56 protein-coding genes (2 of these 56 running past the window's edge) are annotated in these 57671 nt (G+C 48.0%); 17 read left to right on the top strand and 39 right to left on the bottom strand.

Annotated features, from left to right (window positions below):
- The 3 genes in view from EHS89_RS13525 to EHS89_RS13515 are tightly spaced (at most 12 nt apart) and all read left to right on the top strand, a layout consistent with a single transcriptional unit that may run on beyond the window.
- A protein-coding gene (locus tag EHS89_RS13525) for a phosphatase PAP2/dual specificity phosphatase family protein (RefSeq protein WP_124926686.1) crosses the window boundary here: on the top strand, positions 1-138 show its 3' portion. It extends 1188 nt beyond the left edge of the window; only the last 138 of its 1326 coding nucleotides appear in the window; its start codon lies off the left edge, out of view; its stop codon occupies positions 136-138.
- A complete protein-coding gene (locus EHS89_RS13520) occupies positions 135-554 on the top strand; it encodes a hypothetical protein (protein WP_124926685.1) in 420 nt (139 codons plus the stop codon). The genes EHS89_RS13525 and EHS89_RS13520 overlap by 4 nt, the downstream gene beginning before the upstream one ends.
- A 12-nt stretch (positions 555-566) precedes the next feature.
- On the top strand, positions 567-1184 hold the full coding sequence (locus EHS89_RS13515; protein WP_124926684.1) for a CDP-alcohol phosphatidyltransferase family protein: 618 nt from the start codon (positions 567-569) through the stop codon (positions 1182-1184).
- A gap of 5 nt (positions 1185-1189) precedes the next feature.
- Here EHS89_RS13515 and EHS89_RS13510 read toward each other — a convergent pair whose 3' ends face one another.
- From EHS89_RS13510 to EHS89_RS21510, 9 genes are all read right to left on the bottom strand, one after another.
- Positions 1190-1681 carry a hypothetical protein gene (locus tag EHS89_RS13510; protein ID WP_124926683.1) on the bottom strand — a complete coding sequence of 164 codons (492 nt, stop codon included), beginning with the start codon at positions 1679-1681 and terminating at the stop codon, positions 1190-1192.
- Positions 1682-1683: 2 nt separating this feature from the next.
- Positions 1684-2331 carry a lysophospholipid acyltransferase family protein gene (locus tag EHS89_RS13505; protein ID WP_124926682.1) on the bottom strand — a complete coding sequence of 216 codons (648 nt, stop codon included), beginning with the start codon at positions 2329-2331 and terminating at the stop codon, positions 1684-1686.
- 9 nt (positions 2332-2340) lie between these two features.
- Positions 2341-3273, bottom strand: coding sequence for a phosphatidate cytidylyltransferase (locus EHS89_RS13500; RefSeq protein ID WP_124926681.1), 933 nt, complete (start codon positions 3271-3273; stop codon positions 2341-2343).
- Complete coding sequence (locus EHS89_RS13495) at positions 3267-3695, bottom strand: hypothetical protein (protein WP_124926680.1); 429 nt, start codon at positions 3693-3695, stop codon at positions 3267-3269. The genes EHS89_RS13500 and EHS89_RS13495 overlap by 7 nt, the downstream gene beginning before the upstream one ends.
- Before the next feature lie 89 nt (positions 3696-3784).
- Positions 3785-4237 (bottom strand): glutaredoxin family protein, encoded by a 453-nt coding sequence (locus EHS89_RS13490; protein ID WP_124926679.1) that lies wholly within the window; start codon positions 4235-4237, stop codon positions 3785-3787.
- 25 nt (positions 4238-4262) lie between these two features.
- Positions 4263-4745, bottom strand: a complete 483-nt coding sequence (locus EHS89_RS13485; protein ID WP_124926678.1) for a hypothetical protein — start codon at positions 4743-4745, stop codon at positions 4263-4265.
- Between the two features lie 24 nt (positions 4746-4769).
- Positions 4770-5258, bottom strand: a complete 489-nt coding sequence (locus EHS89_RS13480) for a hypothetical protein (protein ID WP_124926677.1) — start codon at positions 5256-5258, stop codon at positions 4770-4772.
- Between the two features lie 140 nt (positions 5259-5398).
- Entirely contained in the window at positions 5399-6022 is a 624-nt protein-coding gene (locus tag EHS89_RS13475; RefSeq protein ID WP_124926676.1) for a hypothetical protein, read from the bottom strand.
- Positions 6012-6137 (bottom strand): hypothetical protein, encoded by a 126-nt coding sequence (locus tag EHS89_RS21510; RefSeq protein WP_268239391.1) that lies wholly within the window; start codon positions 6135-6137, stop codon positions 6012-6014. The genes EHS89_RS13475 and EHS89_RS21510 overlap by 11 nt, the downstream gene beginning before the upstream one ends.
- A 435-nt stretch (positions 6138-6572) precedes the next feature.
- On the opposite strand from EHS89_RS21510, the gene EHS89_RS13470 reads away from it, so the two are divergent.
- Positions 6573-6770 (top strand): hypothetical protein, encoded by a 198-nt coding sequence (locus EHS89_RS13470; protein ID WP_124926675.1) that lies wholly within the window; start codon positions 6573-6575, stop codon positions 6768-6770.
- A 21-nt stretch (positions 6771-6791) separates the two neighbouring features.
- Here the strand turns inward: EHS89_RS13470 and EHS89_RS13465 are convergent, their stop codons facing one another.
- From EHS89_RS13465 to EHS89_RS13365, 22 genes are all read right to left on the bottom strand, one after another.
- Entirely contained in the window at positions 6792-12908 is a 6117-nt protein-coding gene (locus EHS89_RS13465; RefSeq protein ID WP_170167505.1) for a phospholipase effector Tle1 domain-containing protein, read from the bottom strand.
- 127 nt (positions 12909-13035) lie between these two features.
- Positions 13036-13905 (bottom strand): hypothetical protein, encoded by an 870-nt coding sequence (locus tag EHS89_RS13460; protein WP_124926673.1) that lies wholly within the window; start codon positions 13903-13905, stop codon positions 13036-13038.
- 3 nt (positions 13906-13908) lie between these two features.
- Complete coding sequence (locus EHS89_RS13455) at positions 13909-14586, bottom strand: hypothetical protein (protein WP_124926672.1); 678 nt, start codon at positions 14584-14586, stop codon at positions 13909-13911.
- A gap of 11 nt (positions 14587-14597) precedes the next feature.
- Positions 14598-16115, bottom strand: a complete 1518-nt coding sequence (locus EHS89_RS13450) for an ankyrin repeat domain-containing protein (RefSeq protein WP_124926671.1) — start codon at positions 16113-16115, stop codon at positions 14598-14600.
- Between the two features lie 90 nt (positions 16116-16205).
- Entirely contained in the window at positions 16206-17558 is a 1353-nt protein-coding gene (locus EHS89_RS13445; RefSeq protein ID WP_170167504.1) for a DUF6630 family protein, read from the bottom strand.
- A gap of 342 nt (positions 17559-17900) precedes the next feature.
- Positions 17901-18572 carry a hypothetical protein gene (locus tag EHS89_RS13440; protein WP_124926669.1) on the bottom strand — a complete coding sequence of 224 codons (672 nt, stop codon included), beginning with the start codon at positions 18570-18572 and terminating at the stop codon, positions 17901-17903.
- Between the two features lie 33 nt (positions 18573-18605).
- Positions 18606-19685 (bottom strand): DUF6630 family protein, encoded by a 1080-nt coding sequence (locus EHS89_RS13435; RefSeq protein ID WP_170167503.1) that lies wholly within the window; start codon positions 19683-19685, stop codon positions 18606-18608.
- A gap of 280 nt (positions 19686-19965) precedes the next feature.
- Positions 19966-22308 carry a polymorphic toxin-type HINT domain-containing protein gene (locus tag EHS89_RS13430; protein ID WP_124926667.1) on the bottom strand — a complete coding sequence of 781 codons (2343 nt, stop codon included), beginning with the start codon at positions 22306-22308 and terminating at the stop codon, positions 19966-19968.
- Between the two features lie 35 nt (positions 22309-22343).
- A complete protein-coding gene (locus EHS89_RS13425) occupies positions 22344-24059 on the bottom strand; it encodes a TadA family conjugal transfer-associated ATPase (protein ID WP_124926666.1) in 1716 nt (571 codons plus the stop codon).
- Complete coding sequence (locus EHS89_RS13420; RefSeq protein ID WP_124926665.1) at positions 24060-25382, bottom strand: type II and III secretion system protein family protein; 1323 nt, start codon at positions 25380-25382, stop codon at positions 24060-24062.
- Between the two features lies 1 nt (position 25383).
- Complete coding sequence (gene cpaB / locus EHS89_RS13415; RefSeq protein ID WP_124926664.1) at positions 25384-26151, bottom strand: Flp pilus assembly protein CpaB; 768 nt, start codon at positions 26149-26151, stop codon at positions 25384-25386.
- 29 nt (positions 26152-26180) lie between these two features.
- On the bottom strand, positions 26181-26342 hold the full coding sequence (locus EHS89_RS21145) for a hypothetical protein (protein ID WP_170167502.1): 162 nt from the start codon (positions 26340-26342) through the stop codon (positions 26181-26183).
- Positions 26332-27003, bottom strand: coding sequence for a hypothetical protein (locus tag EHS89_RS13410; protein WP_124926663.1), 672 nt, complete (start codon positions 27001-27003; stop codon positions 26332-26334). The genes EHS89_RS21145 and EHS89_RS13410 overlap by 11 nt, the downstream gene beginning before the upstream one ends.
- Positions 27000-27830, bottom strand: coding sequence for a hypothetical protein (locus EHS89_RS13405; RefSeq protein WP_124926662.1), 831 nt, complete (start codon positions 27828-27830; stop codon positions 27000-27002). Before EHS89_RS13405 ends, EHS89_RS13410 begins: the two co-directional genes overlap by 4 nt.
- On the bottom strand, positions 27812-28399 hold the full coding sequence (locus EHS89_RS13400) for a hypothetical protein (protein WP_124926661.1): 588 nt from the start codon (positions 28397-28399) through the stop codon (positions 27812-27814). Before EHS89_RS13400 ends, EHS89_RS13405 begins: the two co-directional genes overlap by 19 nt.
- A gap of 47 nt (positions 28400-28446) precedes the next feature.
- Positions 28447-29637 carry a hypothetical protein gene (locus tag EHS89_RS13395; protein ID WP_124926660.1) on the bottom strand — a complete coding sequence of 397 codons (1191 nt, stop codon included), beginning with the start codon at positions 29635-29637 and terminating at the stop codon, positions 28447-28449.
- 35 nt (positions 29638-29672) lie between these two features.
- Entirely contained in the window at positions 29673-29951 is a 279-nt protein-coding gene (locus EHS89_RS13390; RefSeq protein WP_124926659.1) for a Flp family type IVb pilin, read from the bottom strand.
- A gap of 96 nt (positions 29952-30047) precedes the next feature.
- On the bottom strand, positions 30048-31853 hold the full coding sequence (locus EHS89_RS13385; RefSeq protein WP_124926658.1) for a nitrilase-related carbon-nitrogen hydrolase: 1806 nt from the start codon (positions 31851-31853) through the stop codon (positions 30048-30050).
- Complete coding sequence (locus EHS89_RS13380) at positions 31828-32277, bottom strand: tetratricopeptide repeat protein (protein WP_170167501.1); 450 nt, start codon at positions 32275-32277, stop codon at positions 31828-31830. The genes EHS89_RS13385 and EHS89_RS13380 overlap by 26 nt, the downstream gene beginning before the upstream one ends.
- On the bottom strand, positions 32270-32608 hold the full coding sequence (locus EHS89_RS13375; RefSeq protein WP_124926656.1) for a DUF192 domain-containing protein: 339 nt from the start codon (positions 32606-32608) through the stop codon (positions 32270-32272). The genes EHS89_RS13380 and EHS89_RS13375 overlap by 8 nt, the downstream gene beginning before the upstream one ends.
- 1 nt (position 32609) lies before the next feature.
- Entirely contained in the window at positions 32610-33524 is a 915-nt protein-coding gene (locus EHS89_RS13370; protein ID WP_124926655.1) for a type II secretion system F family protein, read from the bottom strand.
- A complete protein-coding gene (locus tag EHS89_RS13365; protein ID WP_124926654.1) occupies positions 33517-34368 on the bottom strand; it encodes a type II secretion system F family protein in 852 nt (283 codons plus the stop codon). Before EHS89_RS13365 ends, EHS89_RS13370 begins: the two co-directional genes overlap by 8 nt.
- A gap of 179 nt (positions 34369-34547) precedes the next feature.
- Here EHS89_RS13365 and EHS89_RS13360 point away from each other — a divergent pair, with 179 nt between their 5' ends.
- Both EHS89_RS13360 and EHS89_RS13355 read left to right on the top strand, forming a co-directional pair.
- Positions 34548-35819, top strand: coding sequence for an ATP-binding protein (locus tag EHS89_RS13360; protein WP_124926653.1), 1272 nt, complete (start codon positions 34548-34550; stop codon positions 35817-35819).
- Positions 35809-36363 (top strand): response regulator transcription factor, encoded by a 555-nt coding sequence (locus EHS89_RS13355; RefSeq protein ID WP_229753593.1) that lies wholly within the window; start codon positions 35809-35811, stop codon positions 36361-36363. Before EHS89_RS13360 ends, EHS89_RS13355 begins: the two co-directional genes overlap by 11 nt.
- 30 nt (positions 36364-36393) lie before the next feature.
- Here the strand turns inward: EHS89_RS13355 and EHS89_RS13350 are convergent, their stop codons facing one another.
- From EHS89_RS13350 to EHS89_RS13335, 4 genes are read right to left on the bottom strand one after another with little or no spacing between them, the layout of a single operon-like run.
- On the bottom strand, positions 36394-37062 hold the full coding sequence (locus tag EHS89_RS13350; protein ID WP_124926652.1) for an energy-coupling factor ABC transporter permease: 669 nt from the start codon (positions 37060-37062) through the stop codon (positions 36394-36396).
- Positions 37063-37102: 40 nt separating this feature from the next.
- Positions 37103-37567, bottom strand: coding sequence for a ribosomal protein S18-alanine N-acetyltransferase (rimI, locus tag EHS89_RS13345; protein WP_124926651.1), 465 nt, complete (start codon positions 37565-37567; stop codon positions 37103-37105).
- Positions 37560-38543 (bottom strand): uracil-DNA glycosylase family protein, encoded by a 984-nt coding sequence (locus EHS89_RS13340; protein WP_124926650.1) that lies wholly within the window; start codon positions 38541-38543, stop codon positions 37560-37562. Before EHS89_RS13340 ends, rimI begins: the two co-directional genes overlap by 8 nt.
- A gap of 34 nt (positions 38544-38577) precedes the next feature.
- Positions 38578-40116, bottom strand: coding sequence for a 2-isopropylmalate synthase (locus EHS89_RS13335; RefSeq protein WP_124926649.1), 1539 nt, complete (start codon positions 40114-40116; stop codon positions 38578-38580).
- Between the two features lie 304 nt (positions 40117-40420).
- On the opposite strand from EHS89_RS13335, the gene EHS89_RS13330 reads away from it, so the two are divergent.
- Together EHS89_RS13330 and EHS89_RS13325 are read left to right on the top strand one after the other, a co-directional pair.
- Positions 40421-41578, top strand: a complete 1158-nt coding sequence (locus EHS89_RS13330) for a MalY/PatB family protein (protein WP_124926648.1) — start codon at positions 40421-40423, stop codon at positions 41576-41578.
- A gap of 451 nt (positions 41579-42029) precedes the next feature.
- Positions 42030-42551: a group I truncated hemoglobin gene (locus EHS89_RS13325; protein ID WP_124926647.1), complete on the top strand. Its 522-nt coding sequence runs from the start codon at positions 42030-42032 to the stop codon at positions 42549-42551.
- 225 nt (positions 42552-42776) lie between these two features.
- Here the strand turns inward: EHS89_RS13325 and epmA are convergent, their stop codons facing one another.
- Both epmA and efp read right to left on the bottom strand, forming a co-directional pair.
- Complete coding sequence (gene epmA, locus EHS89_RS13320; protein WP_124926646.1) at positions 42777-43748, bottom strand: EF-P lysine aminoacylase EpmA; 972 nt, start codon at positions 43746-43748, stop codon at positions 42777-42779.
- A gap of 195 nt (positions 43749-43943) precedes the next feature.
- A complete protein-coding gene (gene efp / locus EHS89_RS13315) occupies positions 43944-44507 on the bottom strand; it encodes an elongation factor P (RefSeq protein WP_124926750.1) in 564 nt (187 codons plus the stop codon).
- A 123-nt stretch (positions 44508-44630) separates the two neighbouring features.
- On the opposite strand from efp, the gene epmB reads away from it, so the two are divergent.
- Together epmB and EHS89_RS13305 are read left to right on the top strand one after the other, a co-directional pair.
- Entirely contained in the window at positions 44631-45641 is a 1011-nt protein-coding gene (gene epmB, locus EHS89_RS13310; RefSeq protein ID WP_124926645.1) for an EF-P beta-lysylation protein EpmB, read from the top strand.
- Between the two features lie 2 nt (positions 45642-45643).
- Complete coding sequence (locus EHS89_RS13305) at positions 45644-46450, top strand: glucosaminidase domain-containing protein (protein ID WP_124926644.1); 807 nt, start codon at positions 45644-45646, stop codon at positions 46448-46450.
- 50 nt (positions 46451-46500) lie between these two features.
- On the opposite strand, the gene EHS89_RS13300 is transcribed toward EHS89_RS13305, so the two are convergent.
- Positions 46501-49830, bottom strand: coding sequence for an EAL domain-containing protein (locus EHS89_RS13300; protein ID WP_124926643.1), 3330 nt, complete (start codon positions 49828-49830; stop codon positions 46501-46503).
- Positions 49831-50030: 200 nt separating this feature from the next.
- On the opposite strand from EHS89_RS13300, the gene EHS89_RS13295 reads away from it, so the two are divergent.
- The 5 genes from EHS89_RS13295 to EHS89_RS13275 all read left to right on the top strand — a co-directional run bounded on the left by EHS89_RS13295 (position 50031) and on the right by EHS89_RS13275 (position 54863).
- Complete coding sequence (locus EHS89_RS13295) at positions 50031-51137, top strand: 4Fe-4S dicluster domain-containing protein (RefSeq protein ID WP_124926642.1); 1107 nt, start codon at positions 50031-50033, stop codon at positions 51135-51137.
- Positions 51134-51997, top strand: coding sequence for an FAD/NAD(P)-binding protein (locus EHS89_RS13290; RefSeq protein WP_124926641.1), 864 nt, complete (start codon positions 51134-51136; stop codon positions 51995-51997). Before EHS89_RS13295 ends, EHS89_RS13290 begins: the two co-directional genes overlap by 4 nt.
- A 295-nt stretch (positions 51998-52292) precedes the next feature.
- Positions 52293-53111 carry an NADH-quinone oxidoreductase subunit B family protein gene (locus tag EHS89_RS13285; RefSeq protein ID WP_124926640.1) on the top strand — a complete coding sequence of 273 codons (819 nt, stop codon included), beginning with the start codon at positions 52293-52295 and terminating at the stop codon, positions 53109-53111.
- On the top strand, positions 53104-54396 hold the full coding sequence (locus tag EHS89_RS13280; RefSeq protein ID WP_124926639.1) for a Ni/Fe hydrogenase subunit alpha: 1293 nt from the start codon (positions 53104-53106) through the stop codon (positions 54394-54396). The genes EHS89_RS13285 and EHS89_RS13280 overlap by 8 nt, the downstream gene beginning before the upstream one ends.
- Positions 54393-54863, top strand: a complete 471-nt coding sequence (locus EHS89_RS13275) for a hydrogenase maturation protease (RefSeq protein WP_170167500.1) — start codon at positions 54393-54395, stop codon at positions 54861-54863. Before EHS89_RS13280 ends, EHS89_RS13275 begins: the two co-directional genes overlap by 4 nt.
- Here the strand turns inward: EHS89_RS13275 and EHS89_RS13270 are convergent.
- A complete protein-coding gene (locus EHS89_RS13270) occupies positions 54832-55146 on the bottom strand; it encodes a DUF1820 family protein (protein WP_124926637.1) in 315 nt (104 codons plus the stop codon). The genes EHS89_RS13275 and EHS89_RS13270 overlap by 32 nt on opposite strands.
- A 453-nt stretch (positions 55147-55599) precedes the next feature.
- Between EHS89_RS13270 and miaB the strand changes: the two genes are divergently transcribed.
- The gene (gene miaB / locus EHS89_RS13265) at positions 55600-56952 is read left to right on the top strand and encodes a tRNA (N6-isopentenyl adenosine(37)-C2)-methylthiotransferase MiaB (protein WP_124926636.1); all 1353 of its coding nucleotides are present in this window, start codon (positions 55600-55602) and stop codon (positions 56950-56952) included.
- 96 nt (positions 56953-57048) lie between these two features.
- A protein-coding gene (locus EHS89_RS13260; RefSeq protein WP_124926635.1) for a PhoH family protein crosses the window boundary here: on the top strand, positions 57049-57671 show its 5' portion. The gene runs 364 nt beyond the window's last position; 623 of the gene's 987 nt are visible here — the first part of the coding sequence; it begins with the start codon at positions 57049-57051; its stop codon lies beyond the right edge, outside the window.

Genomic DNA, 57671 nt, shown 5'->3' with positions numbered 1-57671 from the left:
GCCGGTTGGCTACTAACAACAGACAGTACCCGTTCTGTTATCCAGGCAGTAGATATGATTCAAAAAGCACAGCCTGATTGTGTACTCAAACCCGCCCATATCAACCTGCTGCAAAAGTTTAAGGAACGATCACTATGATTGAATCCATTAGTAACTCACAGCTCCGGGTTACCCAGGCAGTATTAGCTTCAACCAGGTATTTTGGTAGCCTGTCACTGTTATTAGCGGGTATTTGTAGTGCTCTACTCATCACTGGCGAACAACTCCCGGCACAGCTATTTGCTCTGACCGGCATTATCTGTGCGTTGCTGTATAGTTTTTACCACTGGAGGGTACAGCTGGATAGCCAACTGCTGCCACTACTTGCCAATACAGATGCTGAGCAATTCGACCGGGCCCTGCATTTCCTGTTTCCCGGCAAAGTACGAAACTATTCAAACAGCAGTATGGAGCAACGCCTGCAAGGCATACGGCGCTTATTCTATCTACAACTGGGGTTGTTACTGCTGCAAAGTGCTTTAACCTGCATAAGCCTGTTAACTTATCTGATCTGAAGGAACTGATCGATGCCATCTGTCTATCAACTCAAAAGTGCTTTCTCTGACCTTCTACGACCTGTCACCAACCGTCTGGCAGCTCTAGGGATCAGCGCAAACCAGGTGACGGTAGCAGCCATGCTGGGTTCAATAATGCTGGCACTGGCACTCTATTTTGGTGAGCTGCAGCTACAGATCTCCCCGTTATTCTGGCTCTGCGTTCCGCTATGGATGTTTATCCGGATGGCCCTGAACAATATCGATGGCATGCTGGCCCGAGAACATAATATGGCCACTCCCAAAGGGGCTATTCTCAACGAGATGGGGGATGTGATCTCCGATAGCGCCCTGTTTCTCGCCTTTGCTGCCCTGCCGGGCATCAATATCCCGCTGCTGGTTATCCTGACACTGTTGGCGGTAATGAGTGAGATGATTGGCGTAGTTGCGGTACAGATCGGTGCCAGCCGTCGTTACGACGGGCCATCTGGCAAAAGTGATCGGGCCCTGTTTTTTGGTGTGCTGGGGCTACTCTATGCGGTAGGTATTGCTCCGGGTATATGGAGCACGTTGGTATTAATTTTAATCATCATCTTGCTGCTGGTAACCCTGATCAACAGAGCTCATAGCGCGCTAAGAGAAGTACAATAGTTATATTACGGTGAAGGAAGGGTATAAGAGTAAACAGTATCCAGCTCTAACGTCAGCTTAAGCTCATTAGTACCATCGGTTATATCTATCTTTAAACTTTGCTCATGCTTCGGCAATCTTAAATTTAAAGCGGAATACTCTCTTTTCCAATCATCGTAACTGAGTCCATTAAGCTTCACGTTAATCTCCCCTTTTTCCAACCCATACACACTTAGCAAAGCTTTTTTTCCATAAGAATGAACAAAACTATTATTGTAAGACAATATATAGTTAAGAGGTGATATGTATGTTTCTTGATATTTATAACTAACTAGCTCAACTTTGTTGTTAAAATTATATACACCCGGTGCGCTAAATTTGACACGAGAAAGTCCATTGGGCTTGATGCCCTCACCTTCAATACGGTAATAACTATCAATAGAGAAAAAAACTAACAAAATCGAGAGTAAAGTAGCGACAAATAAAGACACAAAAGTCCAACCAATTACTTTCCACATGCTCACTCCCTGTGATTCAGTGTTAAACAATATTCAGATAGTTCTTTGAAGCAAGCTCCAGCGGAGTTGATAAAGCCCGCAGCAGAATCACGTTCGGTCAGGTTTTCACCTATAACCACATCACAATTAAAGGGGACGAATAGCGCCTCTCCCTTGGGCAGTGACCGGCCTAAGCCATGCAACATCACCGGAATCACCGGTACTTCAGGTCGCTCTTTTATCAGGAAGTAGACACCTTTCTTTAACCGGCTCATCTGCTCCGGTCGCCCCCGGCTGCCCTCTGGAAACAGAACTAATATCTCATTGTTTTCCAGAGCCCGGTTACAGCCGCTGAACAGTACCTCCCGATCAGCGCCACCGCTGCGATCCAGCGGGATAATGCCGATGCATTTAAGGGCGATCCAGGCCAACAAACCGCCGTTTTGCAGAAAGTAATCAGCCGCTGCTACCGGCCGCACCCGATGAATCTGTGATAACGGAAACAGGCTTAACAACACTAGGGTATCAAGGTGGCTGTTATGATTGGCAATCACAATGGCCGGGCCTTTTTTCGGCAGATTATTCCGGCCCCGGATATTCAGCCCTAACAACAGCAATACCACCGGTTTAACCAGCAGGGCAAAGAACAGCAGTTTTATAATGCGGTCCATACTCCCCCCTTAATAGTGACTGTAATAGAGGAAGTGAAAGAACAGCGGTGCGGTAAAGATCAGACTGTCCATACGGTCCAGAATCCCACCATGGCCAGGTATCAGATTGCCGGTATCCTTAATCTGAAGATCCCGTTTAACGGAAGATATCACCAGATCACCAAAAAAACCGCTAACACTGATTAACATGCCCGCGAGCATCCCCTGCCACCAGAGCAGCGGGGTTAACAGAGGGCCGGTAATAGCTGCCACCAGGGTGATCGTAGCAACGCCCCCGAGAAAACCCTCCCAGGTTTTATTCGGGCTTACTTTAGGGATGATTCTATGCCGCCCCAGCTTTTTTCCCCAGATATACTGGCAGACATCGTTAAACTGCGTCATAAACAGCAGGAACAGCACCGGGCCTATATACCCTGCCATCTCATTTTTTACCGGTAGCACCAGCAGATACGCGATATGGCTGAAAGCAAATACCGTCAGCATGGTAGCCCAATGCAGAATCCCGGCAGAACGGATAAAGCCTTTGGTCTCCCCCAACAGCACCATCCGGATCGGCAGCAACAGAAAGATATAGACCGGGATAAAGATAATAAACATGCCATACCAGCCAATGGACACCCAGTAATACTGGATCGGGATGGACAGGTAGGCCCAGAAAATAACCCGGCGATCGGTCTGCCGGGTTGGCACAATGGAAAGAAACTCTTTCAGGGCCAGAAAACTGAGAAAGCCAAAGAAGACAATAGCCAGGGTCTGGCTGAAAAGCAGCGCTGCAAACAGCAGCCCAACCATCACCCACCAGGACTGAATTCTTTCTCTCAGCTCGGTGTAATCTTTTTCCGGGTTTGACTGCTCTAACCGATAGCGGATCAGACTACCGCATATCAGCAGGATTAGGACTAAAACGATCAGGTAAAATGAGTGCAGCGGAATACCTAGCATAGAGATCCATCTTCAGGTGCTTTGTTGTCAACAGGATACCTGATTAACCGTTGCGTTAACCACCCGTACCAGATACCGCCTGCGCCCCCGGCAAAAGCGATCAGCCAGAAATCCACCATGTAACTGAACCAGAAGCTGAAAGAAACAGTGATACCCGGGAAAGCCCCCATCAGAAAAGAGAGCGCGACAATGGCAGCAACAAGCCCCGCCACCCCATACACAGCAACAGAACGAATGCCCCGCCACTGAAACAGCAAACCAAGGGGGATACCAAACAGAAACACCGTAATTGCGGTATAAAACAGATAGCCGAAGAAACTTCGATTGCTAGCCATTAAGTTAAACTCAGGAAAAAAGATAATTAAAGCGGTGAATAGAGAGGTGGTAAACCAGGCCATAGCGATCTTCATAAATCCATTCATCTGACTGTTCCTTATAGTCCGTAACGCTGATGGCTATTTATACTCCGTAGCGCTGATGGCTCTTTATTGTCCGTCACGCTGATGGCTCCTTATAGCCCGTTACGCTGTCGCATCTTTTCAAAGCGCTGCGCATCAAAGCCTGCCATCTGCTCATCACCCACAGTGATCAGGGGTACACCACGACCACCTAATTCACGAAAGTCATTCATGGCTGATTTGTTCTTTGTTACATCCCGGCGATTATAGCGAACTCCATTCTGGCTCATATAGCGCTCGGCTTTTTTGCAGTAACCGCAGGTAGGTGTGACATACATAGTGATCTCACCGCTACCGGCAAAGGCTTCACCGGTCAGACTTTCACTCACTTCCGTTACAGAAGGTATGGCTGCATTAATGGCATCATCAACAGAGCGAATATCACCACTGATCACCCCTTGTAATACATTTTCTGCTTTGTCTTTCAGAAGACTATTCAAATCGAAGCCATAGGCTGAAAAAGAGAGTGAGAGGCTCAGCAATACGGCCAGAAATGGTCGTTTCATATAAACATCCTTGTTTTACTAAGTTTTAATTAATCCAGATCGGGTCCAGGGTATCCCGTGTGGTCAAACGGGTGCGGAAATGATCCCCCCTGAACACCAGTTCAATCAGCAACTCTTTACCCTGTTGCAGCTGTTTACCCATCGGCGTTGCCAACACCTCCTGCATATCCAGTGTCTGGCTATAAGTTTTATCTGAAAGGGGTGCTCCGGTTACCGGATCGATCAGATACCAGCTTACAGGAATTGCAGAAGGCATAGCCTGATCCTTCAGGTTCAACACCCCCAACCAACGCACCGAAGATTTCTGCCCCTGATAACCGGGCTTTGCTTTATAGGGCAGGCGCAGCGGCCGGGGCCCTTCACCGGAACGGTTATTGATTACCGCAAGCAGGGTGATAACAACCGCATAATCACCCTCAACACTGACACCCAGCTGAGGTGAATAGAGTTCAGAGTTACAGCCTCCGAGAAAAAGCGTAAAGCATACTAATAAAAAGATCCTTCTCATTTAATACTCCTAATCATCAAGCACTTACTCAGACTGCTTCCAGCTATCCAGGTGACGCTTATAATGGGTAATAAAGGTTTCAATATCTCCCACATAATCCCCCTTGATTGATAACTTACTCTGCGTATCACCCATTACAATTACCTGATCACAGAGCACTTTACCTTTGATGCCTTCAGTACATGAAGCGACCCAGGAATCCTGGAGATCCATTGAGCTCTCAGGTGCAACTTTAAAATAGTTCCAGAACATCGGATACGAAGCTTTAGCGCCGACCTTATACAGACCACTACCCTTGTGCCACTCAATAATCTTATCGTTATAAAGCCCACCACCAAACCATGCGTTATAGGCACTTAAATTAACCTGATATTGGGCGGTAAAATCATCTACATCAGATAGCAGCACAACAGCTGAATATTCTGTTGCGTTCTGAATACCCAGATCTTGATACGGGATCTTTAAGGATACGCCTGAAACAGTTCCTGATGGCAGTTTACCAGCTAAGAACATAACAGGAATTTTATAGCTGTGCTGCCCAATCCTTACTTTAACGGCCTCGTCACTAAGGCCGTTTAAAGAATACAAACAACTCAACAGGATAACAGGATAACAGGATAACAGGCCCAATATATCTACACATTGATTTCAAACTATACAGCCCAACTATCTAATAACTCCTTATATGCAGATACTATTCTATCAATATTACCTATATGGGATTCCGGATATCTGATTTCGCTAGCAATTCCCAAATGACTAATTACTCTAAAACACTGGGTTTCAGATTTAGGTAAGGTATTACAATATCCTAGCCAAGGGATTGCAGCTGCATCATTACTCTCTTTACGAGAATTACGAAAGTTATGCCAGAACATCGGATATGCCGGTCTATATGCTATCTTAGTAATCTCGCCATCGTCTTTAACAACTGCATCAACATATATACCTTTACGGTTCCAGGCATTATAGGCATCAGCACTAACGCCATACTTTTCTATGGTCAAACTGGAAGGCTTAAGAATTACCGATAGTTTTCCTTGCGGATCCGCATCAAAACCCAGTTTCATTTTTGGAGCTTCTAAAACAACCTCATCCAAAGAATCAAAACCGTACTGACCAGATCTTTCAATTTCATTCTGAAACACCAAGAGCTCTTTAGGAATACCAAGCCTTTTCATCCCTACTATTACTTCAATATCTTGAGCATACGAGCAATGAACAACCGCAATATAAATCCACACAACATTCAAGAGAAACTTTATTTTAATAAACACGGTTACGGCCAGCACCATAGATCAAATGAGAGGTATTTTCCTCTTTATTCATATCATATTTACCCAAGCCTTTATCTTCTAAAAAACTTGAGCTTTCCGTCATATCTTCAAACAAACAGCCTCTTTACTATCAAGTTATATTGCAAAGAAAACATTATTCTTATCCGTACCATACAAATACCTGCGATCAACAATCCATCCAGATGGATCTTTGACAAATAGCTCACCGGAACCACAATCAACAATATTATATTGATGAATCATAAATACCTATTCAATACAAACACCCTCGACCAATTCCACATCCAGATAACAACAAAGCCTGAAAATTGAATATAGGTAACACAAAATAGGAACCATCAAAACTAAAAATACGACACCCACAATCACTTTATCAATAGTACTTCCCGATCATAGAGACATTTTATTTCAGTGCCTACCCCAAGCAGACGGATCATATAAAGACATCACCTAGCAACCTTATTTAAAAAACCTCTTCACAACAACCATAAACACAAAAATAGAAACCGAGTAAAGGAAAATCACTCCGATGGAAAGAGCTGAACGAAAAACACCTAATCCACTCACTCCTTGTTCCTCCTCAAAAAACAAACCGCTTACCCAAAAATTCCACAGTAATAAAAGCAGCGAGCAAGTAGAAAATGAGAAAACAGATAATATAAAAGCAGACCACTCTTTATTCAAAGCCCTACCAAAAGAGTACCACGCCAAAAGAACAACAACATAAACAAAAAAGTAAAAGAACATATTAAAAATTATCCTTATAAGTTTCTGACCAGATATAAGGTAAATAGTAGTAACCAGTTCCACCTAGAGCTTCCCAATTTCCACCAATCCCATCACCAAATCCTGCTGGCGCAAGTGGATCCCAAAAACCATCATTAGCAAAACCCACATAGGTAGTTGTGCAAGAACCTGACTTACAAACTGTTGAGAAATCAACTCTAGTTTTTCCTATATGATATATATCTTCTCTTAACTCAACACTTAGATTGTCATTAAGGTGTTTTGCTGTGCCGGATTTTAAAGCCTCTGACTGCCTCAGTACCAATTGATGGTTTAGCAACGCTTGCTTTGCTTGAGGGCCTAATTCCACTGATTCCCCATTTCCTTCAAAGTAATGATCTAATGCATCAGAGTTTGAATCTATCACTTTACTTGTATTGTTTGATCCTGCTGTTGAGACACTACCCCCAGATATCTTTATATCCAATCCATAATTCTCTGCTAACCATTTCTGATAGAGCTCTCTATAACCTGCTGACTCAGTTATTAATTCGCCCACTAGTGTCCTGTCACCATTACTATCCAAGCCTCGGCGCAGAAGGTTTGATTGACAGTCTTCAGGGGTAAATTCATCGATGCACATTGCTTCCATCAAACTAAGGTCAAACATCGACAGGCTTTCCTGATAGGTAATACTGCCAGAAGGCCCCTGCCATTCATCCACCTGATCAACACTGGTGCCATCAAGATATTTAAACTCCCGATCCCGCCAGAACAGGGTTGAGACACTATCATGCACTATCGGGCTGGTAACCTCATCCCACCCCTGGGAAGCCAGATAATCACGATCAACGCCGACCCCGGCGGAGCTGGCCTGATCGATCATCCACATCAATGCAACATCGGAGAGGTCCCCCTCGGCATAACCGCCTCCAATATCACTATGGGCACCAACAAAGCCAAGTTCCACCCGATTGCCCGAATTTTGTGTTGTTGGTGTTTGATGGATCGAAACCCCTTCAAAGGCATCACGGTCTTCATTGACCGCTACAGCATGAGCTGTATGACCGATTGCATCTGGAACAGCCAGAGCCAGATCAGTGAGGTCATTACCCTGTTTACCACCATAGTGAGGCACCGTATCCCATAGCCCCATAAAACGAATATTCAATCGTAGCGGAATCGGGCAGTAATTGATCTGATCACGGTAGCTCAGCTCTCCTCGCATAATACGCTGAACATTCTCTAATGATGCTTTCATTTCAGGCGTAAAAGTATCGTTATCTGTACCATCAACATAATTGGTAAAGGTAAGCTCTGTTGCACCATCAATAATATCCTGCACCACATTGGCAAAAACTCTGGCTGAAGCCGCACCACGACTGAAACCAACAATATCAATATCAAGGAAGCCACTGGCCTTCTGCTTCTCTTCCAGACCTTCAATATATCCAACAAGGCTGCCGGTCATAAAAGCAACACGCTCACCCAATGTACTTCCGGTGGCAGCATCATAGGTTCCACCATTAATACCACTGGTCGGATCATCTGTACCTACTCCGGTTATATAAAACCAGTTATTTCCATCATCATTAGGTACTTCGCCTGGATCTGCTACATAGCTGTCACGAAACTTCACCACATTACTGATAGTCGCACCCGGCTGGGCCGGATCGGAGTTACCGGTACCATCAAAGGCAAACAGCAACAAGCCCAGTGGATCGCTGGCATTGACCGGGTTACTCCGGACATAGGCGTAACGATTAATACCTGCTAATAACCCCATCGGGTCTGCGCTCAGATAACGACCGGTACGAGGGTTATAATCCCGCATGTAGTTGTAATGCAGGCCGGACTCAGCATCAAAATACTGGCCTGCCAGACGCAGATTCAACTCAAGTGATTCACCATCGGCATCCGCATCATTATTGATGTAGGCTTCACCAAAAGGTGCATACTCAGCACGCCAAACTGTTTTACCCCATTGATCAGAAACAGATGATACGGCCCCCTGATGATCTGTATGCAAAGAGTAAATCTCACTCTCTTTCATCATCAGTGATGGTTTGCCTTCCAGATAAATATAACGACGAATGTTACCCGCATTATTCTGCTCAGCGACCAGACGGCCATTTTCATAGAGATAGCGAAACTGCTGACTTTCTCCCTGATCGTTATAAACTGTTTTAGCGATCCGCTCGCCGTAATAGTTATAGCGATAGCGGGCAATCAACTGCAGTCCTGCATCGGTTTGTTTGTAAAGTTCTACTGGCCGTTGGTTACTATCGTAGCGATATACTTTGTCTCCCAACGCCATCACGGCACCCGTTCGGGTGTAACTATAGCGCTGTTGTTCTGGCTGGCTGTGGATTACTAGCTCCTTAATTACCCGTTGTTGCTCGGTGACCGGGCTTCCCTTAAGCTGCGCTGCCGCTATGCGGATATGGGATTCAAGCTGCAGCCGATTACCCTGCCCAGCCGGACTATAACTGAAACGTTGTAAGCTGATCTGCTTCTGGCTTCGGTGCTGTTTCAGAGTCCGGTTACCGGCACTGTCGTACGCATACAGGTAACGACCCATCGGCGTTTTGGCGGCGATCATTCGGCCATCCAGGCCATAATGATATCGACTCAGCTGACCATTTTTATCCTGTTGGAGGAGACGGCCACGGAAATCATACTGATACTGCCGTAGATCCGGACCATCCTGCTGTTGCAGTAGCTGGTTTTTACGATCAAAGGATAAGACCCGCTGCTCATCATTCAGATATCGGGTAGTACTGACTGCTCCTTTCAGCGTTTCATGCTGTTTAAACTGGGCCAGTGAATCATCCCATACCATGCCGCTACGGATGATCTGTTTCAAATCACCTTTTTGCGGCCCTTGCTGCCAGTAGCGATACTCCAGTGTCTGACCATCGGTCAGCTGTTTTGCTACCAGACGCCCCAGTTCATCATAGCGATAGCGGGTATGCCATTGTTGTTCACCATAACTCTGGCGATTACTGATAATCTGGCCTTCCCGGTTATAGCGATAGCGGTGTTGCTCATCCGGGGCATCAATAGCGGCTAGTTTTCCAGTTACCGCATCATAGTTTAAACGGGTAATCCCTTCCGGGGTTTCCAGCCGGATCAAACGGTTGGCTGCATCATACTGGTATTGCTGTAACTGCTGTTCACTGTTTAACAATGCTGTCAGGTTACCGGCGGCATCATAGCGGTAGCGCTGTTCTCCACTGTCTGAATTCAGGCGAGCCACTATGCGGCCAAAATCATCAGTCAGCTGATGATTAAGATTGCCACGGGCATCAATCACTTGTGTCAGTTGTTGCCGATTATCGTAAACAAAGCCGGTTCGCTGATGGTTATGTTCAATTCCATTGACCTGCCCGCGGGCATCATAGAAGAATAACGTGTCTGGCTTGTGGCGACTCTTTAGTTGTTGTAACTGTCCACTCTGATCATAGCTATATTGCACCAGCGGCTTTTGATGCTTATCCGTCAGCGCATTCAACCGTCCCTCGCTGTCATAAACCATGTTCACCAGTTTTATCAGCTCACCGGCAGGATTAAAACTACGTTGCTGAGTGATACGCCCGAGACTGTCATGATCGATTTCCTGGCGTTGTCCAGCAGTACCTATTTTAGCGCTCACCTCACCAGCCTCGTTATAACGCCACTGCGATGAACGGTTAAGCCCATTAACCTGGGTACGATTACCCGCTGCGTCATAGGTATAGCTGATCTGATGTCCCCCTTGCATCACCTTCAGCAGACGACCTCGGTTATCATAGCTATAAAGCACCGGAGCCTGTTGGCCGGTCTGTACTTTTACCGCCCGTCCCCAGCTATCGAAAGCCAACACTTTACGATCAATGCCATCCAGCCCGACAAAGCGGTTTAGCCGCCCTTTCGTGTCGTAATACAGCTGTATTCGATCATCAACATCATCTCGCGGGCCATCCAGGGCAATCAGACGCTGATCTTTATAGATAAGGTGAGTAGTACGACTAATCGACTGAAAACCGCCCTCTGGTAGTGGTGTAAAGCCCTGCTGGGTATAGCTGACTGGCTGTGACTCAGCGTTATACCTGATATCAGTAATCAACTGGCCTGCCGAATTAATACTGGGCGCTATGATCTGTACCGGATCAGCACCGTTGCCCGCATAGCGGTAGGTTGTTTTACTCAACAATTGATTATTGGCGCGGTATAGCATTTCAGAGATCTTTCGCCCCTGACGATCGTACTCATACTGCAATCGGTTACCGTTACTATAACGACGTACGCTTTGCTGGAACCCCGTGCTGTAATCAATTTCAAGATCAGCTAATTTACAATTGCCACACCCTTCTCCTAGTATCCCGGTCACCAGGGGCACACGTTGCCGAACGGCGGTTTGGTAGACAGTGATCCGGCCATCACTGCGGGTTACCCGGGTCTTGTTATCCGGCAGGTATTCCAGATTCAGTTTGCCGGAGCCATTGGCGTGGCTGGTCATAATAGCCCGGTCTTGTTTATCGTAAGCCCAGCTGGCAAAGCTAATGCCCCGTTCATCAATCAGGCCAGTTAGGTTATGCCGGTCGTAGGTATCTTCGTAGAGGTACTCACGGATGGATTCATCCTGATAACGGGCTGCTATCAGATTACCCCGATCATAGGCGTATTCAATGCGCTTATTGGCGGGATCCAACACCGCACGAATACGACTTTTCGCATCATAAAGCAGCCCTAAACGACGCCCTTGCTGATCTTCGACACGCAATAGCTGCCCCTCGCTATCATAGCTAAGACGCAAGGTTTCTGCGCCTTTACTGATACTGTCCAGCAGGGCTTCGTTAGTAAACCTGAACTCTCGTCCATCAAGGGGGCGCCAGTCAAACCCGGACCGATGAACCTTTAGAGTGCCGGCCGTCAAGCGCCGGGCATGATACAACCCGGATTCAGCACTATCTGGCTCAAAAATCAGTTCGGTGCCATCCGGCAATTTAATCAGATAGTTTTTCTGGCTCGGGATAATGTCGTACTGATAACTATGCCGCCACCCTGTTCCCACCGGCCCGCGTCGTTCAGACAGACTATTGTAGTGACGTACAAAGACCAGTCCCAGCTCACCATCCAGATGTGGAATATCCACCTCACGCTGGTATTTATTACCACTCACCACATTAATAGGATTACCTATCAACACTGGTGAGCTGTTAAAGGCGCCTGAACTGTCTGATCCTGAAGGATAGTTACAAGGGTCACCGCCACCTTCTCCACCGCCGGTATCACCGCCACCACCGGTTTCACCACCAGGATCGGGTTCGAAGGGTTCGCTACCACCCGAGCCTCCGCCAACCCCACCGGTTAGCTGCCCCAGCCAGTTGTACTCTGAGGCACCGGTGAAACCTTCATTCTGTTCAGTAATCGGAAACATCGAGCCCGCATCAGCAACCAACTGCTCTTTAGGGCCACCCTTTTTACGTTGCAAGCCTTGCAGATCCTTAATCGACAACATTGCATCGTTCAGTATCGCCGGACTCTGCATACGCAGCGCAGTCGTACTGGTAATAGGTAACATACCCCGGGCATAAAGCTGTTTTTCGAAGCTATCCGCCGGAATAAAATAATAACCAAACTTACTGATCAGGCTGCTAATAACCGGCATCCGCAGGGGCAGCCCCCAGGTCACTTCCACTTTAAGGAGGTTGGCATCCTGAATATTGATGGCACTGCGGTTTCCCAAAGTGGTCGGCTGTTTATGCAGGGCGTCATTGGGTAGGTAGGTTTTACCCGCATCTTTATAGCCAAAGTCGATAAATGCTTCACGAGTAGGATTGAGAATACGAACCCGGCTATCCGTTGCTAAAGTCTGCGATACTTTTTGCAGCACATTAGCCCACTTGCCTTTCTCAGGGGCGTAGTAAGGCAATAATCCCCTGGCCAGGCCATTATAGATGGAGGAGGTTGAAGCGTTATTAAAGGCACCGGAACGGGCAGCCATGGTAACAGCATGATCCGCTGTGGTTTTGGCCTCGTAGATACGAGCCCATTCCACAGCCCCCATCAGCAGCAGAGAGATCACCGGTAAAGCGATCAAAGATTCAACAGCGGCGACACCTGACTGCCGGGTAAATCCTGGTTTTCCATTCAAGGCATTATCATCCGTGATAGCCGCCCGAGGCGGTGACCTTTTTTTCAACAGGTTACAGAATAATAAACGTATTGTGAATATAATAAATTCTGTCTTGTATCGATCCAAGAACCTTGTTAATTAATAGCTATTCATCAGTAATACAGACTTTAACACCGGCACCATTCTCAAAAGTTAATGAAGCCTTTCTCCAATGTTGGCCTTCCTGCTCCATCAAATATTGGAACCTGGCTATTACATCAGTACATTCAAAATCACTTGTTAGTTCAAAGTATTGAGCTGGATGATCTCCAATCTTAAAATAGCTTTCACAACGTACAATCGGCTTACCATTTTTTTTATACACTTCAACATCGAGCAACAATTCTGACCAATCCTGAGGTAGAGCAATTACAAACTCTTTTCGAAGTACTTCAAGCAACCTAGGCATCTCGAAAATAGGGTCACCCCTTTCAGCTTCAGTACTTTTCCCAGATATTGGTTTTGTATTATTAGCTTCAGAATACGCCTCTTTCTCAGCCTGATCGATTAACCCATTAATCCCTTGCTCAGTAACATATCCACCCTGCTTTAGCTTTGTATAAAAGCTATCCAGAAACGTGGTTAATGACTGATCGTTGAGCTTACCTAACCAGACATCATACTCAGCAAAATCCCATTGATGACCGTATTTTGCATAACCGATAAGCTGTCGACCCGGCGTCTGAAACAGTGGTACAAAAAGGTCATATTGAAATTTTCGCGGGATATCGATTAACGCTTCCGGATCAGTTATCTGATTCTCGAGTGATTCCACCAAGGGTAAAAATCTATGTAAACCAAACACGCCATGAGAACTCTCTACTTCCCCATCGACAAGTGAATACAGTTGGTAGTAATCATTAGGAAGGCCGATTATTTTTGCCTTTTTAATCAATTCTGAATTAGCATTGACTGGCTGAAATAACTGGAAGATTTCGGGGTATGATTCTCTGATAAGATCCAGAACATGTTCCATTGACTATTCCTCTCTATAACTCACATTATTCCAACTGCGGCGGATCTGATGTTTCAGATGAGGGAGCTTGCCCGGCAGGGTGTAAGCTTGCATCACGATAAGCGGTTTACCCGGTTCGCTGCCGATAAAGAACTGCACATCTACCGGTTGGTTGCCGACCTTTCCCTGAAAGGTCGCCTGCTTACCCACCAGGGTGCCGTAGACTTTATCGGATGCGATTACAACACCACTACGGGACTGGTAGTTGTTTTGGGCACTTTTCAATGCTTGCTGAAATACCCCATCCAGTTCGGCATCAGTGACATTGAACGGCATCACCGCCCAACTCATCGCGGCCGGGGGATAGTAGTTGTCATGAGATTCAGCAACAAAAACTGACCGGCCACGGTGCTGTTCCAACCGGGTGGGCCAGTTGGGTTGCGCTTCGGTCCAGATTGTCAGTTGTAACGCTTCTACCTGGTTGATTGCCATGGCCCGACTGTCTTCACCGGCCCGGGCGCTACCGGCGATGCCTAATAGCCAGATCAGTACAATCGCCAGCAGGGAATACCAACGCTTTAATGCGGTAAGCGAAGGCTTAAACTTCAGTCGGCTAAACAACCAACAGATCAGCCAGACAATCAGCACCGAGGCAAATAAACGGCCCAGTAACGGACCGACCAGATAGGGGGTGATATCCATATCCAATCCTGTTACATCAGTTGTGCACGAATAGAGTAATCAGCTGGCAGCTGTAAAGCGGTATTCCCCTTACTATCCGTGAGCGCTTTATCTGCACCATTTTCTAGTAACATCCTGACTTTATGGAGATCACCCGTTTTTATCGCCAGGTGTAAAAGAGGGTCGCCATCAGAATCTCTAAGATTCGCACTCATCCCATGGGTCAAAAGCCATTCGAGAGTATCCTGGCGGATACTTTCCAGATTAATATAGCTCCCATCTAACTGACTCGTCAGATCTTGATCGTGAGTATAAAACTGTTCCAATCCTTCAATATCGTTCTTTTTGAAAGCATTGCTAATTGTGTATTTCTCAAGAAATGTATCAGGCCCGATTTTTTGCCCCATAAACTCTATCGGTAATACAGGCTTTTCATTTGGATCAAGTACTGACGAATTTGCTCCACTGTTTAACAGTACGCTGATTACATAATTCTGTAATGTGCCAACTGCAACATAAAGTGCAGAGATTCCTGCTTCATTACGCTGATTAATATCTTTAGTAAGCCTCAATACATCCCGAATAATTGTAACGTCTTTTCCTTTCACTGCTGCCATTAACAGAGTCGTACCGCCCTGATATTCAATATCTGTCCGTGCGCCTCGAGAAATCGCTTCAAAGTAAAGATCTCTATCACCACTTAAAGCTGCCGCCAATAAGCTAGTAACACCTTCCGCTGTTGCAGTATTCACATCCATTCCAAGTTCAAGATAAAAGGCAATGCGCTCGGTATTACCCTTATCAATGTTGGCCAGAAAATCTTCCTCAGAGATACCTATCCCATATTCGTCAATATCAACTAAGATCTCGGGGCCATAAGAGAAAAGCCGACACTGCGCTGTAACACCGGCTCTCTTACGGTCTTTGTTACATTCAGAAAGTGCTACATTCTCAGCAATGGTATTGGACAGTTCCTGACCTGAAAAACCGCAAGCATCCTTGCTGTAGGAGTCCCGAGCATAATAAAACGATTTATAATCTGAGCGTTTCAGAAACACTTTAAAAACTTTGTGGCATCCTCTTCCCAGAATTTTAAACGCTTCCTCGGCTAATAGTTCATTCTCGATATCTGCTGTATCTGTTTTTTCCAATGGCTCAGGATCGTCAAAAAAGAGATCTCTTGATCCGGTTATCATCTGCCCTTCCAAGATAACCTGGCAAGGACCATCAAGGCCTTTCTTGGCTTTCGTTTTGACGCAACGTGATAATGCCTGCTCATTGACAACTCCCTGACCAGCGCCATCATCAGCATAGCGACAAGCCACATTACCCTGGTCATCAATGGCATAAGTAAACGCTTTATAACCTTTTTCAATATTCAGATACGCCCTAAGCTTACGGCGGCAACTGCTATCTACAAACTCATCCAGCTCCTCTAGTGTAGATTTAACCATCGCCTTGCTGACGATATGAGTAGGGGGGTCGTTAGCCTGGATACCGAGGGAGATTAGCGGCATAAACAAGCCAATAAGAAGCGTTTTTATATTCATAGAAATCCTTTTCTAAACTCGTTGTCCTAAGTTAGTAATACTGATGACTCATACCAATAAAAATACTGTCCAAACTTAGTTATAGGTTAACTATTCCTGCGATCTATCCTGTTCAAGTTTTTTCTGGCGCAGTGCCTGGTCTTCTTCCAGACGTTCTCTGAACTGCTTAACCAGTTGGTTGATTTCAAGCTCCTGAAGGTACTTCCCATTGCCAACTAAGGCAAAGGTGGAGTAGTGGATGGTGGCAGTCATCAGTGCTGATGCCACCCGGAGCGGGTCATTATCCAGTCCCGCTAAAGCACTGTTACCTTGCTCAATAACTTGACACAAAAGCTTGAAATGGTTCTCTGATGTCTCCTCTGAATCACCTCGGTAGAAAGGTTGATCCATTTCGAGCAGTTCGGCTTCATACTGAGATCTGACCGTTTGCGGGGCAATATAGGCCATATAGTTATCGTCGCCGGTGCTGGGGCAATAGAGATCCCACCCCTGCGCCGATAGCCAGGTGCGAAAGGCATCCAGTACGTCAGGCACCGTGATAGCTTGTTCGGTATCAAACTCCGGCAAACCAGCGGTTCTGGCCGTTTGCTGAGTGTAGAACAGCGCGTTATCTGCATCTTTCCAGTCAACATGGAGCAGGACACAGCGTTTATAGTCACGGTTGAGTTCGATATCACCCTGGGCCTGACTAAGGCAGTAGAGGTACTCAGACCATTGCAGTGGGCGTTCAACCTCATACTGCGGATCTTCAATCACCCCAACCAGAGCATTACGCATCCCGATACGCAGACTTTCAGGCAGAGGAGAGCAGATCAGATTGGTGATTTTGCTGTAAGGCTGCATATCTTCCGGCCAGGGCTGTTCGACTGGAATTTCAGCGGGTGCTTCAGGCAGTTGTGGCACAGAGGAATCCAAAGACGGCAGCGTTACAGGCTCGCCCCGGTATTTAGCCACTTCGCGCATCAGATCACCAGGATAGTATTCATAATCGATAAACTCGCTATCATCGATATTCAGGGCCGCGACCACTGCTGCGGCAGGAAAGCACCAGTAGCCGTCAAAATTGGAATCAGGGTCTTCATGGCAACCCCAATTCATATATGGGTGGTAGCCTTTTTTGATCCTCTCTTCCCAGTTCTCCAGAAAGTCTTTAATCAGTGCTGGGCGTTGCTCCGGCTCAGCATCGAATACCTTATAGAGATGCTTAAACATCCGGGGATCTTCAATATGTTCTGCCAAATCTCGCTCTGGCTGGTAACGCTGTAACAAACGATCCACAAAACGATCAACACCGGCAGGTGTTCCTTCGGCAAATTGCCTTCGGTCCTGATCAGTTAAACCGTTTACGATGGAATAGAGCAGAAACAGGCTGACTTTTTGTTGGTCGTTTAAGTCTATTTTATCCCCACCCGTTAATTCAAAGTAATCGAGTTCCTGCTTCATCAAAAGCTGACGCTGTAAAGTTTTATTACAAATCTCTTTACCTTCTGTAGAAGGATGTCCAAGCAGATATGTATAAAGCAAAATATCAAGTGTACTAGTTACGCTAGACTGATATGAAAATAATCTAAGCTCTTCCCGATTATCGCATCTTGAAATTCTTTGCCTGATGAACGTTTCATCACACTTTTTTTCAGCATTCTTTGTGCAAAAATTAAAGTCTTCTAGGAAACGATGGTTAAAATCCGCCGTGATAAAAGAGTGTAATCGCATAATTAATCCAACAATCAAAACTGATACTCACTACCAACAGGAGCTCTTACCACTTCTGTTGTAGAACCATTTTTATCGGTAACTTACATTATTCCAGCTACGACGAATCTGATGCTTCAGATGAGGGAGCTTGTCCGGCAGGGTGTAAGCTTGCATCACGATCAGCGGTTTGCCCGGTTCGCTGCCGATAAAGAACCGCACATCTACCGGTTGGTTGCCGACCTTTCCCTGAAAGGTCGCCTGCCTACCCGCCAGGGTGCCGTAGACTTTATCGGATGCGGTTGCAACACCACTACGGGACTGGTAGTTGTTTTGGGCACTTTTCAATGCTTGCTGAAATACCCCATCCAGTTCGGCATCAGTGACATTGAACGGCATCACCGCCCAACTCATTGCTGCTGGGGGGTAGTAGTTGTCAGGAGATTCAGCAACAAAAACTGACCGGCCACGGTGCTGTTCCAGCCGGGTGGGCCAGTTGGGCTGCGCTTCGGTCCAGATTGTCAGTTGTAACGCTTCTACCTGGTTGATTGCCATGGCCCGACTGTCTTCACCGGCCCTGGCGCTACCGGCGATGCCTAATAGCCAGATCAGTACAACCGCCAGCAGGGAGTACCAGCGCTTTAGGGCCACGATTGAAGGCTTAAACTTCAGTCGGCTAAACAACCAGCAAATCAGCCAGACGATCAGCACCGAGGCAAATAAACGGCCCAGCAGATGGCCGATCAGGTAGGGGGTGATATCCATATCGATTTTCTATTCCTTTTAGTCACAAGCTAACTATTCACGGCTCAGTTCAATGCCCAACCGTTCTATCTCTGCTGCGACCTGTGAGGCTTGCGAGGCGGGTGTAATAAAGGCCATATAACTATCACTCCCGGTGTTCGGTTTGTGCAAACACCACCCCTGCCCGGCTAACCACGCTTCAAATGCATTAAACACCATCATCACCGTTTCAGCGGCATCACAATCAAATTCGGGTAAACCTGATGTGCGAGCGGTTTGCTGGGCAAAGAAGTAGGCACTTTCAGCATCTTTCCAATCGATGTGCAGTAGTACACAACGCTTATCGCTGTGATTAAGATCCAAAACGCCCTGAGCCTCGCTCAGACAGCACAGATAGTCATATGCGTCTAAAGGCCGCTCAAGTTCATATTCACCACCCTCAATCACTTCAACCAGAGCATTACGCATCCCGATACGCAGACTTTCAGGCAGAGGTGAGCAGATCAGATTGGTGATTTTGCTGTAAGGCAGCATATCTTCCGGCCAGGGCTGTTCCACCGGTACCTGAGTTGGAGCCTCGGGCAACAGTGACACAGAGGAATCCAAAGACGGCTGGGTTACAGGCTCGCCCCGGTATTTAGCCACTTCGCGCATCAGATCACCAGGATAGTATTCATAATCGATAAACTCGCTATCATCGATATTCAGGGCCGCGACCACCGCCGCGGCAGGAAAGCACCAGAAACCGGCAAAATTTGATTTGGGGTCTTCATGACGGCCCCATTTCATATAGGGGTGGTAGCCTTTTTTGATCCGCGCTTCCCAGTTCTCCAGAAAGTCTTTAATCAGTGCTGGGCGTTGCTCCGGCTCAGCATCGAATACCTTATAGAGATGCTTAAACATCCGGGAATCTTCGATATGTTCTGCCAACTCTCGCTCAGGCTGGTAGCGTTGCAATAACCGATCGACAAAGCGATCCACACCGGCAGGGGTGCCTTCAGCGAACTGCCTGCGATCCCGATCAGTTAAACCGTTTACGATGGAATAGAGCAGAAACAGGCTGACTTTTTGTTGGTCGTTCAGGTCAATCTCTTTACCTATTCCGAGGTGAAACTCTTTGAGCTCCTGCTGCATAAGAAGCTGTCGCTGCAGAACTAGATTACATATCTCTTTTCCTTCTACAATTGGATGACCAAGCAGATATTTATAAAGCAATATTTTTAATGTACTAGATACTCCCATATAGTATGAAAAGAGCCTTAGTTCTTGACGATTATCACAACGTATTATTGTTTTGTTAATCTCATCTTCATCAAAATCTTCTGCCGACGTTTCTTTCAAAAAGCTTACATTTTTCGTAAACTTTTCTGAAAAGTCCGATGTTACAAATGAATGAACTCTCATATAAACCAACCTATAAATTGAACTTATACTCATTACCAACTGGTGCTCTGATTACTTCTGATGTAGAGCCATCTTTATCTGTAATCTCATAGAATTGGGTTTTACCTGCTTTATTTGTGCCTGCATATAGGCGAACAACACTTCCATTATTTTTCTCTAGCCCACGCATAACTTCAGCAATTTCATCATCGTCCAACCCCGCTTCCCCCAGCCTTTTCGGATTCAGCCAGTCCTTGCTCATCTGCCGTCCCGTTTTGGTTTTACATAGCCTGCCGGGGGTACAGCTCTCTTTTACTGCAGAGCCTTTGGATTCCACAATATAGATAGTCCCCCCCTTTACTCGGTAGATACTATCTACCCCTTTAGAGCCCTTGTAGATATTATGTTCATGGACTAAACCACCTACAAATTTCCCGTACTCATCTTTGAAGGTTTCTTCACTTTCCAGTTTGCGCCAATTGACATTGTTCTCCCCCATGGCAACCAACCTCAGATCCTCTTCCAGAATCCGGTTTACCTTAGCCTCAGCAACCATACCCGTAACCGTGGTTACATTAAATACGTCCAACCGCACATCTTGTACACTGTCTATCCGGCCAGGCAGCGCACAAGCAGCAGAAGCATTATGCACCCATATCCCGCCGTTACCGACAAAATAACTGGGGGTTTCTGCAACACTGAAGTTATAGACCTGTAACGGTTGATCGATACGATCAACAAAAGCGATTCGCTGGTCACCATAGGCCGAGGCCAGCACATCATCCTGCTGTAACTGATGAACCTCAACCCAGCCTTTACCCTGCACCCAGACCGGATGTTCGGCAGTAATCAGTATGCTATCGGCTTCGGTCACCAACCGGTAGTGGTGGTCGGCTATCCGACCAAACACCTGAGTTACTTTACGCGGGTGATCACTGAAGGTGGTATCCGAGCGGGAGGCAACCAACTGGCCTTTGGCTATCTGTTCGATCCGGGTTTTACCCTTAGCCCCCCAGATCTCGGTACCGGCACCAAAACTGGCACAGCCCAATTCCACTTTGGTTTTCTTAACGGCTACTGCAATGTCAGAGTATTTGGTCAGTTTGGTCGCCAACTTGAGCATAAAGACCGGGTTGATGTATTCCCCGATAATCTTGCCTTTATCGTAGGGGCCACATTGGGCTACTTTTTGAAAGTCGTTATACAGATCTTCAAAGATCAGTTTAGCGGTGCCTTCCGGGTCATTAATAAAGGCTTTGCCCAGTTCATAAAGTCCTTTCGCAGTTTCAGCAGGGCTGGTAACCATGGTATAGATATCGGAAATCTGCGTGACGATGCCATCCCAGAAACCTCGCACAAAGTTATAGGCATCTTTTGATAACTTAACCAGATCGTTCCACATCTTTTCAAAGTAACCAGCATCATCATCAACCTCTGGCTCTTCTTCTACTGGTTCTTCGCAGTCAGGGCCTTTGTCCTCCTCCTTCTCTTCCTCCTCACTGCCCGGCTTTGTACCTTCAGGGTCAAGGTCGGTCTGGCCGTCATCATCACCATCACCACCGGCGGTGGAGGGCGGGGGGATATCTTGCAACCCTAGTTTTTCATGTAAGCCTTGGTAGCCATCACCCGGCGAGGAATCACCAAACATTGAACCGGCATCGGTAATCAGTCGCTCTTTGGGGCCTCCCTGCTTTCGGTCCAGCCCTTGCAGGTCGTTTACCCTAACCATGGCATTGTTACGAATCGCCGGGCTCTGCATGCGCAGGGCGGTGGTACTGGTGATTGGCATCATGCCGCGGCTATAGAGATCAACTTCTTTCGGTGTTTTTGCCACAAAATGCTCGCCGAACTGGGCGATCAGAGTACCGATAACCGGCATCCGCAGGGGCAGCCCCCAAGTCACCTCCACTTTAAGGAGGTTGGCATCCTGGATATTGATACCGCTGCGGTTGCCCAGGGTCGTCGGCAATTTATGCAGGGCATCGTTGGGCAGGTAAACTTTGCCGCCTTCCTGATAGCCAAAGTCAGTAAAAGCTTCACGGGTGGGATTAAGAATGCGTACCTGGGTATCCGTCGCTAAGCTGACAACGACTTTATTCAGGGCATTTTTCCACTGTCCTTTTGCCGGGGCGTAATAGGGCAATACACCTTTGGCAAAACCCTGTTGGATAGATTCAACCGTGGCGTTATTAAACGAACCACTGCGGGCCGCCATAGTGACCGCATGATCAACGGTGGTTTTGGCTTCGTAGATACGGGCCCATTCTACTGCGCCCATCAGTAGCAGGGTGATCACCGGTAAAGCGATCAAAGATTCAACAGCGGCGACACCGAGTTGGCGAACCCGGCCTTTAATACGATTTAAACCTTCCATGGTTTCCTATCTGTTCCTGCTTCAGGTTCGTTGTTTCATTCCATTTTGGCTTCTGACATACCGAAGATTGAGCGATCCAGTTCGACGCCGGCTTCCCTCAGTTCGGTATAGAAACGTGGTGCGATACCCATACTGCGGTAATCGCCCTGAATATAGCCCTCTTCTGATATACCGGTCTGACGAAACTCAAACAGCTTCTGCATCAGTACAACATCTTCTTCAATACCATCAATTTCAACGATGGAGGTGACCCGGCGGCGACCATCGGCAAAGCGACTTTGGTGCACGACTATATCTACCGCTGAGGCGATCTGTTCACGTATTACTTTCACCGGCACATCCATCGCCTGCAGTACCATTACTTCCAGACGGGATAGCAGATCTCTGGGGGTGTTTGCATGAGCCGTGGTAAGTGAGCCATCGTGACCGGTGTTCATGGCCTGCAACATATCCAGCGCTTCGCCACCGCGACACTCACCCACGACAATACGATCAGGCCGCATCCGTAAAGCATTTCGTACCAGGTCTCGGATGGTGATCTCGCCTTTCTGCTCGATATTGGCAGGCCTGCTTTCCAATGAGATAACATGGTCCTGCCCTAACTGCAGTTCGGCGGCATCTTCAATGGTGACGATACGATCGCTGGCTGGAATGCAATCGGACAGGGCATTAAGGAAAGTGGTTTTACCGGAACCGGTACCACCGCAAACGATGATATTTTTGCGATGCTTTACGCAGATTTCGAGAAACTTAGCCATCTCCGGGCTCAGGGAATTGAATTCCACCAGCCGCTGTAGATTAAAACGTTCTTTGGAAAACTTACGAATGGTGACTACCGGACCGATTAACGATAAGGGCGCTATGATGGCATTAACCCTTGAACCGTCCGGCAGACGGGCATCAACCATCGGCGAGCCTTCGTCTATCCGTCGCCCAAGTGGTGTAACAATTCTTTCTATGACACTGTGTAACGAGGCATCACTGGTAAACCGGGTAGTGGAACGGCTTAACCGACCACTGCGTTCCAAGTAGATCTGATCAGGTCCATTGACCATAATCTCGGTAACGCTATCGTCGGCTAGCAGCGGTTCAAGCGGCCCCAGCCCGATCGATTCGGCAACGGTTTCCTGTAATAACTTTTCGGTATCACAATCGGCAGGCAGCCGGATATCCCCGGAACGAATAATCTGTGAAGCGGTACTGGACGCCTCCTCCCTTAACTGTGTATCGCTGTATCCATCGATCAGTGTGCGCTTAAACAGATCCATTTTTTCAAGAGTCTGCTGTTGCAGCGTTTTTTTCAGTGCGGTCCAGCGTTCCGCTTCGGCCTGATCAGCACGGCTCAAACCGGGCTTATGCTGTTTATCTATTTGGGTTGTCAGCACAGGTACGGCTGCTTCATCAGCCGATTCGGGCTTAGCCGGAGCCAAAACAGGCTGCGCTAATGATTCGGATAACATACCGCCCTGCACAATTTTAAGTGCGGCTTCACCGAGCCGCAGTACTGAATTTACCGAAGGATTAATAACCCGGGTCTGCTTCTCACCATCAACCCATAACTCATTGCCGTTCATAGCAGTAATCACTACATCGCTGGGCTGTACCTCAATGGTTGCATGGAGCTTACCGACACTGCGATCTTTTACCCTAAGGTCGGCGAACAGTGAACGCCCCAGAGTGTGCTTACCAAAATCCAGCTCTCTGATAACCGGTTTACGCCCCGCTTCACTTAACTCTATCTGTAACATCATTTAGTCCATTAAATGAAATTTGACTTTATCTTCACCTTCGGCAAAGAGGGTCTGATACCTTTCCTGGCTACGGCTTACCGCTTCACTCTCTGCGGTGATCAGGGTTGGCGTAACCAGTACTACCAACTCGGTTTCGTTATTACGGAATTCACGGGATTTAAACAGCTCCCCCAGAATTGGCAAATCACCCAACCCGGGCACTTTATCAACAATTTTGGAGTCTTCCTGGCTGAACAAACCAGCTATTACCATGGTTTGACCATCGTAAACATTCATTTGAGTTTCAGTGGTACGCTTTAACAGGCCAGGAATACCCAGTACTGCTACCGACTGATCAATAGAGCTGACTTCGACTTTAACCTGCGACTGAATATAGCCCTGATCGTCCACCTTGGGTGATATTTCCAGATTGATACCGTACTCGCGGAACTCGACGGTGACCTCACCATCATCTGAGTAGGGAATTGGAAACTCACCACCGGCCAGAAATTTGGCCTGGCCACCACTGATACAAGACAGGGTCGGCTCGGCAAGCAGACGGGCATCACCGTTGTTATCCAGCAGATTTATCACTGAATCAATTGAGCTTGAGATACCTAAAAAACTATGACGACCCGCTTGCAGCGGCATCCCCTCCAGATCTAACCGTAAGTTAGCACCCGGCGGCAGACCATTGCCCCGGTAAAAGCTGTTTACCTGATAATCTTCAAGAAAAGAGAACACGGGTCCGTTCATCAGATCGGCCCAGTTAACACCAATGTTTTTCAGAGCGTTACGATTAATCTCTACAAAGCGAGCATGTAACAGCACGGTTTTCTTATGTTCAAACTCAGGCGCTCTGACCAGAGAAAACACATTAGGGAACTGTTCGGCGATCTGTTCCGCCCGCTGCAGATCGCGTTCACGGGTGACTTCACCGTCCAGAATATAAGTGTTGCGTACTTTAGAAATTTCCACCCCCGGCATACCCAGGGTCAGACGTTTCAGCTCAGGCAGGGTTGGCCCGGAAACATGACCATCAACCTGTATCAGGTGCAGTTCAGGTTCACCTTTGCGCTTCCATATGCGCAGATCTGTTACCCCTTCCTGTTTAGCGATCAGCAACACTTCGGAGCTATCTTTAAGCAGCTTAACCTGAGCAACATCGCCATTACCCACAGCCACCCGCTTTACCTTTGGGGCTTTCAATACCAGGGTCTGCCCTGCTGAGATAAAGTGTATCTGATGCTTATTCGACAATTGCACCTGCGCCATTGCCAAAGAGGTACAACTCAAGCCGACAACTGCCAAAATACACGCGATCCATGCGCTAAATTTGTTCAACTTACTTTCCTCCAATAATAATTTCGACCCATGGCCCGCGGGCAACAGCGGTTCCGAGAAGATCCTGCTTTTTTATTTGTCCGGCAAAGGCTACGCCCTTCTCTTCCACGCCGCGCAGTACAAATGAGATATCACCCACTTTCTTAGCATGAGTCACTTTGGCAGCATTCTCAGGCGTTAACTCAAGCGTAACGGTGTTGTACTGAATCACTTCACCGGTGGGATTTTCGGAGGTTTCAACTCCCGTAGCGATAACCCGTACATCAGACAGTAGTGGCACCGTCGCAAGCGTGTCCCGCTTTTTAGTAGTCAACAACATATCTACCCGGTCATTAGGCGAGAGCATTCCCGCAGCCGATGCCAGCTTATCCACACTGATGGTCACAGCGCGGGTGCCGCTATCGATCAGCGCAGCAAACTTGCCTCCTTTACGTTGCGAGACATGGGCCTGCAATACTGTTTCACCGGACTTCACTCCGTAGGACAAGGCATAACCTTTGATCAGTTCAAAGTCATCAGCACTGATGGCATCGGAGTGAACAAAGCCTGAGGGCACTTTACGCAAAGCCACGGTATCACTGCTAACCACATCGCCGGGGCGCAGGTCAAACTTAGCCACCACCACATTAACCGGGGTATATTGACGATCCAGTTCTGCTTCTTTGCTAGCAACCGAGTTTTCTATGTACTGGTACGTTAAATAGACTGCTACAGCACCTGATATTAATGCTCCACAGAGCATAGCTATGGTTAACAGACGTCCCTTCATCAGTGTTTACTTCCATGTTCAGATTTCAGTTAATAGGGGATAGACAATACATCCGAGTAATTGTCGTGATGGGTCTCCAGATTGTCAGTAATCTGGGGTAAGAGGAGAAAAAATATACCAGCAAAGACACTGGCGATAATCAGATATTCAAGCAGCGTACTACCACGCATCGATGACCGTTTACCTGGCATGACGTCCCTCCCTGGTGACCAACATTAATGAGCCTGGATAACCGTCACGGGCTTGAATAAACACCCGCAACCGACCCTGGCTACGGCGAAATAACAGTTGTTGTGGCTGGTTTTGCAATAACTCCCAACCTCGTTCGGTAAACATTGAGATTGCGATATCCCGACTGCCTTCTACACCCGCATGAGTTGCCAACACTTCAAGGTCGAAATGCTCGCCATTTTCATTATTGTGCTGCTGCATTACCCGCATCACGCCGGGAGGATACTCAGGTGTTGTCGGCTCAGCTTCGTGACGGCTTTTACCGGGTAGCTCTGATACCGACAAAATACCTTCCACGCCGAGTAGATCTGGCTTTAACTGTACCGTATAGAACCAGTTATCATCACCGCTGCCCTGAAAGTGCCAGCCATCAAGGCTGTAGGAAACAGACTTATCGCCCAGCTGCGCCAGCATCTGATCGAATAGCTGTTGTGTTGCCTTTAACTGACCCTTAATATGAAAACCACGCATACTCATCTCAACACCGTTGTATTCCATACTACGGGCAATCCAGTAACCCTCAACGCCTTCCGGCAGTTCGGGCTCGGGGAGCTGTGCACTGGTGTTGCAGCTAAGCGCTAGTGTTAAAGCAAAAACTACGTTCTGTATAAGTTGCCTCATTTCTGGATATACTCTGACAGTACTTTGCTCGAGTTCGCAACAAAGTCGGTTTTACTGCCATGCTTACCTTCTTGAAAAGGGAAGTACTGGCCAAAAGTTTCGGTGCCCGGCACTACAACCACTTTTACCAGTTTTTCGGCTACCAATCCTTCGGTGGTTTTTTTGTAGTCCGCCTCATCACTGGCGATCCAGTTATCGGTGAGAATGCCGCCGCTGGCATTCAGGCTAAGCTGACGAACCTGCTCATAGTTATTGGGATTAAAAAAACCAGCCAGGGTGGATGGTTTGGATTGTTTGGGGTTACGCACCCGGTCACTGATCGGCATAGAAACAGAGTAAGTACTTAGATACGCCGGACTCAAGTCAAGGTCCAAGCCAAATAACGTGCCTTTATAGGCCATCGTTCTTACGGCAGCATTATGTTTGATCGGTGTGCGTTGCTTCTTTACCACATTTACACGAACAGTACTGCCATCGGATACCATCAGAGTGCGGGTTTTATGGTCTCGCCAGAGAGGGTCTTCGGTAACGCCACTCGTTTCAATATTGTCATAATTGATGATCGGGGCTTTACGGTGGCCCATAAACCGGTCGGTACTCTCCAGCTCAAGCTCGATAGCACTCTTTTCCCGGCCTCCTGGCCATATTACATTTTCCCAGACCACATACCGCGTGGCTTCCACAGTCTTATGGCGCATATCGGCATATTTGCCCAGAATAGAGATTCCGAAAAACAGGGGTATTGCAGCCAGGCTACCAATAATCAACTCAATTGATGCGGAACCCTTTTGTCGGGAACGAAAGCGCTTTAGTCCACGCGTTGCCATGACCTGTCCTCAGGCACGGCAATTTGCTCTTTTTTTATACACTGATGGCTAATATCTGTCGCCTCAGTATAAAAAGCATCCTTGCCTTGTCTTACCGTTCGTCCGAATAGAGCAACTGTCCAGCCATAGAACAGCGCGTTACAGACTTCAACTGTTTGCACACCAGCCATCGATTTTTTAACCCAGCTACATTCAAAACCAGCAAAGCGCTTTAGCTTTCCACCATCCTCAGGGTACACATAAGGCAGGCTACTTTTCCGATGTACTGAATGACCTCTCACCGAAGCGATGTTTTCATGTGCTTTATAGGTATAAACCCGATCCTCAGTTTCCCAACTTTGTTTTCGGTAGGGCTTATAAAATGGGTTTTCAGTGAACATCGAGGGAATATCAACAATCTCCCCCACCCGTTCAGTTAACAACGTTTCCTGTGTTGCATAGACAGTTTGCTTACCCTTTATATTTGGTATCTTACCTAGGCTCCGACTCATAAAATTTGGGTACTTAATCACATACGCTGCAATTTCATCCAGATCACAGTTAAGCGGTTGTTGATCAGCAGCCTGCACAGTAGCGACCACACTAAACAACAGCGCTGAACCGACAAAACTCTGTTTTATACTCCAGGCCATGGTTCCACCAGTTTTACATTCCAAAAGGGGTTAAACAGGTTGGCATACTCTTCTTTATGCCCACTAAAGCCTTGCACCGGTTTTTTGAAGAACACCCGCGCCCGACCAAAGCCCGAAATCGAGCTACCTTTATTAGTGATAGCCATTCGGGTATTCGGGGTACTCTGACTATCTTTTTTGGTCGTCAGCGTCACCATATCCATATACAGGGGATAATCATCGCTACTGAGCCAGGCCTTGCCATTCACCTGAGTGTAGCCATGGATACCTCGATAGTTATCATCAAACTCCCCGGTACTGGCATTACCTTTACCGATGGTGCTCCATTTCCAGCCTTTAATACTCCAACGGCCATAACGCATCTTATCGTTGGCCTTCCAGCTAGACAGAGAACTGCCCATAGAATGGCTTGTTGAAGCGGTTTTACGCAATTTAAATACTGCAAAGAAACGCTTTGACCAGCTTCGGTTATTAAACCAGCGCTGTGAGCCGGCATAACTCATTTGTACTAGTTGACGCATCTTGCCACTATCATTACCAGGGCTCATCACCTGTACGGCACCGATAAGACCCGCCTTTTGCGCCAGAATTGAGGCATCAACCAGGCCACGAAAGTCTTTTCCCGTCCCCTTAATAGAACCACTATCATTCACTTTTAACAGTGGATCATAGGTTTTTACCACTGCTGACATCACCTTATTCACCCGGCTCGGTGCCAAGTCTGCCATAGCTGCAAGCTGAGAATAATGAATAAGCCGATTCAGCTCATCAATGGTCGGGACTAAATACTCTGCCTCTAATTCTGCGAAATCACGAAGATAACCCGACATCTGTTTTAACAGATTAGTTACGTAAGACAGATAAGGAATAAAGCGACCGATACGGTTTATCTGATCAGCCGTGTCAGCCACATAGCGAATCCAACTAACATAAGTCACCATATGACCCACCGCGACATGGTTAGCCACCATGGCACGATTGGTATAGGCCATATAGTTAAGGTTGCGGGATACCCAAACCCCGGCACTGTAGGCTGCTGCATCAGACGCATTGGTGGCAATGCTTTTGTCCGTCGCCTTTTGAGTGGTATTGAACATAACCACCATCAACACAGCACCGGTTGCCAGCATAAACAACACCAACGGTAAGACCTGCCCTTTTGCCCGACTTAACATCAGTCTGATCTATTCAGCGAATACCCAATCTCTGCTTAGTTTTGTGAATTGTAATTAGAGAGGTTGTCGGCCTGATTGGCACGAGTAGTCGCAGTGTTAGCATTAGTTTGCGATGCAGTGATTTCAGTACCACCATCCTGACCAGACATCTCTTTGGCCATGGCTGCGGTTTGATTACCGATAACATCGCCAAAGGATGCAAACACACCGATAGCAGCAACCGCGATTAGTGCAGTAATAATGATATATTCTGACATGCCCTGGCCTAATTGTTTTTTGCCAAAGCACTTATGTGAACAGATAGATTTATCCATTGAAACTCTCCTTGTTTTACTGATCAGTGCCGTCGGCACTCCAATCCCTTGGGCGTTTAAAATAACATAACAAAAAACTAATACAAGCGTATAAAATCAGCTTTTTTTAACTTTAATCTGAATCAAATCACTAACTGTTTCCCTCATCAGTTGTGACTTATTGCTTGTTTGTAACCCTTCAGCACCATAAATAAGAACCTCTCCTCCGTTTTCATCCAGTATCAGCACTCTGCCTTTTGTCGTTTCAGTGATCGCCGCCAACGAAGTGGGCTCAAGAAAAAAATCATTTAACTGTACCGTCTGAAAATTAAACAGCTTTTGAGATGCCCCGTTAGCTACTGTTAAATAACCAAATTGTCGTAGCATGAACTGTTCAATAGTAAAATGCTGGTATTGAAACTTTGCTGAACTATTCTCTGTTCGTTTGACCGTTATACGGGATTCCTGCCAGCTTCCAGAGCTAATAATTAATACACAAAAAAACACTAAACCCGGCCATATTACGGACGGTTTTTCTGATGTTTCAGCATATGGATAACGTTTTATCGACAAAGCGCCCAACAGGGTGCTAAAAATTAACACCATCGAAGCGATGCCAATAATATATTGGTTGTTAATAAAAAAGCTGTGTTCGCTGGCAGGAAGACGGCTCGTTAAGATCGACTGGTAACCTTCTTCTAGCTGACGAATCACCCGCCCTTTATTATCGATTACCGCTGAAGGACCACCATTGACAGCCCTCAATATCGGCACCCCTGACTCAGCCGCTCGAATCTGATCCATTTCTAGATGCAGCTGTGGTAATAAACTGCCGGTAAGACTGTAGTCATTGGCCGTCACTACTAGAAGATCAGCATGCTTCAGGTCTGGCCTAAGCGCTTGTGTACGAAATGAATCAGAGCACACTACCGACACCAGGTTTAAGCCTTGCCACACCATACTTTGAGCACTCAGGCCTTCCCAAATACGCGGCTCTGCCAGCGGAATTGGTGATTTTTTATCAATTTCAGCAATCACCTCTAGATTGTTTGTAAGCAATAAGTTCGAACTATTGAGGAAACCATCATCCCGATACCGATATTGATGAATCAACCAGTCAGAAGAGCCACTACCAGCCAATAGTTTTTTCAGTGTGGGTGTAAATTCTGAAATATAAAGAGGTAACGCCGACTCCGGGAGCACGACCAGATCAGGATTCGTTTTTTTACTCTGCTCCAGTAACTGTTTTAATACCTGATAACGATATTCCAGGCGACCTGGCAATCCGGGAAAGCTTAGCAATTCATCACTGAATGACGTTTGTATCAGTGATATCTTCCTATTCGTAAAGTCCACACTATCCGCTTGCTGCCAAAAACAGTAGACAAGCATCAAAGCACAGAAGACTACCGGCAAAAATCGCCAGGTCAGTAGTGGGATAAACCAGTAAAAAGCAGCCTGCCATTCCGCGCCCAGGTAAGGTAGCAACAGATCCATCAAGGGACTATTTACCCAAAACACATTATGACTGAACGGAAATCCTGCCCAGCCACACAAAAACTCTGTCATCGCTACAACCACGGCAGCCAAAAACATGCCCGGCATACCGTGTCGGGATAATAATGAAGTGGCTGTACAAATAGCCATAAAGACGACAGCTATAATTAATACTGCAAAAATAAAAAGCCATAATGACATCGCATGAGCGCCCCAAAACGCATGCGATGCCATTGCAGCCCCCGTTATCAGACCTGCCGTAGCCGCTGTTTTTGGAGAACAGCTAGTACATAAGGCTGACAAAGAATAAAGCCCAATCACCGCAGCTGGCCAGAACGAAAAGGGAGGCAAAGCACTGACGAAACTGATCAGTGCAACCGGCAGCAACAATATAGGATTTTTACCAACCCAGCGTTTGCAGATCATGCAGAGTCTTTTCTAGAGCGGGTTCACGCTGATCCGGCGGCGTCACTTTTAGGTACTGATCAAGATACTGTGTGCCTTTACCAAGACTCAACAGCGACAGATTAAACAGCGCTTTACGATGCCGCGGCTCTTTACGCACAACCTGCTCAAAAGCGTATTCCGCCTCCTTTAACTTATCCAAACGGTAGGCAGAAACACCCAAGCGGAACCAGGTATCACTGTCGGTAGCTGATGCTTCAATCAACTGCCGATACTGACGATAACTATCAGCCCAGTTTTTATCCTGATAAGCGATTGCAGCAGTGTGTAACAAGGCATCGTTATTTGGTAATTCCGCGCTATTTTCTGAACCGGGTTCAACCTTACCGTTGGTAGCGCAGCCGGTTAATGCCAGTATTAAGAAAACATAAATCCATTTACTCATTTGCAAACCCATTCAGATCGAAACATTCTCCCTCTTTAAGCTGAAGCTCCTTGATAGTTCCTGGCATGAGCTCCAGCGTAAAACGAGTCTTGTGTGGCGCCAGCACCCAGCGCCACGGAGGAATGTTTTCCCGTTGACGAAGGATACTTCCTTTAGCACTGAGAAAAACAATATCCAATGACTGCTTCATAAACCAGGTATGCACTGATCCACCAGGGATAAATAACAGCCCCTGCCCCCGCTTAAGAGGACGGGTTATCGCTCCACCTAATCGTTCGCTAAAGCTGGTCAGCACTTTTATCTGAACCCCTCTACTTATAACGACTGTCATATCAGAGCATTTTTCCTAACAAGCCTGACTCCATAAACTGCACAACAATAGGCACAGCGATGATCATAAACGTCAACGGAAAGAGCAGACCGACCAAAGGCAGTAACATCTTAACCGGCGCCTCATTCGCCAGCTTTTCAGCACGCAGAAAACGCTCTTTGCGCCTTTGCCGGGCCTGATCCTGCAGCACGCCAGTCACACCACCACCACTCTCTTCCGCTTGAATAATTGAAGCAACGAAGTTCGTAACTGACGAAAGATCGATTCTGGTGGCAAACCGCTCCAGTGCATCTTTCCTCTCGATACCTGTTCGTACCTCTCGCTGATATCGCAATAATTCATCTTTCAGCGGCCCACTCACCATCTTTTCAATGCCCTGCTGTACTGCACCGGTAAAAGGCAAGCCTGCACGCATGCTTAATACGACCAGATCGAGAAAAAACGGAAAGTGCTTTTCAATTGATAATTGACGCTGTTTGGTGAAGTCTCTGACCCGAATATCTGGAAAAACATAACCTAAAACAGCTAAGGACAGTAATATTAGAATGATCCTAAGAATATCAGTTGTTCCGGATAACCAGATGACCAGACCAGCCAGCAAAGCAGTCACAATCGCAGAAAGACGCTTTAGGACAAAAAACTCAGCCGGCGTAATTATGTATCCCAGGCCCGATATCTGAAGCTTCTTTTTTATCCGGTCACTTTTTTCTGGCGCCATATTTTCTTCAGCCGATGCTGAATACATTCGTAGTAACGGCCGCACCATTTTAATAAAGCTGCCACTGCTATCCTGCCAACTTTCATTATTTATTTGGGTATTTTCAGAAGTGCTGATGGCCCATGGAATAGCCACCAAAAGCAGCACAGCGCCCCCGGCAAAGAACAACACGATAATAAGAAGATAATTATCAAACATCGATATTCACTATTTTGTAGATCAGCCATATCGCCAGTGCCATCATACAGCTCATTACGCCCAAGACAGCCCAGCCCCACACTTCAGTAAACAACACAGACATTTTTTCAGGTTCAAGAGAAAACAGCACAGCACCTACGCCCACCGGCAATAAACTAATCACCCAACCTTGCATTCGACCCATCGCTGTAAGGGCTTTTATCTTGCCTTCCACCTGTGCTTTTTCACGCAATGTATCAGCAAGACTATCAAGCGTATCAGCCAGGTTCCCCCCCACACCTCTGGCAATAACAATAGCGGTTGTTAACAGATCCAGCTCAGGGCAATTCAAGCGTTTGCCCATATCCCTGAGTGAATCTTCGAGATCCCGGCCAACCCGATTTTCTGCGACGATCAGGCCAAACTCCTGACTCAACGGTGCAGGTTGTCGCTGGGCCAGCATTTCAATACCTTTATTAAGACTCCCCCCTGCGCGCATAGCCGCAGCCAGTGATGCCAGTGCATCCGGCAACTGATATACAAACTTGTTCAGACGTTGTTTTCGATAGATAAACTGATAAACCCAGGGTGCAGACAACCCCATCAGAATACCCAATACGGCTCCCACAGGGCCCAGAAAAATAAAACCGATAAGGCTCAGAAAACAGGTTAACAATAGTGACGATAAGAGTAGAAACCGGGGCGAGGCGCTGATAAAGCTCAGACGTAGCTTATGCTCTACGTTATTAATTACCCGAGATTCATATAAGCCAAATAAGCTATATGAGTATTTACCGATAAGATAGAAAAAAGTCAGCCCCAGAACAAAGGCCGCAAAAATCAGAACGATCAGACGTATATCCACTATGATCACTCCCTGATCATTTTATTTCTGGTGCTCAATCGAGCTCAGACAATTCCTTTACCGAGATGATTATAAAAGAAAAGAGATTACATTCAACAACAAGATCAACCTGCGACAATCTGCCACACCAGTTCAGCAAAGCTCTTGGTTATAATTCTACTTTCTGCGAAGCTAGCCACATGAATTCGATAAGTAATACACGACACCAGTTACTCCAGCTCAGTTATATACGCACTATCACCATTTTTGGTCAGTGTGCGCTGTTGCTGTACCTGTTTTTTATACTTCAGGTGGATCTGAATTTCTGGTTCAGTGCCTTTGCTTTGCTGGCGATGGCACTGCTTAACCTGATGACCTTGTACCGTCTTAAATCCAGTTTGCCGTTAACACAGCTGGAGTTTTTCTTTCAGCTCAGTGCCGATATCGTATTCTATGGCTGCCTGCTGTATCAGGTAGGCGGGGTCAGCAACCCCTTTTCTGCCCTGTTATTAATGCCGTTGATCATCAGCGCCACTGCCCTGCCTAAGTCATTTACCTGGCTTACCGGCCTGTTAGTCGCCACTTGCTATACCTTGTTGCTACGTCATTATGTGCCTATCACTCTGCCTGATACCGGCCACCAGCATCAGGCTCAGGCACTGCTAAACCTGCATATGTTCGGTATGTGGATCAACTTTATCCTGACCGCAGCCCTGATTGCCTGGTTTATTGTCGATATCCGCGACAGCCTGCAAGAAAAAGAGCAAAGCCTGAACAAAGCCCGGGAAGGCAACCTGCATAATCAACAACTACTTTCTCTGGCAACGATGGCTGCCGGTACTGCCCACGAGATGGGCACACCGCTGGCGACGATGCGGGTACTACTGCATGAAATGCGGCTGGATAATCCCAACGATTCCCCGCTTCAGGAAGATCTGATCACGTTACAGAATCAGGTACAAAACTGTTCTGACCGGCTCCAGCATCTGGCTGAGTCAGTGCGGGAAGAGCAGAATGAAAGCCACCTGATACCGGCCGATCAGTTTTTAAATGAACTGTTAGATCGCTGGGTTCTGTTACGGCCTACGGCTCAGTTTGATGATCCAGAGTTCAATAACAAAAGCTACCCAACGATATTCAGTTCTATACCGCTGCAACAGGCATTTATTAACCTGCTGAACAATGCCGCTGATGCATCACCTGAACCGCTGCGTATCTGGACCGAACTTCAAGAAGACAATATGCTGTTTAAGATTCACGATCAGGGGCCGGGCATTCCCCTCGATCAGGCTGAAGAAATAGGTAAACCTTTTGTCACTACTAAAGGTAAAGGGCTAGGTATTGGTCTGTTCTTGTCAGCCTCAGCATTGAATAGCTACGGTGGTCAGGTCAATCTGTTTAACCATCCGGATGGCGGTACACTCACGGAGATAAGCTTGCCGATCGATAGTCAGGAAAATCATGATGGGTAATCAAACCGAGCCAATGAATTTTTTAATAGTCGACGATGATGAAACATTCAGTTCCGTACTGAAACGAGCGATCAAACGCCGTGGTTTTGAAGTCACCGTTGCCTCTTCGGCAGAACAGGCATTAACCTTGTTAGAAACCTTCAAACCCGACCTTGCCACACTGGACCTGAAGATGGACGGGGCTTCGGGAATCACCCTGATTCCCCGGCTGTTAGAAGTTAACCCGGATATCCGTATTCTGATTCTGACCGGTTACGCCAGCATATCCACCGCAGTCGAGGCTATAAAGCTGGGGGCAACTGATTATCTGGCTAAGCCTGCCGATGCGGATCAGATCCTTGAAAAACTCAAGTATTCAGAACCCAACCCTGATATCGAGATCGCAGACAAACCGATGTCAGTGGGCCGTTTGGAGTGGGAACATATTCAGAAGGTGTTGAACGAGCATGAAGGTAATATCTCTGCCACGGCACGGGCTCTGGGTATGCATCGCCGTACACTGCAACGAAAGCTGCAGAAACGGCCGGTAAAAGAGGATCATTAATCCTGTGATGAACTAAAACCGCTACCCGGGTTATTGTTCATCTATATATTTTTTCGCATCAAAGGTACGAATCCAGTCGGGGTAAAACACCATCATACCGGTCATAATAATGCCGTTTAATAAACCTTCAGGAAACATAATCAGCGGCAGGTACTGGATATATTCCTGAAATATTTTAGTACCCGGATACACGTCACTTATCCACAGTAGGAAGCCCATGGCCAGACCGCCGCTCAGAGTCGCGACTCCGGCGCCTAAAAAGGCGCAGAGAAACAGATAGATAAAGAAATTGGCGGGGAGTTTAGCTTCAACTAAGCGCAGAATCAGGTAGCTGACCAAAGCAGGAATAACCACAGTGCACAGGCCATTAACAGCAAAACTATGCCAGCCTTCCTGACCTAACAAGGTACTGCCTACCAGCGCCATACTGGCGGAAAGAATTGCCAGATTCCAGCCAAACATCAGTGTCAGCACTGTCACTCCCAGAAAATGAATGCCTAAACCTGGCGAAATACCTGCACGCATCTGCCAGAGCAGCATCAGAGCCACGGTCGCCCCGAGAAAAAGGTGCTGTAACTGACGGGTGTTGAGTATTGTTTTCCAGGGTGCAGACCAAAGTGCCAGTAACAGCGCCGAAAAATAACCCAGTTGGGCAAACCAGAACCAGAATCCACTAATCAGTTCAGTCGTCAGATTCATATTTTCCCCTGTTTACAGGTCCTACGACTTATTCCCTGGTTTAAAGGTTACAACTCATCAGCACTGCATCTTCCCGGCCCAGCCCTGCTGCACCCTGTTCAGCTGGATAGTAACCTTTACGTATACCGTCTTGCTGATAGCCCAGCCGATGGTAAAGGCTGATGGCGGCTCTATTGGAATCCCGTACTTCCAACAATATCCGGGTGATCTGCCTGGTTTGCAGTTCACGGTGTGCCTGGGTCAGTAGATTACCGGCCAAACCTTGTCCCTGGAGCGCTGGATCTATACCTATCTGGAGTAATTCAGCTTCATCAAACAAGGTGGAAAATATAACAAAGCCACTGACCTTCTGATTAATCAGATACGCAAAACCAATATTTCGTTCCCCGTTAAGCTGTTTCTGCAGCTGTGTTTCAGACCAGGAGGCATTAAAGCAGAGGTTTTCAAGATGAATCAAAACGGACAGGTCATCACTCTGCAATAACCTGACGTTCGCATCACTCATTCTGGCTGCTCTGCTGTTCCAGATGATCGAGCAAAGGTTGCAGATCACGCCAGACATCCCGTTTACAGTCCGGCAATGTCATCATCTCGGAAAGACTCGCCGTCGCCAGGGTTTTAACATCGGAGCGCAGGCTAAACAGCATGCCACGCAGCTGATCTAAAGGCTCACTACGTTCAAGTATCATCTGAGCAGCGGCTTCACCCAGCAGTATGACAGTACCGACAGGCTGTTTTTGCAGGGCTTTCCTGAGCTTATGCTGTACCGTTAGACGGGCCTGTTCGGCCCCCTGATTCAGCGATTTGCTGGCAAACATTGGCCAGGGCAGCGTGTAGTAATCACCGCAAGCGCCGCCGGTTAAACGGATCGAGCGTAAAATTTTATCTAACAAAATCTGATGATGGCTATCTGCCTGAGTCGCCGATTGACGTGCCTGTGGAGGCAGAGAATCGACCACCAGACAATCACCATAACTCATGAAAGCCAGTTTAAAGGGCGCCTGCACTGTCGCCGAAGATGGATCAGGTAGTGAGACCTCAGCTATGTCAGCCGAAGCCTGAGATACCGGCTGACTAGCAACAGAAGGGGCAACAACAGCTGGCTCGGGCTGAGCTATGCTCGCACCCGCTTGATCCTGCTTTGCTTCTGACTGAACTGTGGGCGGAGTTTCAGCCGGTCCCGATGGCGCTGTTTCTGGCTGAACCTTTGCAGTACCTGGCTGCGCACCAAAGCTGGCACTTAACTCAGCCCTGGCCTGCTTCGCTGCAAGGGCACTGGCTTCTGGCGAAACCATCCCTTGTCGCTGCGAGGTCTGACCCGGTGAAGTTTGCGAAGCGGAGGCTTGTTGATCAGTTTGCTCTGGCCAGCAAAACTCCCACACCCAGTCAGGCGTGGGACGAGCCACCGTTAACTGTCGCCTGGGCAGCCAGCTGGCGATACCCATCGCATCCAGATACTGATGTCGTCGTTGCTGATCCATACCAATACTATCCTATGCTGGCCGTTCTCAGGTATCAGACCTGAGGGTGGGCTTTCTCTTCAGTTGATTCAAGCATATTCAGTGCATGAATATAGGCTTTGGCAGAGGCGATAATGATATCGGTATCGGCGCCCAGTCCATTTACAATCCGGCCCCCTTTTTCAAGCCGCACGGTGACTTCACCCTGAGAATCGGTACCACTGGTAATGGCGTTAACAGAATACAGTTCCAGACTTGCTTCAGACTGAACAATTGATTCAATCGCTTTGAAAGCAGCATCGACCGGGCCACTGCCTTCAGCTTCGGCACTTTGTTCCTGATCATTAATGGCAACGGTCATGGTCGCTACCGGAGTCTCTCCGGTTTGTGAGGTAACCGCCAGGCTGCTCAGCTTATATTTCTCATAGTGTGATATCTGGGTATCACTCACCAGCGCTTGCAGATCTTCATCAAAGATCTCATGCTTTTTGTCCGCCAGATCTTTAAAGCGGGCAAACGCGGTATTCAACTCGGCATCCGATTCAAAAGTGGTGCCCAACTCTTCAAGACGCGCCCGGAAAGCGCTACGCCCTGAATGCTTGCCCATGACCATTTTATTGGCATTCCAGCCGACATCCTGAGCGGTCATAATTTCATATGTTTCGCGATGTTTCAGTACACCGTCCTGATGAATACCCGACTCATGGGCAAAAGCATTGGCACCCACAATGGCCTTGTTAGGCTGTACCGGAAAACCTGTGACACTGGAGATCAGGCGTGAAGCTGGGACAATCTGAGTGGTATCGATACCGGTATGCAAACCTAACACATCCTGACGGGTACGCAGCGCCATAACAACTTCTTCAAGTGAGGCGTTACCTGCACGCTCACCCAAACCATTGATAGTACACTCAACCTGACGGGCGCCGGCATTAACAGCCGCCAGCGAGTTGGCAACGGCTAGCCCCAGATCATTGTGACAATGCACAGAGAAAACCGCTTTATCGGCATTAGGTATACGCTCTAATAGCTGTTTAATCGTATGGCCAAACTCTTCCGGCACGGCATAACCTACCGTGTCAGGGATGTTAATGGTACGTGCACCCGCATCAATCACTTTCTCGATAATCCGGCACATAAAATCCAGCTCAGACCGGCTGGCATCTTCCAGTGAAAACTCAACATCACTGATCAGATTGCGCGCCCGTTTAACTGCATATACTGCTTGCTCAACAACCTTTTCCGGTTCCATCTGCAGCTTGTACTTCATATGGATAGGAGAGGTTGCGATAAAGGTATGAATACGACCGGAGTTAGCATTCGCCAACGCTTCACCGGCACGATCAATATCGGCATCCAGCGCCCGTGACAACGAACAGATCGTGCTGTCTTTAATGGTATCGGCAATCGATTTAACCGATTCAAAGTCACCCGGACTCGCGATAGCAAAACCCGCTTCAATCACATCAACCCGCATTTTTTCCAGCTGCTTGGCTACCCGCATTTTCTCTTCACGGGTCATCGATGCCCCAGGGCTCTGTTCACCATCACGCAGGGTGGTATCAAAAATAATTACGCGGTTATTATCGGTCATGCCCGGACTCCAGAAACTGATTGGCTGCGGAAAACTTTGCTGTAGGATTCGCAAAATGAAAAGCCATGAAAAAACTTGGCAAACGCCTGTAGACTATTGGCTGTAAATATACCATTTTGTACCCATAAAAGAGCCACAGTCTTAATATTATTTACTACTCTGTAATATAACTTCCTGATGGCTATTTGCAACAGAATGGCGTACTAATTACGTGGTCTGCAAACACCGCTTTAATCATTGATGTCGTTAATAAATCAGTCGTTAAAGAACCATTCTCTACCGTTAAAACAAAGGGATTCAGCCGATGAGCAATCAACCGTTCGATCAGTCAGTCGACCGCCGCCCGACCTTTAGCCTGAAATGGGAAAAATATCGTGATACCGATATTTTGCCGATGTGGGTTGCCGATACTGATTTTATGGCTCCTCCAGCCGTTATTGAGGCGCTACAAGAACGTATTGATCACGGTATCTTCGGTTACACCAACACCCCTAATGAACTCAATCAGCTGGTTATTGACCGAATGCAGTCCGAGTATAACTGGCATATCGAAGCCGACTGGCTGGTCTGGTTACCGGGACTCGTGTGCGGCCTTAACCTGGCGTGTCGTGCCACAGGCCAGAGCCAGGACTCGGTAGTTACTGCTAAACCGGTCTACCCCCCTTTTATGACCTCACCACGGTTATCCGATCGCAAGCTGGTGACTATCCCGATGGTCGAGCTGGAGCAGCGCTGGCTAATCGATTTCGACGCACTTGAAGCCTCGATTACCGACGCTAGTCGATTACTCTTGTTCTGTAACCCTCATAACCCAGGGGGGACCGTTTATCGCCAGTCTGAGCTGGAACGCTTAGCCCAGATCTGTATTAAACATAAACTGACGGTTTGTTCCGATGAGATCCACTGTGACCTGCTGCTCGAGCCCGGACTAAAGCATATTCCGTTAGCATCACTGAACGATAACATTGCCGCACAAACTATCACTCTGATGGCGCCCAGCAAGACCTTTAATATTGCGGGCCTGGGATGTTCTTTTGCGATCATTCCAGACGCCGAACTGCGTAAATCATTTCAACAACAGCGCAAGGGCATAGTCCCCGATACTAACTTGCTCGGTTTTACCGCGACAACAGCTGCATACAAAGCCGGTGATCAGTGGTTACAGCAACAGTTGGAATACCTGAAAGGTAATCGGGACTACCTGGTAAAAGAGATCAATCAGATTCCGGGTCTGAAGCTGAATCAGATAGAAGCAACCTATCTGGCCTGGATAGACATCTCCGCCGCTAAGCTGGAAAACCCAGCGCACTTCTTTGAACAAGCCGGTGTCGGTATGTCACCCGGCCGGGACTTTGGTGACGACCGTTTTATGCGTCTGAACTTCGGCTGTACCCGCAATATGGTTATCGAAGCGGTGAGCCGAATTCGCAAGGCGATGTTAAACCACCTTCCAGGTGGTTAGAACGGAGCCTGCGACTCTTGCTAGTGGATAGACGGAAAATTATATTTCCCTAGCTACATAAAAACATAAAAACCAATACGTCCGCTTTTCAAATACATCCTCTTTTGACTGTGGATTCAGTGGATCATGGCTGCAGATTGCAGTCATAAATCGGCGCGCCTTGGACCTGTGCGGTGACAAGGTAGCACTTATCCGATTGGAATATCGCTTGAAGGGCTTGATGATGCTACCGCAGCCCATGAGCAGATCCATAACGATGTTTTGGGTAACGATATCTTCGACACCAGCAAGTTCGTGGCCATGGCTACCGGATACAGATCACCAGATGAACGCACAAAAGCTAGATTTTTAGCCAAATTCTCATCTAATTCTCATCTAACTTTCATGAAAGTGATTTTCATTCGTACTAGATTGAAGTCATCTGATCATTACTGTACTTTGAGGAGAAATCATGAAAACAGTCAAACATACATCTTGGTTCATCGCTGCGGCGATCTCCACCATGCTGACAAGTACCTTCGCCGCGACTGACAAGCCTCCTACGGTTGATGAACAAATTTCCGGCATGCAGAGCATGTGCGCCGAGTCAGAAAAGGCGCGTAATGAGCGCCATATGGCCAATCCGCTATACTATCGACTCGGTGAATATGACAAGATCCATCGTTTCACCCGCGAGGTGGTACGACTGCACTTCGAGAACCCAGAACTTGATCACATCATGACGGGTATCGATGGTGAGCGGCTTGCCAAGAATGTAGCCGATTTCGTATCCACGGGAACCGGCGGTCTCAAAACTTACAAGGGTCGCGACATGCCCAGCGCCCATGCTCGCTTCAAGCTAACTGATGCAGATTTCCTAGCAGCTGGCGGTGATATTGTTCAGGCGATGCAGAGCATGGGATATGGCCAACCTGAGATCGATGAATTTGTCTGTATTCTGGTCTCGATGAAGGACCTGGTAGTTATGAAGTAGGCCACTCTTCAGAGAACTTCTATCAGGATATTAATATTCCCTGATTAGTACTATTTTAGGCCTCACAACAGCTTTGGTTGTATTTTCATTCAGACAGGGAAAAGTACCGTGCCATCATACAAATGATGTCCGCTTTTGCACGTAGCAGACAAAAAAAGAGCGCCAGAGGCGCTCTTTTTAATACTTTTTCTAACAAGTCACGAAGTGACATCTGGCCTCTGGGATTTAAGCCCTATCAAAGGGTAGGGCTATCACATCACTGATCTGTATTGAGTTAAGCGCCAGCATTGTCAGTCGATCCAGCCCCATTGCTACACCGGCACATTCGGGCATGCCTGCATTCAGGGCATCCACCAGCAGGTTATCAACAGGTCTTTGGGGCAAACCTTCAGCTCTGCGCTGCTCAATATCCTGATGAAAACGTCGCGCCTGCTCTTCGCCATCGGTCAGTTCAAAATAACCATTCGCAAGCTCTACGCCGGCGTAGAACAGCTCAAAACGACAGGCCACCGCCTGACCATCACTATCCGTCGCGACTTTAGCCAGTGCGGCCTGTGTCGCCGGGTAATCAAATACAAATACCGCACCGCGTTCGGCCAGCTTAGGTTCAATTACATGGGACATCAGCAGATTCAACCAGTTATCCCGGTTTTCATCTTCCATATCCAACTCGATATGCTGGCGGGCAAGCACCGCCAGTTCAGCAGCTGAGGCTGTATGCGGATTGATGTTCAGATAGTGCTGAAACAACTCGCCATAGCTGACCCTATGACAAGATTCAATGTTCAGTATAGGAGCAACCAGGGCTTCAACTTCATCCATCAGTTGCAAGTGATCGAAACCGGGACGATACCATTCCAGCATGGTAAATTCAGGGTTATGCCTTCGGCCCGCCTCACCATTACGAAACGCTTTACAGATCTGGTAGATGGCACCACTACCGGATGCCAGTAGCCGTTTCATGCCATATTCGGGTGAACTCTGCAGATAACGCGCTTCTTCCTGCTGGCCCGGTATCGGGTGATAACGACATGCAATAGTGTCGATATAGGGATCACTCACCGCGGCAGAGGTCATCAGGGGCGTTTCAACTTCCAGCACATCCCGTACAGTAAAGAACTGTCTGATCTGAGCATAGATATCAGCCCGTTTCAGCAAATTCTCCCGCGACGCGGTCGCCCGCCACAATTCAGTCATATATCACCAGCATCTTTAAATCAGATATCACAGAAACAAAAATGACAGCCGAAGCTGCCATTCTGATAAACCTATTAAAGCGTCGCGAGCGCCGGTAAGACAAGGCATAAATCGCTGAGTAAGCGGAGCTTAGCAAGCTAAGTGAGCATTACGAAGCGATTTATAACGCCGTATTACCAAGCGCAGCAGCTTTAATTACGCGCGGGACACGTACTCGCCGGTCCGCGTATCAATCTTCAGCATCTCGCCTTCTTCAATAAACAGCGGTACACGAACCACAGCGCCAGACTGCAACGTCGCAGGCTTAGAACCACCCTGTGCTGTATCACCTTTCAGGCCAGGATCAGTTTCAGTCACTTTCAGCTCAACGAAGTTAGGCGGCGTGATTGAGATTGGGTTGCCATTAAACAGCGTTACCAGACACTTATCCTGCTCTTTCAGCCACAGGTGCGCATCACCGATCGCGGTTGAATCGGCTGCTACCTGCTCGTAGCTGTTTGGATCCATGAAGTGCCACATCTCACCATCGCTGTACAGATACTCCATATCGGTATCCATTACATCAGCGCCTTCTACGCTTTCACCCGACTTAAAGGTACGTTCCCAGGTACGACCTGAGATAAGGTTCTTCATTTTAACGCGGGTGAATGCCTGACCTTTACCAGGCTTTACAAATTCAACGTCAACCATGGAACAAGGGTCGCCATCCAACATGATTTTAAGGCCGTTCTTGAACTGGTTGGAAGAGTAGTTTGCCATAACGATCTCGATATAAATGGGTAACAGGTAGCCTGAAGTTGAAATCAGCACCACCGCAAAATTGACACACATTCTACTTGAAAGGAGAATGCGAGCAAATTTTACAGCGAAATAAATCCACTTATGAACTCACCGGTGCAGATGCCCGACCATTGGCAAACAGTATTAAGCCAGACAATAAGCAGTCCGGCTCAGCTTATTAGTTACCTTGAGCTGCCTGAATCTCTGTCAGATAAGGCGGATCAGGCCTGCCTGGAATTTGCCATGCGAGTGCCCAAGCCCTGGCTTGATCGCATAGAAAAAGGCAATATCAACGACCCGTTGTTAAAACAGATTTTACCCGCTGCAGAAGAACTACATCAGGTCCCCGGATTTATAACCGATCCGTTGGCCGAGAAAGAGAGCAGCCCAACCCAAGGCTTGATTCATAAGTATCAGGGCCGGGTATTAGTGGTATTAACCGGCGCCTGTGCCATTAATTGCCGTTATTGTTTCCGTCGTCACTTTCCCTATCAGGAAAATAAACTGGGGCCAGAACAATGGCAGGCAATACTTGACTACATCCAGGCTGACACCAGCATTAGCGAAGTTATTTTTTCCGGCGGCGATCCCTTAGTATCAAGCGATAAGCGCCTGCAACAGCTGGTGCAGGACCTGGAACAGATACCCCACTTGCAACGACTCAGAATTCACTCACGATTGCCGGTGGTTTTGCCACAAAGGGTAACAGCTAACCTTTGCTCAATATTAGAAAAAACCCGACTGAATGTTGTGACGGTTATCCACAGTAATCACGCAAATGAGATCGATAACGCTGTTGCTCAAGCCGTCACTTTATTGAAGCAGGCAGGTTGCACTGTCCTGAATCAGGCCGTGCTGTTGCGAGGTATCAACGATAGCGTTGAGCAGCTAAAAGCCCTCAGTGAAACGCTGTTTCAGGCAGGCATACTGCCCTACTATCTGTTTACCTTTGATCCGGTCAAAGGAGCCGCTCATTTCGATGTACCGGATAGTGAAGCTAAACAGCTGATTCAGCAACTGCAGGCTCAACTACCCGGTTATCTGGTACCTAAGCTGGCCAGAGAAATACCGGGGCAACCCTCGAAGACTTTGTTAATACCGGAGCAGGGTTAAGTATGTATCCACAAGTTCAAAAACTGCTTCTGTTTATCGCAGTAATAATGTTCGGCCTGGGCACTCTGATCCAGATTGCCGAAAACAAACACCAACCGGGATTAGCTGTTGATTACCGTCCACTCAACAATCCAGGCGATATAGCACCGCTATTACAGCCGGTGCAAGCGATCGCTTACACCTCGGTCATCTCTCTTGCAGAGCTTCCCGTTAAAGAAAAGAAGCAACGTTTTACAGAGATGCTGCTGCCCGCCATTCTGATAAGTAAGCAAAAATTGCAAACACAACGTCATAAACTGGAGCAACTACTTAGTAATAACAGCTTAAACGCAGACCAACAGGATTGGTTAACCAGTACCATGCAACGTTATAAAGCAAAGACACCGGATCAACTTAAGCAACGAATGATCAACCTGCCAAACAGTATGATTCTGGCGCAGGCAGCAATAGAAACCGGCTGGGGCAGCTCGCGTTTCTTTGTCCAGGCAAACAATATTTTCGGGGTATGGTCTTTCGATCCGACAGAACCAAGGATCAAGGCTCATGGTGGACGAAATGGTACTCCGGTCTATCTGAAGCGCTATCCGTCTTTGCTTGAGTCGATCGATGATTACCAACTAACGCTGGGACGAGGGCAACCTTACAGACAATTGCGACAGGCGACCCGCTCAACCCAGAATTCGTTACAACTGATCACCTATCTTGATCGCTATAGCGAACTGGGTCAGACCTATATAAACCGGCTTGCTGCTGTTATTAAACATAATAAGCTACAGCAATACGACGACTACCACCTCAGACTCAACTGATCAGTCAGGCCGTAGCTCACCGATTATCTGTGCTATTGATTAACCGCAGGTTAGTTATGTGCCTGAACCAGCTCAGCTAGCAATTGATCCAAAGGTTGCGGTCGACCCAGACCGTAGCCCTGGCCATAATCGACACCGATACCGCGCAATAGCTCACAGATCTCTTCATTCTCTACAAATTCGGCAATGGTGGTTTTACCCATAACATGGCCAATATCATTGATCGATTTAACCATCGCCAGATCCAGTTCATCCTCAACAATACCCTTAACAAACAGACCATCAATCTTCAGGTTATCCACCGGCAAATTTTTAAGATAGGCAAACGATGATAATCCGCTGCCAAAATCATCCAGTGAAAACTGACAACCGTATGCTTTGAGCGCATTGATAAATTTACGGGCCTCCGACAGGTTTGCTATTGCAGAGGTCTCAGTCACTTCAAATTTGATCTTATAAGGCAGTAGAGAAGAACGCTCCAGATGATTAATAATGCTGTCTTTTATCACCTGATCGCCCAGTGACCCGCCTGACAGATTAATTGCACAGCAGCCCATTTCCTGGCTAAAAGAGTCAAAGTTTTTTTCCAGCCAGGCAAATGCATGGTCCACTACCCACTGGTCTATCTGACTGGAAAGCTGATATCGCTCAGCAGCCGGTAAAAATGCGCCAGGAGGCACTATATTACCCTCCCGATCTTCCATACGAAGCAGGATCTCAACATCAGGTTTTAGCTGGGGATTTTGCAACGGTTTTATCAGTTGACCGAAGAGCAGAAAGCGATTTTCATCCAGAGCGGAATTTATCTCAGAGACCCAGAGCATCTCCCCCTCACGCTGAGCCAGCATCTCATCGCCCTGTTGATACAGATGCACCCGGTTACGGCCGGTATCTTTAGCGGTGTAGCAAGCGGAATCAGCCTGTTTGAGTATTTCAGTCATACTGACTGAATGTTCATCAATCTCAACCACACCGATACTGACGCCGATATTAAACACTTGCTGTTCCCAGCCAAATTTAAACTGAGCGATAGAGTCTCTGATATCCTCCGCTACCATTCGGGCCTTATCCAGCGGACAGTTCTGCATCAAGATGCCAAACTCATCGCCACCTAGCCGAGCCAGCGTATCATTGGCGCGCACCCGGTCTTGCAATAAGGATGACACCTGGCGCAACAGTTCATCGCCGGCTACATGGCCGCAGGTATCATTTACAATTTTGAACTGATCCAGATCGAGAAAGCAGAACGCATGCTGACAATCCGGCGGCCTTGGTGACTGCAACATCTTCTCAAGTCGCACTTCAAATTCGCGCCGGTTTACCAGCGCCGTTAGCTGATCATGGCTGGCATGATAGCTTATCTGCTCTGAAATCAGTCGATTCTCAGTGACATCTTGCAGGGTAACTACATAATGGGTAAGCAAACCTTCTAAATCATAAATAGGGGCAATACTCACTTGCGCCCAATACAAGGTGCCGGACTTCTTGCTATTGATTATTTCGCCACGCCAGCTTGGATTATCAATCAGTTCAGACCAGATCTGGGTATAAGACATTTCACCGGGGCGATTATAGTGCAAAGCCTCTATGTTACGTCCCAGCATCTCATCATTCAGATACCCGGTCTCTTCAGTGAATTTAGGACTGGTATATTCAATCTCACCATCCGGCTTAGTTATCAGTACCATATTGGGACTAAACTCAACCGCTTTGGTCACTTTCCGTAATTCTTCCTCGGCCCTGCGACGCTCTTCAATCTCATGCTGTAGCGAGGCGGTTCGTTCGCTGACTAACTGACCAACCCGCATGGTTCGTCCCGTCAAAGAGAGCAACCAGCCCCCCAGCAATGCCGTAAACATCATGCCAGCCAGCAGTACAATCCAGCTACTCCATTGCGATATGTGATTGAAAAACTCAGGTTTGGCACTGTAATTAAACAGATAAGTACGTCCCCCGAGACTGTACTCAACACTCCAGCGAAGCAGCATGTCCGTATTGCGAAAACCTGTTTCTTCACTGTAGATAAGGTCTGGATTGTAGGTTATATCGGTTAATTCAAGAGCGATAGGTTTTGCCAGATCCAATCGTTGCTGTAGCACCGCTTCTATAAAATCGCCCATACGGTAGACCGCTGCAACCATACCTTCTTCAGACAACCCCAGATCTACCGATCTATGGTTCACATATAGGTAGGCAACAATTCCCTGCTGCGCGCCTTTCTCCTGAACCAGGCGGATGGGTGCCGTAATCGACACCCCATTATTAAGGCGGGCATGCCGTTGCGCTTTTTCAGCGACGGGATGACTGGAGATATCGAAACCATAAGCCCGCTCATTCCCCTTTAACGGTTCTATATAGGTAATTGGATAGTAGTGTGATTTTTCAACGGCTTTAATGAGTTGTCCGTCAGCACTCATCTGCTTAATCTGGGAAGGGATACCTACCGTTTTTACATATCGGTCACGTATCGAATGGGGGATACGGGGGATCCATTCCAGCGCCTGTATTTCCGGATAACGTTTCAGTTGATGCTGGGTAAAACTGGAAAAATCTGCGCCTGTAACCTCTTCGCTACTTTTAAAGAAGCTGCGCAGTGAATATAAAACCTCTAGACCCGCATTAAAACGATCTTCCATATGCGTATGAAGCTGTTCAGCTTGCTGTGAGAAAATCAGCTTCCGTTCCTGCTCCTCGTAATTTTTTGTCACAAAAAACAAAATAAAAATAGTCGTGAGCACCCCGGCCATGGGTAAACCTACCGCCAGCCTGCGATTAAACAGCGTACTATCCTGACCGGCAAACAGAGCCAATAACATCGGCGTGACAACCATGGCGCCAATACTGTCACCGATCCACCAGGTCAGCCAGTTTATAAAAAAATCTTCCAGCTCTATAACACCAAAAGCCAGGAACGAGGTGATTGCCACAATACTGGCAACTAAAGAGGCCAGAGGACCGATAATAATCAGAAACAGCGTAATCTGCTTATCATCAATTAATGCAGGCATCCTCCCCTGAAACTTGCGTACTAACCACACTGCACCTGCAGCCTGAAAAATAGCCGCACTACTTAGCAACACCATTAAAGTCATTGAACGCACAGTAGAAGTGATGCTGGTAAGATCCAGCCAACTATTGGCATAAAATAACATTAACGTGATAAACAGGCCGATACAGGCCCGGTAACCTCGTAACAAGATCGCAGTGATAGAGATGCCTGCAGCAGGCCAGACCGCAGAAGCCTCACTAGGATGAATAGCCAACAGATCGAGGGAAAAACCTGCCACCAGCAGATAACAGATACCCGGTAATACATGGGTATAGAAATGCTGGAGTAACGTTTTATTCCAGTTGTGTGATTGCGATTGCGACGTCTGCATAGAACCAGGTATTTACTTCATCTTCTGTTATTTATAACGACAACCTACTCTCTATATCACACTAGGTTTAAGACATGGAGTTTAGCACTAAGTTAACTACCCAATATGACCAACTTGGCACGCAGATCAGTTCCAACCCATCCGCTATTCGACTAACCTGAATTGAAGCCTCAAATAACCATAATAATTGTGAGCCGAATATGTATGGATCAGAAACCGGATTTCTGGCCCGGGAGTCCCTGCCGGAGCTATTCAGTCTGCTACATGTTCAGGGGTTCGATATTGTCGCCCCCCAAATACAAGACGGTAGCATTCTGTACCAGGTTATCACCGGTGCAGAGCAACTGCCCAGCGGCTGGCAAGACCAGCAGCAACCAGGCAGCTACCGGCTCACACAGACAGAAAGTCCGCTTAACTTCTCATGGGCCAATGGCCCCCAGGCACTCAAACCCTGGTTATTCGCTCCCCGTGAAGTCATCTGGCGGGCCGAAAAACAACCCGATGGCCGGCTACAGTTTTGCGAGCCCGATGCACCCGATCGAAAACTGGCCGTGTTAGGGGTACGCAGCTGCGACCTGGCTGCATTAAAACTGCAAGATGCCCACTTCCTTAATAACCGCTATCACGATCCCTATTACGCAGCTCGTCGAAAAGGTCTGCTGATTATTGCAGTGAACTGTTCACACCCAGCGGATACCTGTTTCTGCGTTTCTACCGGCGATGGCCCCCATGCTGAGCAAGGTTTTGATCTCTGCCTGACCGAACTGGAAAACGGATTTCTGATTAGCAGCGGTAGCGAAACCGGCAACGACTTATATGAAAAGCTACCACTGACTAAAGCCACTGAGAAACAGCTACACAATCAACTTCAACAGAAACTGTCAGCCAGTAAACAGCAACGGGCACTCCCCCAGATTCCCGTTAAACAGCTACTCAGTGAGCGCAGAGATCATCCCCGCTGGGACGATATTGCCGAGCGCTGTCTGGCCTGTGGCAACTGCACCCAGGTCTGCCCGACCTGCTTTTGTCATAAAGAGGGCGATCTGGCATCGCTGGATGCCAGCACCAGTGAACATTTGCGCGAGTGGGATTCTTGCTTCAGTGAGGGTCATGGTTATATGGCCGGTCATCAGGCTCGCCCGGAGATCAAAGATCGCTACCAACAGTGGATGATCCATAAACTAAGCAGTTGGCATGATCAGTATGGCCGCAGCGGCTGTACCGGTTGTGGACGCTGTACAACCTGGTGCCCCGCTGCCATCGACTTTGTTGAAGAAGTTAATCTGATCTGCGGAGATGAATCATGACCCGTGCTGCCCCAAAACCTCAGTGCGATAGCCATCCATATCTGCCGATGGAAGCCGAAGTGGTTGAGTTTACCGCCGAATCCCCCAGTATATTTACATTACGATTAAAACTGACCGATGAGCAGCAAAACCAGCTCTATAGTTTTCAACCGGGACAGTTCAACATGCTCTATCTGCATGGCGTAGGGGAGGTCGCTATATCGATAGTATCCGACCCCCAGGACGAGCGCCTGATAGACCATACAATTCGGGCGGTCGGTCGGGTCACTAAGGGCCTGCAACAATTAAAACCCGGCGATCGGTTAGGTTTGCGAGGACCTTACGGCAGGGGCTGGCCAATGCAGGAATGCAAAGGACAGGACGTCATTATCGTGACCGGTGGACTAGGCTGCGCACCGGTTGTCGCTGTTATCAATTACATTCTGATGCGACGCAAAAAGTTTGGCAAACTAACGATAATTCAGGGTGTAAAACACTCCGACGATCTGATCTGGCGGGAGCGCTATGATTACTGGAATACCCTGCCGGACACTCAGGTACTGATCGCGGCAGATCACGGCGGTGCAGTATGGCCATTTCATCACGGTCGGGTAACCGATCTGTTCAGCAAAAGCATTGTCGACCCCGCCAATGCTTTCGCCATGCTCTGCGGCCCTGAAGGTTTGATGCAGGCAGCATCTACCGGACTGATAGATCTGGGACTGCAACCGGAGCGGGTCTATCTCAGCATGGAACGCAATATGCAGTGTGCCGTGGGCCACTGTGGTCATTGCCAATACGGCAAAGACTTCATCTGCAAAGATGGTCCGGTATTCAGCTACCCTGAAATCAGTGACCGGCTTGGCGTGCAAGGAGTTTGAGATGAGTGATAAACCTCACATCGAAACCCACAAATTCAGCTCCTGCTATCGTCTTGACGTGAAAGGAGCCTGGCATTAGTGATAAACCTCGCATCGAGACCCACAAATTCAGCTCCTGCGATGGATTTAACCTGATATGGAGTCTGGCATGAGTGATAAACCTCGCATCGAGATCCACAAATTCAGCTCCTGCGATGGATTTAACCTGATATGGAGTCTGGCATGAGCGATAAACCTCTCATCGAGATTCACAAATTCAGCTCCTGCTGTCATCTTGACGTGAAAGGAGTCTGGCATGAGCGATAAACCTAGGATTGCAGTCCACAAATTCAGCTCCTGCGATGGCTGTCAGTTAGCTTTCCTGAATATGGGAGAAGACCTGATCAATCTGGCTGAACAGGTTGAAATAATCCACTTTGCCGAAGCCGGCCCTGTCGCTGAAGATGCCCTTGTAGACATCGCGTTTATCGAAGGCAGCGTGGTTACTGCCCATGATCAACAGCGCATTAAGCAGATACGCAATAACAGCCAATACCTGATAACGATCGGCGCCTGCGCGACATCCGGTGGAATTCAGGCGCTCAAAAACCTGGCTGCCGATGCTGCAGACTGGCCCGCTCAGATCTACGGTCAGCCTCAGTATATTGATTCACTGGATCAGTCCGGCGCCGTGAGTGACTACGTCAAAGTCGACTTCGAACTCTGGGGCTGCCCCATCAATAGTGCTCAGGTCGTTGAACTGGTTAACTCTCTGTTACGTGGGGTTAGTCCGATCGATCATCAGGATAAAGTCTGCCTGACCTGTAAGCAGGAACAGATCGTGTGCACCCTGATTACCCAGGGCAAGCCCTGCCTTGGGCCTGTCACCCGCAACGGTTGCGGCGCACTCTGCCCCAGCTTTGGCCGCGATTGCTTTGGCTGCTACGGTCCGGCTGAAAACAGCAACACTATCGGTCTGGCAAATCGTTTTGCAGGGCTCGGTCTGCTGCCGGATGAAATTCAACGACGTTTTAAACTGGTACATGCCAGTGCCAGTGAAAACCAGCGGATCATTGCCCGGGACTTAACGCAGGACTTAGCACAGGACTTAGCACAGGAGAGCAGCGATGAGTAAGCGTAACCTGAGCATCAGAGTCCCTATCCTGGCCCGGGTTGAAGGCGAAGGCGCCATGGATCTGGATATTCGTGACGGGGCTATTGAAAAACTCCAACTGCGTATCTATGAGCCACCACGGTTCTTTGAAAAATTCCTCGAAGGCCGTGCTTACCATGAGATCCCGGATGTGGTCGCTCGCATCTGTGGTATCTGTCCGGTGGCTTATCAGGTCAGCGCAGTGAATGCTATTGAAAGCGCTTTTAATATGGATCCTGGCCCCTGGGTAAAAGCGATGCGCCGACTGATCTATCTGGGTGAGTGGATCGAAAGCCATGCCCTGCATATCCATCTACTGGCTTTGCCTGATTTCTTTGGTTACCAAAGCGGTATCGCTATGGCCAAAGATCATCCGGCAGAAGTACGCCGCGGCCTCAAACTACAGAACCTGGGCAACGAAATCATGCGCTGCATCGGCGCACGTTCAGTGCATCCGGTTTCCATCAAAGTTGGCGGCCTGCACAAAGCGCCTGATGATGCGAAATTAGCAAGGTTATTACGGGCGTTAGAGGAAGCCCTGCCAGAAGCACTGGAAATGTGCGACTGGCTGGCCAGCATTCCCCTACCCGATGATCAGCAGACATTTAACTGCACTGCACTGAAAGCGGCTAACTATGCAGTCGAAGACGGCATTTTAGTCAGCAGTACCGGCCTGAATCTGAAGCCAGAACAATATGATCAGCACTTCACTGAGTTCCACCAGCCACAATCCACCGCGCTGTGGAGCCATATGGATGGCGAAGCCTACCTGGTCGGTCCACTGGCCCGAATGAACCTGACCGCCCAGACTATGCCCGCTATCAGTCAGCCGGTAATGCACAAGTTTGCCCATCGCTTCCCCAGCAACAATATGTTCGACAGCATGCTGGCCCGGGGGATTGAGATAGTCTTTGCCATGCAGGAAGCGATCAGTATTCTGCAGGGCTATAGCCGACCACAGCATAGTTTCATCGAATCGACACCGCAGGAAAGCCAGGGCCAGGGCTGGAGCGAAGCTCCTCGCGGCTTACTATGGCACCACTATGAGTTAGACAGGCAGGGGATTGTACGCAAGGCTCGTCTAGTACCGCCCACCAGTCAGAATCAGGCCCGTATCGAACAGGACTTGCACCGCTCTCTACTTAACTTTGGTCTGGATAATAGCGATGACGATATCCGGCTGCATTGCGAAAAAGTAATCCGCAACTATGACCCTTGTATCTCCTGCGCTACCCACTTCCTGAAACTGAATACGGTACGACGTTGAAGATTAAAATTATTGGGCTTGGCTCCCCCCATGGCGATGATCAGGCCGGTTGGGAAGTGATTCGGTTGTTACAGCAACAAACACTGCCTGAAAATGTCGAACTACTGGCGCTGGACCGGCCGGGGCTGGCGCTGCCAAACTACTTTGATGGGGCAGACAAGGTGATACTGATCGACGCCTGCGATGCCGGCTGGATGTTAGGGGAGTGGCAACAATTCAGTCTTGAACAGCTACTGGATTGCGCCGGGCTTCAGGGCGGTAGTAGCCATCAGCTCGGCGTGGCTGACAGCTTACAGCTAGCAGCCATAACCGGGGTAGAACTGCCAGCCATTACGGTCATCTGTGTACAGATCGGCCAATGCGGACAGATGGAAGCCATGAGTCCAGAGCTCTTCACCAGCAGCAAGCGCATCTGTAACAATATTCACTACCAGCTTAACTACGCGGCGGTACCATCGGGAATCTAGTCACACTGCCTTTTACTTCAGTGATTTTTGCCACGCCTCCCTGGGGCACCACATCAATACGAATAATCGACTGTACCGGGATAAAACTACGTTCAACTTCTTCGAACTGCTGTTTAAGCTTCTCTTCAGACGGATCAACGACCACTGTGGTCTGACTACCAAAGACAAAATCTTCCGCCTCCAGAAATCCCCACAAATCACTCTGATAAATTTGACGGGCATAGATTTCATACACCTCATCCTGATTAAGGAATTTAATTCGGTAGATCGGATCTTTAGCCATACTTCAGCCCATACAAAGTTAATTAACTGCCAGCTATATGGGGATCAGTATGATGAATACAAGGAAACCTGCAAATAAGTATCAAGCTTTCTCAGTGGACAGTAAATCGACTTAGTGCGCGAAAGGCTGCACAGCGAAATGACAAGTCCTTTTCAAGCAGCATGACAAAGCAGAAAGCCGACTTAATGTCCACCCTGCGGGGCTTACAGAGCAATCTAATTTCTTTGTTAACGGCTTTCGATAGGCAGCAAGCATGTCTGTAACCGTTGCCTCGAACTTAAATTGCTCTGTATGCCTGAGGCGTTTATGACTTGTTCGCAGGTTTCCAGGTCAGGACTACTGTCAGGTTAAAAACTATGCAGCTGAGCTGCCTTAACGTATAATCCCTGCCCCTTTTATAGCATCGGTTTTTAGCCGATAGCTGAACCCCGAACAAGTATGAACAGGTGTGTAATGGCCAAGAAGCTATTCATTAAAACCCATGGTTGCCAGATGAATGAGTATGACTCAGCCCGTATGGCTGATCTGCTGGGCGAAAGTCACGAACTGGAACTGACCGACAATCAGGATGATGCCGACGTACTTCTCCTGAACACCTGTTCAATTCGAGAAAAAGCACAAGATAAAGTGTTTCATCAGCTGGGTCGCTGGCGCAAACTGAAAGCGAAAAACCCTGAATTAAAGATCGGTGTCGGTGGTTGTGTCGCGTCTCAGGAAGGCGAAGCCATTCTTAAGCGGGCCCCATACGTAGACATGATCTTCGGACCACAAACCCTGCACCGCCTGCCAGAGATGATCGATATAACCAATGCCGGCAAGCAGAAGAAAGGCATTGTCGATATCAGTTTCCCTGAGATTGAAAAATTCGACCATCTGCCAGCCCCGCGTGTAGAGGGTGCCGAAGCCTTTGTTTCAATTATGGAAGGTTGCAGCAAGTACTGTACTTTCTGCGTTGTACCTTACACCCGTGGTGAAGAGGTTAGCCGGCCAATGGATGACATCATCGCCGAGGCGGTGGAGCTTTCTGAACAGGGCGTTCGCGAGGTTCATCTGCTGGGTCAGAACGTTAATGCTTATCGGGGGGCAACCCACGATGGCGATATAGCCGATCTGGCCGAACTGATCCGTTGTGTTGCAGCGATCGATGGTATCGACCGCATCCGCTTTACTACCTCCCACCCGGTCGAGTTTACCGACAGTCTGGTTGAGGTTTACCGCGACGTTCCTGAATTGGTCAGCTTCCTGCATTTACCGGTACAAAGCGGTTCAGACCGGGTTCTGATGGCCATGAAACGGGGCCATATGGCACTGGAATATAAATCGTTGATCCGTAAAATCCGCGCAGCTCGTCCGGATATAACCCTGTCTTCCGATTTTATAATCGGCTTCCCGGGGGAAACCGATGCCGACTTTGAAGCGACGATGAATCTGATCGCCGAAATCGGTTTTGATAACTCTTACAGCTTCATCTATAGCCGTCGCCCGGGTACACCGGCAGCCGACCTGCAGGATGATGTATCTGAAGAGACTAAGAAAGAACGACTCAATATACTGCAAGCCCGTATCAATCAGCAGGCGATGCAGATCAGCCGTCGTATGGTCGATTCAGTACAGCGTATTCTGGTCACCGACTACTCTAAAAAGGATCCGGGCCTGCTACAGGGCCGCACCGAGAATAACCGGGTGGTAAATTTCCGTTGCGACAACCCGGATCTGATCGGCCACTTCGCCGATATCCGTATCGCTGAAGCCTACACCAACTCATTGTTGGGTGAACTGGTCAGCTCAGAACTGGATGCGTCTTAATTAGGCCGCCGCCCTCTGGTACAAAATTAGAGTCTACAGGCGGTACCCGCCTGTAACCTGCTAGACTAAATAGTATCTCTACCTAAGGATCATTTTTTGAACACAGCGCAAACCATTAAGCTCACTCTGGAACCGGATAATCCGCACCACTTATCTAATCTGTGCGGCCAGCTCGATGAGCACCTTCGTCTGATGGAGCAACGCCTGGGTATCGAGATCAGTAACCGTGGCAATAACTTTAAGCTGGAAGGCAATTCTGCCGTGGTTCGGGCTGGCGCCAAGGTTCTGGAACAACTCTACGAAGACGCCCAGCAGGGCGAGCAGATCACACCGGATCAGGTTCACCTGCTACTACAGCAATCAGGTGTCGAACAGTTGAAAGGCCAAGCCCCTGAAGAGTCGGTATATCAGCCGAACATCACCATTCAGACCCGTAAAGCCCAGATTCGTCCGCGGGGCCCTAATCAGCAAGAATATGTACGTTCCATACTAAGTCACGATATCAATTTTGGTATCGGGCCGGCAGGCACCGGCAAGACCTATCTGGCGGTTGCCTGCGCCTGTGAAGCCTTAGAACGCGAAGAGGTGAGCCGTATCCTGCTAGTCCGTCCGGCGGTTGAAGCGGGCGAGAAACTGGGCTTTTTGCCCGGCGATCTGTCACAAAAAGTGGACCCTTATCTACGTCCGCTCTATGACGCACTATATGAGATGTTGGGTAT

It is taken from the genome of Amphritea balenae, from assembly GCF_003858655.1.
Classification (GTDB): Bacteria; Pseudomonadota; Gammaproteobacteria; order Pseudomonadales; family Balneatricaceae; genus Amphritea; species Amphritea balenae.
The sequence above is the reverse complement of the archived record's forward strand: the minus strand, read 5'-3'. Positions and strand labels throughout refer to the sequence as shown.

What these genes read in the sequence shown, in the direction of transcription:
- EHS89_RS13520 (WP_124926685.1), top strand. Translation starts at nt 135, where the DNA reads ATGATTGAATCCATTAGTAACTCACAGCTCCGGGTTACCCAGGCAGTA.
- EHS89_RS13515 (WP_124926684.1), top strand. Translation starts at nt 567, where the DNA reads ATGCCATCTGTCTATCAACTCAAAAGTGCTTTCTCTGACCTTCTACGA.
- EHS89_RS13510 (WP_124926683.1), bottom strand. Translation starts at nt 1,681, where the DNA reads ATGTGGAAAGTAATTGGTTGGACTTTTGTGTCTTTATTTGTCGCTACT.
- EHS89_RS13505 (WP_124926682.1), bottom strand. Translation starts at nt 2,331, where the DNA reads ATGGACCGCATTATAAAACTGCTGTTCTTTGCCCTGCTGGTTAAACCG.
- EHS89_RS13500 (WP_124926681.1), bottom strand. Translation starts at nt 3,273, where the DNA reads ATGCTAGGTATTCCGCTGCACTCATTTTACCTGATCGTTTTAGTCCTA.
- EHS89_RS13495 (WP_124926680.1), bottom strand. Translation starts at nt 3,695, where the DNA reads ATGAATGGATTTATGAAGATCGCTATGGCCTGGTTTACCACCTCTCTA.
- EHS89_RS13490 (WP_124926679.1), bottom strand. Translation starts at nt 4,237, where the DNA reads ATGAAACGACCATTTCTGGCCGTATTGCTGAGCCTCTCACTCTCTTTT.
- EHS89_RS13485 (WP_124926678.1), bottom strand. Translation starts at nt 4,745, where the DNA reads ATGAGAAGGATCTTTTTATTAGTATGCTTTACGCTTTTTCTCGGAGGC.
- EHS89_RS13480 (WP_124926677.1), bottom strand. Translation starts at nt 5,258, where the DNA reads ATGTTCTTAGCTGGTAAACTGCCATCAGGAACTGTTTCAGGCGTATCC.
- EHS89_RS13470 (WP_124926675.1), top strand. Translation starts at nt 6,573, where the DNA reads ATGGAAAGAGCTGAACGAAAAACACCTAATCCACTCACTCCTTGTTCC.
- EHS89_RS13460 (WP_124926673.1), bottom strand. Translation starts at nt 13,905, where the DNA reads ATGGAACATGTTCTGGATCTTATCAGAGAATCATACCCCGAAATCTTC.
- EHS89_RS13455 (WP_124926672.1), bottom strand. Translation starts at nt 14,586, where the DNA reads ATGGATATCACCCCCTATCTGGTCGGTCCGTTACTGGGCCGTTTATTT.
- EHS89_RS13450 (WP_124926671.1), bottom strand. Translation starts at nt 16,115, where the DNA reads ATGAATATAAAAACGCTTCTTATTGGCTTGTTTATGCCGCTAATCTCC.
- EHS89_RS13445 (WP_170167504.1), bottom strand. Translation starts at nt 17,558, where the DNA reads ATGAAGCAGGAACTCGATTACTTTGAATTAACGGGTGGGGATAAAATA.
- EHS89_RS13440 (WP_124926669.1), bottom strand. Translation starts at nt 18,572, where the DNA reads ATGGATATCACCCCCTACCTGATCGGCCATCTGCTGGGCCGTTTATTT.
- EHS89_RS13435 (WP_170167503.1), bottom strand. Translation starts at nt 19,685, where the DNA reads ATGCAGCAGGAGCTCAAAGAGTTTCACCTCGGAATAGGTAAAGAGATT.
- EHS89_RS13430 (WP_124926667.1), bottom strand. Translation starts at nt 22,308, where the DNA reads ATGGAAGGTTTAAATCGTATTAAAGGCCGGGTTCGCCAACTCGGTGTC.
- EHS89_RS13425 (WP_124926666.1), bottom strand. Translation starts at nt 24,059, where the DNA reads ATGATGTTACAGATAGAGTTAAGTGAAGCGGGGCGTAAACCGGTTATC.
- cpaB (WP_124926664.1), bottom strand. Translation starts at nt 26,151, where the DNA reads ATGAAGGGACGTCTGTTAACCATAGCTATGCTCTGTGGAGCATTAATA.
- EHS89_RS21145 (WP_170167502.1), bottom strand. Translation starts at nt 26,342, where the DNA reads ATGCCAGGTAAACGGTCATCGATGCGTGGTAGTACGCTGCTTGAATAT.
- EHS89_RS13410 (WP_124926663.1), bottom strand. Translation starts at nt 27,003, where the DNA reads ATGAGGCAACTTATACAGAACGTAGTTTTTGCTTTAACACTAGCGCTT.
- EHS89_RS13405 (WP_124926662.1), bottom strand. Translation starts at nt 27,830, where the DNA reads ATGGCAACGCGTGGACTAAAGCGCTTTCGTTCCCGACAAAAGGGTTCC.
- EHS89_RS13395 (WP_124926660.1), bottom strand. Translation starts at nt 29,637, where the DNA reads ATGTTAAGTCGGGCAAAAGGGCAGGTCTTACCGTTGGTGTTGTTTATG.
- EHS89_RS13390 (WP_124926659.1), bottom strand. Translation starts at nt 29,951, where the DNA reads ATGGATAAATCTATCTGTTCACATAAGTGCTTTGGCAAAAAACAATTA.
- EHS89_RS13385 (WP_124926658.1), bottom strand. Translation starts at nt 31,853, where the DNA reads ATGATCTGCAAACGCTGGGTTGGTAAAAATCCTATATTGTTGCTGCCG.
- EHS89_RS13380 (WP_170167501.1), bottom strand. Translation starts at nt 32,277, where the DNA reads ATGAGTAAATGGATTTATGTTTTCTTAATACTGGCATTAACCGGCTGC.
- EHS89_RS13375 (WP_124926656.1), bottom strand. Translation starts at nt 32,608, where the DNA reads ATGACAGTCGTTATAAGTAGAGGGGTTCAGATAAAAGTGCTGACCAGC.
- EHS89_RS13370 (WP_124926655.1), bottom strand. Translation starts at nt 33,524, where the DNA reads ATGTTTGATAATTATCTTCTTATTATCGTGTTGTTCTTTGCCGGGGGC.
- EHS89_RS13360 (WP_124926653.1), top strand. Translation starts at nt 34,548, where the DNA reads ATGAATTCGATAAGTAATACACGACACCAGTTACTCCAGCTCAGTTAT.
- EHS89_RS13355 (WP_229753593.1), top strand. Translation starts at nt 35,809, where the DNA reads ATGATGGGTAATCAAACCGAGCCAATGAATTTTTTAATAGTCGACGAT.
- EHS89_RS13350 (WP_124926652.1), bottom strand. Translation starts at nt 37,062, where the DNA reads ATGAATCTGACGACTGAACTGATTAGTGGATTCTGGTTCTGGTTTGCC.
- rimI (WP_124926651.1), bottom strand. Translation starts at nt 37,567, where the DNA reads ATGAGTGATGCGAACGTCAGGTTATTGCAGAGTGATGACCTGTCCGTT.
- EHS89_RS13340 (WP_124926650.1), bottom strand. Translation starts at nt 38,543, where the DNA reads ATGGATCAGCAACGACGACATCAGTATCTGGATGCGATGGGTATCGCC.
- EHS89_RS13335 (WP_124926649.1), bottom strand. Translation starts at nt 40,116, where the DNA reads ATGACCGATAATAACCGCGTAATTATTTTTGATACCACCCTGCGTGAT.
- EHS89_RS13330 (WP_124926648.1), top strand. Translation starts at nt 40,421, where the DNA reads ATGAGCAATCAACCGTTCGATCAGTCAGTCGACCGCCGCCCGACCTTT.
- EHS89_RS13325 (WP_124926647.1), top strand. Translation starts at nt 42,030, where the DNA reads ATGAAAACAGTCAAACATACATCTTGGTTCATCGCTGCGGCGATCTCC.
- epmA (WP_124926646.1), bottom strand. Translation starts at nt 43,748, where the DNA reads ATGACTGAATTGTGGCGGGCGACCGCGTCGCGGGAGAATTTGCTGAAA.
- efp (WP_124926750.1), bottom strand. Translation starts at nt 44,507, where the DNA reads ATGGCAAACTACTCTTCCAACCAGTTCAAGAACGGCCTTAAAATCATG.
- epmB (WP_124926645.1), top strand. Translation starts at nt 44,631, where the DNA reads ATGAACTCACCGGTGCAGATGCCCGACCATTGGCAAACAGTATTAAGC.
- EHS89_RS13305 (WP_124926644.1), top strand. Translation starts at nt 45,644, where the DNA reads ATGTATCCACAAGTTCAAAAACTGCTTCTGTTTATCGCAGTAATAATG.
- EHS89_RS13300 (WP_124926643.1), bottom strand. Translation starts at nt 49,830, where the DNA reads ATGCAGACGTCGCAATCGCAATCACACAACTGGAATAAAACGTTACTC.
- EHS89_RS13295 (WP_124926642.1), top strand. Translation starts at nt 50,031, where the DNA reads ATGTATGGATCAGAAACCGGATTTCTGGCCCGGGAGTCCCTGCCGGAG.
- EHS89_RS13290 (WP_124926641.1), top strand. Translation starts at nt 51,134, where the DNA reads ATGACCCGTGCTGCCCCAAAACCTCAGTGCGATAGCCATCCATATCTG.
- EHS89_RS13285 (WP_124926640.1), top strand. Translation starts at nt 52,293, where the DNA reads ATGAGCGATAAACCTAGGATTGCAGTCCACAAATTCAGCTCCTGCGAT.
- EHS89_RS13280 (WP_124926639.1), top strand. Translation starts at nt 53,104, where the DNA reads ATGAGTAAGCGTAACCTGAGCATCAGAGTCCCTATCCTGGCCCGGGTT.
- EHS89_RS13270 (WP_124926637.1), bottom strand. Translation starts at nt 55,146, where the DNA reads ATGGCTAAAGATCCGATCTACCGAATTAAATTCCTTAATCAGGATGAG.
- miaB (WP_124926636.1), top strand. Translation starts at nt 55,600, where the DNA reads ATGGCCAAGAAGCTATTCATTAAAACCCATGGTTGCCAGATGAATGAG.